This window comes from Rathayibacter sp. AY1E3 (assembly GCF_002932235.1).
GTDB lineage: Bacteria > Actinomycetota > Actinomycetes > Actinomycetales > Microbacteriaceae > Rathayibacter.
Genome location: NZ_PSVN01000002.1, coordinates 224565 through 279906, shown reverse-complemented (window position 1 = coordinate 279906; position 55342 = coordinate 224565). Strand labels below are relative to the sequence as shown.

Here is a 55342-nt window from a genome sequence, read left to right as displayed (position 1 = left end):
AGCGCGGCCGCCGCTCCGGAGCCGTGCCGGCCGGGCAGGAGGTAGAACTTGCTGAGCTCGACGGGCGGACGCAGCCGGATCGCCGCGACGACGTCGGCGTCGGCGGGCTCCCCGCGCACGAGCATCGCGTAGCCGGTCAGCGCGCCGGAGTCGTCGTCGACCAGGAGCGAGCGGAGCGGATCGGCGAGGTGGTCGCGGAAGCGCTCGACCGAGAGCACGGTGCGCACGAACTCGGCCTTCGCCTCCGCGGTGGTGTGCGGCGGGCAGGCCAGCGGGAAGGTCGCGGCGGCCAGCTCGGCCAGGGTCTCGGCATCGGCGGCCGACGCGCGGCGGACGGTCACGGGAGGCGCGGCGGAGTGGAGCGGCGGATCACCGGTCCAGTATGCCGGGACGACGAAGGAGGGGGCCCGCCGAAGCGGACCCCCTCCTCACGTCAGTGCGTGCTCGGCTCAGGCCAGGACGTTGACGTCCAGCGGGATGCCGGGGCCGAAGGTCGTCGAGACGGCGGCCTTCTGGATGTAGCGGCCCTTCGAGGAGGACGGCTTGAGGCGGAGGATCTCGTCGAGCGCGGTCTTGAAGTTCTCCTGGAGCTGCTCCTCGGTGAACGCGGCCTTGCCCACGACGAGGTGCACGTTGGCGTGCTTGTCGACGCGGAACTCGATCTTTCCGCCCTTGATCTCGGTCACGGCCTTCGCCACGTCCGGGGTCACGGTGCCGGTCTTCGGGTTGGGCATGAGGCCGCGGGGGCCGAGCACCTTTCCGAGACGGCCGACCTGGCCCATGAGCTCCGGGGTCGAGACGGCGGAGTCGAACGAGGTGTACCCGCCCGCGACCTTCTCGATGAGCTCGGCGCCGCCGACCTCGTCGGCACCGGCGGCCAGCGCGGCCTCGGCGGCCGGACCGGTCGCGAACACGATGACGCGGGCGGTCTTGCCCGTGCCGTGGGGCAGGATGACCGTGCCGCGGACCATCTGGTCGGCCTTGCGGGGGTCGACACCGAGCTTGAGGGCGACCTCGACGGTGCTGTTGAACTTGGCGGAACCGGTCTCGCGGGCGAGCGCGACGGCCTCGTCGGCCGTGTAGAACTTGCCCTCTTCGAGCTTGGCCGCGGCGGCCCGGTAGGCCTTCGACTTCTGTGCCATGTTGTTTCTCCTTGAAACGAGAATGTGGTTCTAGAGCCTGGCGGGCTCTCCCACGGGGGTGATGGAGTTCTGGTGGTGCCGCGATCGCGGCCCTGACTGCTGCTCGCGGGAGGCGGAGAGGTCCTGCGGAGGCGCTTCCGGCCCGGGCGTGCGGCCCGCTGAGGGGCCGCCGTCGGGTTCTCGAGGCTTCCGCGGTGGGTCCGCGCCGGTGGGCGCGACGCTCCCGCCGTCGAGCAGCGCGTCGCGCTACTCGACCGTGATGCCCATCGAGCGGGCGGTGCCGGCGATGATCTTCGCGGCGGCGTCGATGTCGTTGGCGTTCAGGTCGACCTGCTTCGCCTCGGCGATCTCGCGGACCTGCGCCTGGGTGAGCTTCGCGACCTTCACGGTGTGCGGGGTCGAAGAGCCCTTGGCGACGCCGGCGGCCTTCTTGATGAGCTCCGCCGCGGGCGGGGTCTTCAGCACGAAGGTGAACGAGCGGTCCTCGTAGACGGTGATCTCGACGGGGATGACGTTGCCGCGCTGCGACTCGGTCTGCGCGTTGTACGCCTTGCAGAACTCCATGATGTTGACGCCGTGCTGACCGAGCGCCGGACCGATCGGGGGCGCGGGGTTGGCCGCGCCGGCCTTGATCTGGAGCTTGATCAGGCCGGTGACCTTCTTCTTGGGGGCCATTCTGATTCCTTTTCTCAGGGTTCGAGCGGTCGGGGGCTCCCGGCCGCTCTCCCGCGCATCCGACGGTGCCGGATCGCGGTGGAGGAGGGTCGTCCGACGCGCACAGAGGCGGGCGCCGACACGAAAACCCGTACGAGCTTACACGAGCGGGGCCACCCCCGATAGGGCGGAGGAGGGGCCGACGCCCGGGTGCGCGTGGGGCGGCGTTGGAGGGGGCGCCGCCCGGAACGGCGAACGCCCCCTCCGACCTGCGGAGGAGGCGTTCATGCGGCGCGGAGGCGACGCGTCAGAGCTTGGTGACCTGGTCGAACGACAGCTCGACCGGGGTCTCGCGCTCGAAGAGCGAGACGAGCACGGTGAGCTTGCCGCTCTCGGGCTTGATCTCGCTGATCGAGCCGGGAAGACCCGCGAACGAGCCCTCCTTGATGGTGATGGTCTCGCCGATCTCGAAGTCGACCTCGGCGGGCAGCACGCGCTGGGCCTGCTTCTGGCCCTTGGCACCGGAGGTCTTCGAGGGGGCGACGTCCTTGATCTCGACGAGGCTCTTCAGCATTGTGAAGGCCTCCTCGAAGCGCAGCGGGGTCGGGTTGTGGGCGTTGCCCACGAAGCCGGTGACGCCCGGCGTGTGGCGGACGACCGACCACGAGTCCTCGTTGAGGTCCATGCGCACCAGCACGTAGCCGGGGATGCGCACGCGGGTGACCATCTTGCGCTGGCCGTTCTTGATCTCGACCACGTCCTCCATCGGGACCTGGACCTCGAAGATGTAGTCCTCGGCCTCGAGCGAGACCTTGCGGTTCTCGATGTTCGACTTCACGCGCTTCTCGAAGCCGGCGTAGGAGTGGATGACGTACCACTTGCCCGGCTTGCCGCGCAGCTCGGTGCGGAAGGCCTCGTACGGGTCGATGTCGGCGAGGTCCTCACCGGCGGACTCGGCGTCCTCGGCGGCGACCTCGGCCTCGTCCTCGACGGCCTCGAGAGCCGCTTCGGCCTCCTCGACGGTGTCGATGTGGGCGGCCTCGTCGACGGCGGAGTCGGCCTCGGGGTCGTCGACGGAGCCGATGGCGTCCAGCGCTGCCTCGAGGTCGGAGGCGAGGTCATCCTCGGACTCGTTCTCGTCGATGATGCTCAGCGCACCCTGCTCGGCGGGCTCGACGGCGTCCTCAGCCTGCGACTGGACGTCGCCCTCCTGCTCCTCCTCGACCTCCGACGACTGCTCGGCAGCCGTCGCCCAGTCGACGTCGTCGCGGTTTCTGTCAGACACTCGTCACAACTCTCTCTCGATCGATCGGTCGCGCCCCTCGGGGCGCGTCCCGCTGTCGCCGGCACCCTCCGCTCGCGCGGCCCGGATGCTCTCGGGTCAGGCGGCGGGTGTGCCGAACACGTACGTCACGGCCAGGGCGAACACCCAGTCGAGGAAGGACACCAGCGCCATCATGATGACGACGAAGATCAGCACGACCACGACGTAGTTGCCCAGCTCCTTGCGGGTGGGCGTCACGACCTTCTTCAGCTCGGCGATGACCTGCCGGATGAAGAGGGCGATGCGCGCGAACGGGTTTCGCCGCGCGGCTCGCTGCTGATTGGCGATCGCGACGACGTCCTCGCTCGGCTCGTCGACTGCTTTCCCGGCCACCTGCACGCACCTTTCCCGCACCGGAACCTCCGGTGTGGCCGACCGCCCGTCATGGGCGGCCCTGGACCGATGACCGCAGCGTCGCGGGGACCGCGTGCGACGGGCATCGATGTGCAGGGCGGACAGGGCTCGAACCTGCAACCTGCGGTTTTGGAGACCGCTGCTCTACCAATTGAGCCACCGCCCTATGGATGCCGTTGCGAGCATCCGAGGAGGAGACCGACCCGCCGCCCCACCGCCGCGACCCTCGCGGGCGCTGTGGATGAGGGCAGAGATCGACTACCTCGGACGAGTGTACGTGGACCCGCAGGGCGTGTCCAGCCGAGCGGCGGGGGGCCTCGGAGCCCCGTGCGCGCGCAGGATACGCTGGCCGTCGTGTCCTCCACCACGCGCATCTCCGCCCGCATCGCCGCCATCGCCGAGTCCGCCACTCTGAAGGTCGACGCCAAGGCGAAGGCCCTCCAGGCTCAGGGCCGCCCGGTCGTGTCCTACGCCGCCGGCGAGCCCGACTTCCTCACTCCCGAGCACATCGTCGAGGCCGCCTCGGCCGCCGTGCTCGACCCGGGGAACTACCGCTACACCCCCGCGGCGGGCCTCCCCGACCTCCGCGCTGCCATAGCTGAGAAGACGGCGCGCGACTCCGGATGGGCCGTCGACCCCTCGCAGGTCGTGGTCACCAACGGCGGCAAGCAGGCCGTCTACCAGGCCTTCCAGACCCTCCTCGACGACGGCGACGAGGTGCTGGTGCCGACCCCGTACTGGACCACCTACCCCGAGGCGATCAAGCTCGCCGGCGGCGTTCAGGTGGACGTGTTCGCGGGCGCCGACCAGGGCTACCTGGTCACCGTCGAGCAGCTGGAGGCCGCGCGCACCGAGCGCACCAAGGTGCTCCTGTTCGTCTCCCCCTCCAACCCCACCGGCGCCGTCTACTCGGCCGAGCAGACCCGCGAGATCGGCGAGTGGGCCGAGGAGCACGGCCTCTGGATCATCGCCGACGAGATCTACCAGAACCTCGTCTACTCCACCGGCGACCAGGACGACGCGAGCCCGCTCGAGCACGCGACCTCGATCGTCGAGGCGGTGCCGGCCCTGCGCGACCGGACGATCCTCGTCAACGGCGTCGCGAAGACCTACGCGATGACCGGCTGGCGCGTCGGATGGATGGTCGGCCCGGCCGACGCGATCAAGGGCGCCTCGAACCTCCAGTCGCACCTCTCGAGCAACGTCTCGAACATCTCGCAGCGCGCCGCGATCGCCGCCCTCACCGGCCCGCAGGAGCCGGCCGAGGAGATGCGCCTGGCCTTCGACCGCCGCCGCCGCACCATCGTCGCCGAGCTGAACGCGATCGACGGGATCGAGTGCCCCACCCCCGGCGGCGCGTTCTACGTCTACCCCGACGTGAACGGGCTGCTGAACCGCGAGTGGAACGGCACCACCCCGACGACCTCCCTCGAGCTCGCCGACCTCATCCTCGAGCAGGCCGAGGTCGCCACCGTCCCCGGCGAGGCCTTCGGACCGAGCGGCTACCTCCGCCTGTCCTACGCCCTCGGCGACGACGCGCTCCTCGAGGGCGTGCGCCGCTTGCAGCGGCTCTTCGGCACCGTTTAGCCCTCCTCCGCCTGCGCCGTCGATCGGCAGCGGCGGCTCGACGACGGGGGTGCGTCGCAGAGAGCGGGGTGCGCAGCGCGGACGACGATCCGTGACACGCGGACCGCCGATCGCCGCTCGACCGTGCCGCACTGTGACGGCGGGTACTGCGACGGGCCTGTCCGACAGGTGAGGGGTGCGTGGCATCTCGGGGCGGGGAGGGCAAGAGGGAGGCGGAAATCGGGGATCACTGTCGCCGGAGGGGTAGGACAGGGCACGCTGTGACGATGAGCGAAGACCACGCCGTCCGAGTCCGCGACCTGCGGAAGGACTACGGGGGCGCTCCGGCGGTCGCGGGAGTCTCCTTCGACATCCACCGGGGCGAGACCTTCGCGCTCCTCGGCCCGAACGGCGCCGGGAAGTCGACGACCATCGAGATCCTCGAGGGCTACCGCGACCGCTCCGGCGGCGAGGTGTCGGTGCTCGGGGTCGACCCGCGCCACGGCGACCTGGCGTGGAAGGCGCGTCTGGGGATCGTCCTGCAGTCCAGCGGCGAGTCCGGCAACGCGACGGTGCGCGAGCAGATCGCGCACTTCGCCAGCCTCTATCCGCGACCGCGCGACGTCGACGAGACCATCGAGGCCGTCGGGCTGACGTCCAAGGCCCGCTCGCGCATCGGACGCCTCTCGGGCGGCCAGCGCCGCCGCGTCGACGTCGCCCTCGGCATCATCGGCCGTCCCGAGCTGGTGTTCCTCGACGAGCCCACCACGGGATTCGACCCCGAGGCCCGCCACTCCTTCTGGGACCTGATCGCTCTGCTCAAGAGCGAGGGCACGACCATCCTGCTCACCACCCACTACCTCGACGAGGCCGCCCGCCTCGGCGACCGCGCCGCCGTGATCTCCGGCGGGCGGCTCCTGGCCATCGGCCCGATGAGCGCGATCGGAGGGGACGAGGCGCGCGTCCCGATCGTGCAGTGGCGCGAGGACGGCGTGCTGCACCGGCTGCGCACCACCGAGCCCGCCCGGACCGTCGCCGAGCTGCACGCCCGGATCGGGGAGCCGACGGCGCTCGAGGTCGTCCGCCCCAGCCTCGAGGACATCTACCTCGACCTCATCCGCGAGGACCGCGACGCGGTCGACCTGATCGGAGAGCCCGCGTGACCGCCGTCGCCACCCGCCCCCGCACCCTCTCCACCGGCCCGGGACGCACCGTCCGCCTCGGACTCGCCCGCGCCCGCTACGAGATCCGCTCGTACTTCCGCGCTCCGGACCAGGTGTTCTTCACCTTCCTCTTCCCGGTGCTGCTCCTGACGATCTTCTCGGTCGCGTTCGGCGACACCGCGGTGATGCAGGCGAACCCGCAGGACCCGGGCATCCCGATGGCCGAGTACTACGTGCCGGGCCTCGCCGCGGCCGGGATCCTGCTCTCGGGCGTCCAGAACCTGGGCGTCGACATCGCGGTCGAGCGCGGCGACGGCACGCTCAAGCGCCTCGCGGGGGCACCGCTGCCGGTCTTCAGCTACTTCATCGGCAAGTTCGGCCAGGTGCTCGTGACGAGCCTCGCGCAGACGGCCCTGCTGCTCCTCGTCGCGGCGACGGTGTTCTCGGTCGAGCTGCCCACCGACAGCGGGCGCTGGGCGACCTTCGCCTGGGTCTACCTGGCAGGAGTCGCGACGTCGGCCATCCTCGGCATCGCCGTCTCCGCGCTGCCCCGCTCGGGCAAGAGCGCGACCGCCGTGATCGTGCCGCCGCTGCTCGTGCTGCAGTTCATCTCGGGGTCGTACCTGTCGTTCACGACGCTGCCGGACTGGCTGCAGAACACGGCTAGCGTCTTCCCGCTCAAGTGGATCGCGCAGGGCATGCGCGCCGTGTTCCTGCCGAGCGGGTTCGAGGAGGCGGAGGTGAACGGGTCGTGGGACCTCGGCGGCGTCGCGCTGGTGCTCGGTATCTGGCTCGTCGTGGGGCTCGTCGCCTGCCGCTTCGGCTTCCGCTGGATCCGCCGCGACAGCTGAGCCGGAGGAGGCCGCGGCCGGAGGGCGCGCGTCCCCGCGAGCGCGGGGCCTGCGCGCGCAGACCGCGCGGACTCAGACCGCGGTGCCGACCACGACGGGCTCGGGGTGCAGCAGTACGCCGAACTCCGCCAGGACGCGGCCCTGGACGTACCGGGCGAGCTCGGCGACCTGTTCGGCCGTCGCTCCTCCGCGGTTGGTCAGGGCGAGGGTGTGCTTGCTCGACACGGCGGCCCGCGAGCCGGGCAGGGCGAAACCGCGCGAGACGCCGGCGTGCTCGATCAGCCACGCGGCGCTGAGCTTCACCAGGCCGTCGGCGCGGGGAGGCACGGGCAGCCCGACGGGCGCTCCTGCCTCGACCGCGGCGAGCGGGGTGATGACGGGCGCCTCCGCCGTCGGCTCGACCGGCCAGCGCGGCGCCTCGGGCGGCAGGGAGTCGGCGAACGCGCTCGTGACGAGGGGGTTGGTGAAGAAGGAGCCGGCGCTCGCGGTGTCCGGGTCCTCCGGATCGAGGACCATGCCCTTGCCCGCACGCAGCGCCAGCACGGTCTCGCGCACCCGCGCGAGCGGCACGCGGTCGCCGAGCGCGACTCCGAGCGCCGACGCCAGCTGACCGTAGGCGACGGGAGTGCCGTCGCCCTCGGCGCCGACCTCCTCGAGCGCGAACTCGACGGCCAGCACCGCGCCCCGGCGGCCCTGCTTGATCACGGAGGTGCGGTAGGCGAACTGCAGCTCCTCCGCCGTCAGCCGGACGGGCTCGCGGGCGCCCTCGTCGAGGAAGTCGACCGCGACCAGCGTGTCCGAGAGCTCCTGGCCGTAGGCGCCGATGTTCTGCACCGGCGACGCACCGACCGTGCCGGGGATGCCGCTGAGAGCCTCGAGACCCGCCCAGCCGCGCTCCACGGTCGTCGCGACGAGGCCGTCCCACGACTCGCCCGCCTGGACCCGCAGGAGCACGCGCCCCGGCTCGTCGGAGGGGAGCCGCTCGACGCCGGTGGTGCGCACGCGCACGACCGTGCCCTCGACCCCGTCGTCGCCCACGAGGAGGTTGGAGCCGCCGCCGAGCAGCAGCCACGGCTCGTCGTCCGACCACAGGCCGACGAGCGTCTCGACCAGCTCCGCCTCGGTGGCGGGCTCGACGAGGCGCTCGGCGGGTCCGCCGACGCGGAGGGTGGTCAGGGCGGAGAGCAGCGGCGCGGAGGTCACGCGAGTCGGACCCGTGCCTGGGCCTTGCCGAGGACGGACTGGCCCTCGACCGAGACGGCGAGGTCGACGCGGACCCAGCCCTCCTCGGCGTTCACAGCACCGATCCTGGCGACCACGTCGATGGCGGCGCCGTCGCGCGGGTCCACCACGACGGGGCGGGTGAAGCGCACCTGGTAGTCGACCACGCGTCCGGGGTCGCCGACCCAGTCGACGACGACCTGCACCGCGGTGCCCATCGTGAGCATGCCGTGCGCGAGCACGCCGGGCAGGCCGACCTCGGCGGCGACGTCGTCGCGGTAGTGGATGGGGTTGAAGTCGCCCGAGGCGCCCGCGTAGCGCACCAGGGTGCCGCGGTCGATCGGGAAGCGGCTCTCGGCGACGACCTGGCCGACGCTCAGCTCGGCGAGAGCGGGCAGTGCGGTGCTCATTCGTCTCCCCTGACCACGAGGGTCGAGATCGCGGTGACGACGTGCTCGCCGCTCGCGTCGACCATGCGGGACTCGGTGGTGACCATCGAGTGGGCGCCGAGCTTCTTGATGGCGGCGACCGAGAGGGTCGCGGTCAGCTCGTCGCCGGCCACGACCGGACGGGACAGCACGAAGCGCTGGTCTCCGTGCACGACGCGGCTGAAGTCGATCCCGCCGTCGGGCTCGGCGAGCAGCTGCTGGAGCGTGAACTCCTGCACGACGACGGCGAAGGTGGGCGGAGCGACGAGGTCGGGGTGCCCGGCGGCGCGGGCGGCTTCGACGTCGTGGTGCAGGGGGGAGGTCGCGGAGACGGCGCGGGCGAACTCGCGCACCTTCTCGCGCCCCACCTGATAGGGCTCCGTGGGCGCGAAGACGCGCCCGACGAGTTCGGGGTTCACTGGCACCCGGCCATACTAGGCGCTGCCGTCGCGGGGCCCTCGGGGCTCCGGAGGCGCCGCCTGTGGTCACCCGGGTATGACCACCGAGAATTTCCCATCCGTGTATGGCTGACCCGCGGCCGAACTTCTCCGAAGCTGGCGGGCATGTCGACACCCACTCCCGAGCGCGACTGGGCGACCTACGCCCGCGAGCTCGGCACCAACATGCACCGGGCCCGCATCGCCAAGGGCGCCAGCCAGGAGCGGATCGCCCACGCGGCCGGGCTCGCGGGCTACACCTACCAGAAGTTCGAGAAGGGCGAGTCGAAGCCCGGCTCGCCCGCGAACCCCACGCTGCACACCCTCCTCGCGCTCTGCGAGGCGCTCGAGATCGAGCTGACGGACCTCCTGCCGCCCGACCCGCCGCGCACCTCACGCGGCGCCGAGTAGCCGGAGCACCGCGCCGGCCAGCCGCGACCCCGAGCTGAGATCGAGGTCGACCTCGCCGAGCCCGTCGGCCTCCAGGCGGAGCCTGTCCTCCCCCGACTCCCCCGGGCGGCACAGGGAGACGTGCACCGTCGCGCCCGCGGCCCCGTCTCGGCCCGCCCAGAGCACCACCGGGAGCGAGCTCGCCGCGGAGCGGTGCAGCCGCTCCCCCGCCGCGACCAGCTCGTCGTGCTCGCCCGCGCACCAGCGCGGGCACCCCTCGTCGTTCCTGCCGTCCATCCGCTCCTCCACGTTCCGCACCCCTCGGTCGAGGAGACCAGCCCACCAGGCGGTACCGACACCGAGGGCCCGCCGCGCCCCGATCCCGACCGGGGTGTGGACAGGAGACGGTCGTCCGCCCGTTGTGGAGGAGCGAGGACCAGGGTCCCATACGCAGATGGTGCCGCCAGGGGTCCGGCGCGAAGCGCCGGCGCGGTGTCAGCGGTGGACGATCAGCCAGGTCGCGATCGCGGTGGTCGAGCCCGTGTTGACCATGCGGTGCGGCCGCTCGCACGGGAACGTGATGGCGTCGCCCGGCCCGAGGACGACCGACTCGTCCTCGAACTCGACCGTCAGCTCTCCGAGCGTCACCGTCCCCATCTCGAACCCGTCGTGGCGGAGCAGCTGCCGGTGCGCCGTCGAGGTCGAGCCCGGCGGGTAGGTCGACTCGAAGAAGTCGACGGCGTCCAGCGGACGCGGCGCCAGACGGCGGAACAGCACTCCGCCCTCGAGCGCCACGGGCGCCGACTCGCGCGCCCGGACGACCGCGGTCTCGACCGGCGCCGACGCGCCCTGGTCGAACACGGCGGACAGCGGGACCCCCAGCGCGTCCACGAGGGCGATCAGTCGGCCGACCGAGGGCTGCATCGCTCCGCGCTCGATCTGCGAGACGGCGCTCACGGAGATGCCGAGTCGCCCGGCGAGTGCCTTCAGCGACAGGCCCGCCGAGAGCCGCAGCTCCCGCAGTCTCGCGCCGAGTCCGGCCCCGTCCGCGATCGCCCGGGCGGCCGCCTCGTCGGGCGCGGTGTCGTCGGAGGGCATGGCCCGTCCCCTCTCGCGGATCGTCACACAGCCGTAACGGAGCCGAAACGAGCGGCGGCCTCCCGACTCGTAGCGTGGCCCGCGTGAAGTGATCACTTCACTCGGAACGCTCTCCGCGACGCCCCGCCTCCTCGGCCGGACGTCCCGACCACCCTGACACATCCGCTCCGTGCCGCTCTGCGCACGACCGCCCGAGAGGTGGATCCACCCATGTCCGACCGCGTCACCGCACCCCGAGTCACCGCACCCCCCGTCGATCCGGATCCCGCCGCGGCGGCGAGCGCCGCCTACGACGACCGCCTCTCCAACGAGGACCTCGCCCCGCTCCGGAAGCAGCGCTGGTCGAGCTACAACATCTTCGCGTTCTGGATGTCGGACGTGCACAGCGTCGGCGGGTACGTGACCGCGGGCTCGCTCTTCGCGCTGGGCCTGGCCGGCTGGCAGGTGCTCGTCGCCCTGGTGGTGGGCATCGTGATCGTGCAGGTCTTCTGCAACCTCGTCGCCAAGCCCAGCCAGGTCACCGGCGTGCCCTACCCCGTCATCAACCGCGCGATCTTCGGCATCCGCGGCGCGAACATCCCGGCGATCATCCGCGGACTGATCGCGATCGCCTGGTACGGCGTGCAGACCTACCTGGCGGCGCAGTCGCTGAACATCGTCTTCCTCAAGTTCTTCCCGGGCATGGCCGCCCTGAACACGCCCGAGGCGTCGTTCCTCGGCCTCTCGGCCCTGGGCTACCTCTCCTACGCGATCCTCTGGGTCGCGCAGGCCGCGCTGTTCTGGCGGGGCATGGAGTCGATCCGCCGCTTCATCGACTGGGCGGGACCGGCGGTCTACGTGGTGATGCTCGTGCTGGCCGTCTACCTGGTGTCGCAGGCGGGCTGGGAGAACATCTCGCTCACCCTCGGCTCCGGCGAGCCGCTCGACCTCGCCGCCGCGGTGCCGGTGATGATCTCGGCCGTCGCCCTGGTCGTCTCCTACTTCTCGGGCCCGATGCTCAACTTCGGCGACTTCTCCCGGTACGCCCGCAGCTACGGCGCCGTGAAGCGCGGCAACCTGCTCGGCCTCCCGATCAACTTCCTCTTCTTCTCCCTCCTCACCGTGATCACCGCCTCGGCGACCGTGCCGGTCTTCGGCGAGCTGATCACCGACCCGATCGAGACCGTCGAGCGGATCGACACCTGGTTCGCCGTGCTCCTCGGCGGGCTCACCTTCGTCATCGCGACGATCGGCATCAACATCGTCGCCAACTTCATCTCCCCCGCGTTCGACTTCTCGAACGTCAACCCGAAGAAGATCAGCTGGCGGATGGGCGGCATGATCGCCGCCGTCGGCTCGGTGCTGCTCACCCCGTGGAACTGGTACTCGAACGACACCGCCATCCACTACACGCTCGGCATCCTCGGCGCGCTGATCGGACCGCTGTTCGGCGTCCTCATCGCGGGCTACTACCTGATCAGCCGCCAGCGCGTCTGGGTGGACGACCTCTACACGATGAGCGAGAAGGGCCGCTACTGGTTCTCGCGCGGCTTCAACCCCAACGCCGTCTGGGCGACCGTGATCGGCGGAGTCCCCTCCGTCGCCTCGGTGCTCGTGCCGCGCTGGATCGCGGAGGCGGGAGGCGCGGAGTTCACCTGGCTCGGCGACTACAGCTGGTTCCTCGGCTGCGGGCTCGGGTTCGTCGCGATGGCCGTGCTCGAGCGGCGCGCGCCGCGGATCGGGCGCCTCGACGAGGACCTCGAGCACGTCAGCGACGGCTCGACCGTCTGAACCGGCCGGCACGGAGGAGGGATCCGCTCCGGCCGCTCCGCATCCCGCGGACCGGCGGCCGGGCGGGTCCCTCCCCCTCCCGGCACCCGAACCGAGGAACCACCATGCGCATCACCGTCGTCAACCCGAACACCAGCACTGCGATGACCGCGGCGATCGGCCGGGCCGCCCGCTCCGTCGCCTCGCTCGGCACCGAGATCACGGCCGTCACCCCGCCGATGGGTCCGGCGTCGATCGAGAGCCACTACGACGAGGCGCTCGCCGTGCCCGGCGTCCTGCACGAGATCGCCCGGGCGGAGGCGGCCGGCTGCGACGGCGCGGTCATCGCGTGCTTCGGCGACCCGGGCGTCGACGCCGCGCGCGAGATCGCGAGCGGCCCGGTCGTGGGGATCGCCGAGGCCGCCATGCACATGGCCGCGCTCGTCGGCCGGGGCTTCAGCGTGGTCACCACGCTCTCGCGCACGAGCGGCCGCGCCTGGGACATCGCCCGCCGCGCCGGGTTCGGCGACGCCTGCCGCCAGGTGCGCGCCTGCGACATCCCGGTGCTCGAGCTCGACGACCCCCGCTCCGACGCCCGCCGCGCGATCCTGGCGGAGTGCGCCGAGGCGCTGACCGTGGACGGATCCGACTCGATCGTGCTGGGCTGCGCGGGCATGGCCGACCTGTGCCGCGACCTCTCACAGGAGCTGGGCGTGCCCGTGATCGACGGCGTCGCCTCGGCGGTGCGCCTCGTGGAGGGGCTCGTCGCGATGGGCGTCAGCACCTCGCGGCGCGACGAGTACGCCGCGCCGCGGACGAAGGCGATGGCGGGGCTGCTCGCTCCGTTCGAGCGGGTCTGAGGCTCCGCACCCCGCACGGTCGGGTGTTCTACCGGACCGCCGGGCCGGACCCACCTGCGAGGATCGGGGGATGAGCGTCCTCCGCGATCTCGGCCTCGGTGCCCGGCTCTTCCTCCGCGGCTTCCGCACCTGGGTCCGCTCGCCGCGGGCAATGCTCCTCGGCGCGATCCCGCCCCTGATCGTCGGCCTGGTCTTCGTCGGCGTGCTGGTCCTGGTGCTCACGCGGGTGCAGGACGCGGTGACCGCGCTCACCCCGTTCGCCGGCGGCTGGGACGAGGGCACGGCCGCCACCGTCCGCCTGGTGCTCTCGATCGCGGTGGTCGGCGCCGTGCTCGCCCTCGGCGTGGTCCTCTTCGCCGCGGTGACCCTGCTGGTCGGCGACCCCTTCTACGAGCGGATCTGGCGGCGGGTCGAGGACGACCTCGGCGGCGTGCCCGACGAGCGCGAGAGCACCTTCTGGCAGGGGGTCGGCCGCGGCCTCCGCGACTCCGCCGTGCTGGTCGCCACCTCCCTCGGGATCGGCGTGGTCCTGGTGCTGCTGGGCCTGGTGCCGCTGGTCGGCTCGATCGTCGGCCTCGTCGCCGGCGCCCTGGTCGGCGGGAGGGCCCTCGCGCTCGAGCTGACCGGGTTCGCGGGCGACGCCCGGGGGCTCTCCCTCCGCGACCGCCGCCGCCTCCTCGGCGAGCACCGCGCGGTCTCGCTCGGCTTCGGCATCGCCGTCTACCTGGCGTTCCTCGTCCCCGGGGGCGCGGTCGTCGCCACCCCCGCCGCGACGGCCGGCGCGACCCTCCTGCTCCGGACCCTGCGGGGCGAGCCGACCGAGCGGCCGGCCGCCTGACACCGCTTGGCCGCCGCCCGGCTCTCCCCTAGACTCGCCGCGTGCGCACGTCGATCCGAAGCCCCTGGTGGCCCGCCTCCTAGGCGGACCGACGCGCAGACCCCTCGCACGCGACCGCCTCCTCCGGGCGGTCGTTCTGCATGTCAGGGCCCGGGTGGGGCACGACCCGATTCAAGGACCACGATGACCTCGCTCCTCTCCCGCATCCTCGCCTCCGACGGGACGCTGCCGTTCGCGGTGGTCCTCCGCCAGGGCCGCGACGCCGTCGACGTGTTCACGGGCGACGTGCTCGACGTCGAGGGCCTGGCCGACATCCCGCTCGACGGCGACGACGTGCTGACCCTCGTGCCCTACCGGCAGGTGCGCGAGCGCGGCTTCGCGGCGAAGGACGACGGAGCCCCGCTGCGCAACCTCGTGGTGCGCGAGCGCGAGAGCGTCCCCCTGGCGGAGGTGCTGCGGCTCCTGCCCGAGCGGGAGATCCCGGTCGAGGAGCGCGGCTTCGACGTGCCGGACGACGAGTACGCCGACATCGTCCGCCGGGTGATCGAGGACGAGATCGGCCGCGGCGAGGGCGCCAACTTCGTCATCAACCGCGCCTTCGTCGCGCAGACCGACGCGCCGCCCGTCGAGGCGGTCCTGGCCTGGTTCCGCCGCCTGCTCACCGACGAGTCCGGCGCGTACTGGACCTTCGCGATCCACACCCCCGGTGTCGACGGCGCGCAGACGGTCACCGCCGTCGGCGCGACCCCCGAGCGCCACGTCTCGGTGCGCGACGGCGTCGCGATGATGAACCCGATCAGCGGCACCTTCCGCCACCCCGCGGCCGGACCCACCGGGGAGGAGGTGCTCGCGTTCCTCGCCGACGTCAAGGAGAGCGAGGAGCTCTTCATGGTCGTGGACGAGGAGATGAAGATGATGAGCGCGGTCTGCCCGGACGGCGGCCGCATCCTCGGGCCGTTCCTCAAGCAGATGTCGCGGCTCAGCCACACCGAGTACCTGCTCGAGGGCCGCACCGGACTCGACGTGCGCGAGGTCCTGCGGCTGACGATGTTCGCGCCCACGGTCACCGGCTCGCCGATGGAGAACGCGTGCGCCGTGATCGCCGAGTACGAGAAGGAGCCGCGCGGCTACTACTCCGGCGTGCTCGCCCTCTTCGAGCCGGAGGAGCACGGCTACACGGTCGACGCCCCCATCCTCATCCGCACCGCCTACCTCCGCGCGGACGGCCGCCTCACCGTGCCGGCCGGCGCGACGCTCGTGCGCCACTCCACCCCCGAGGGCGAGGTCGCCGAGACGCGGGCGAAGGCGTCGGGCGTCCTCTCCGCCCTCGGCCTGCTGCCGCACCGCGAGGTGCCGCCGGCCCTCGACCTGAACGCGCAGCCGGGCGTGCAGGAGGCGCTCGAGGCGCGCAACGAGCGGCTCGCCTCGTTCTGGCTCCGGCCCCAGGCGCCCGAGCACATCGCCGGCCTCGCCGGGCACACCGCGCTGATCGTCGACAACGAGGACCAGTTCACGACGATGCTCGCCCACCAGCTGCGCCACCTCGGGATGGACGCCCGGGTCGAGCGCTGGTCGGAGGTCGCCGACGTGCTGAGCGACGACCTCGTCGTCTTCGGCCCCGGCCCGGGCGACCCCCGCGACGACTCCGACCCGCGGATCGCGCACCTGCGCTCGCTGATGACCACCCGCCTCGAGGCGGAGCGGCCGATGCTCGCCGTCTGCCTCAGCCACCAGATGCTCTCACTGCTGGCGGGCCTCCCGGTCGAGCCGCTGCCCGCGCCCCGCCAGGGCGTGCGCCTGGCGGTGGACGTGTTCGGCGAGGACGCCGCGATCGGCTTCTACAACACCTTCTCCTCCGTCGCCCCCGGCGTCGCGCGCACGCCCCGGCTGGGGCTCGAGGTGTCGGTCGATCCGGAGACGGGAGTGGTCAACGCCCTGCGCGGCGAGCACGTCGCGTCGGTGCAGGGGCACCTGGAGTCGGTGCTCTCCTCCGACGGCCTGCGCACCCTGGAGCGGCTGGTCCGCACCGCGACCGCTCAGCCCGCGCGCGCATGAGCGACCTGCGGCTGATCGCGTCGCCCGCCTTCCCGGCCGAGCTGCAGGAGGCGGTGGCCGCAGCCGTGCGCGCGGCGGCCGAGGCGGCGCGCGGCTGGTACGGGCGCGGCGACAAGGTCGCGGCGGACGAGGCGTCGGTCGCGGCGATGCGCGCCGTGCTGGCCGACGCTCCGTTCGACGGCGTCGTCGTGATAGGCGAGGGCGAGAAGGACGAGGCCCCGATGCTCGCGAACGGCGAGCGCCTCGGCCGCGCCTCCGCTCCCTCCTGCGACGTGGCGGTCGATCCGCTCGACGGGACCCGGCTCACGGCGGAGGGGCTCCCCGGCTCGGTGAGCGTGATCGCGCTGGCCCCGCGAGGCACGCTGTTCGACCCGCGTGACGTCTTCTACATGGACAAGCTGGTCTGCTCCGGAGCGGGCCGGGGCGCCGTCTCGCTCGACCTCCCTCCCGCCGAGAACGCCGCACGGCTGGCGGCGGCGCTCGGGAAGCCCGTCGCGGAGCTGGTCGTCGTCGTGCTCGACAAGCCGCGTCACTCCGGGCTCATCGCGGCTCTGCGCGCGGCCGGGGTCGCGCTCGAGCTGCGCGGCGAGGGCGACGTGTCGGTCGCGATCGAGGCGGCCGATCCCGCGGGCCGCGTCGACCTCGTCCTCGGCATCGGCGGCACCCCGGAGGGAGTGGTCGCCGCCTGCGCCGTCCGCGCCCTCGGCGGGGTCATGGAGGGGCGCCTCGCCCCCCAGACCGCACCGGAGCGCGCCAACGCCCTGGCCGCCGGCCACGACCTCGACCGCCTGCTGACCCTGGAGGACCTGGTCTCCTCGGACGACGTGCTCTTCGCGGGCTGCGCGGTCTGAGACCTCTCCCGGCAGAGGGCGCGGCCCGCCCCGCTCCGGAGCCGGGGCGGGGGTGACGGATGTCACGGCACCTCGGTGACAGAGGAGCGAGGCACTGCGGCGACCCCCTCGACAGGCTGAGGGCATGACCTCGACCGACCTCGCCGTGCAGGCGACCGCCCTCACCAAGAGCTTCGGCTCCGTCGCCGCCGTCGCCGGAGTGGACCTCACCGTCCGGCCCGGCGAGATCGTCGCCTTCCTCGGTCCCAACGGCGCGGGCAAGACCACGACCCTCGACATGCTCCTGGGCCTCTCGGCCCCTGACACCGGCGAGGTCACGGTGTTCGGACGCTCGCCGCGCACGGCGATCGCGCACGGGCTCGTCTCGGCCGTCCTGCAGACCGGCGGCCTGCTGAAGGACCTCAGCGTCCACGAGACACTGGAGCTGACCGCGAGCCTCTTCGCGGACACCCGGCCGATCGACGAGGTGCTGGAGCGCGCGGGGATCGCCGACCTCGCCTCCCGCCGCGTGGGACTGTGCTCCGGCGGTCAGCAGCAGCGGCTCCGGTTCGCGATGGCGCTGCTGTCGGACCCCGGCCTGCTCCTGCTCGACGAGCCGACCACCGGCATGGACGTCGAGGGGCGCCGCGCGTTCTGGCAGGCCATCCGCACCGACGCGGCGCGCGGGCGCACCGTCCTCTTCGCGACGCACTACCTCGAGGAGGCGGACGAGTACGCCGACCGCATCGTCCTGATGAGCCGAGGCCGGATCGTCGCCGACGGGACCACGAGCAGCATCAAGAACCTCGTCTCCGGCCGGATCGTCCACGCGACCCTGCCCGGCGCCGACCTCGCCGCCCTCGCCGCGCTCCCCCGGGTCTCCAGCGTCGAGGCCCAGGGCGACCGGATCACGGTGCACACCGACGACTCCGACGCCCTCGCCCGCCACCTGCTCACCCGCACCGGTGCCCGCGACGTCGAGATCACCGCCCAGAACCTCGAGAGCGTCTTCCTCGCCCTCACCTCCGAAGGAGCCTCCGCATGACCGCCACGACCCCCGCCGCCGACCGCGTCCGCCTCGACCGCCGCTCGCCGGCGCTCGGCGGCTTCACCACGACCTACCTGCGCATCGAGATCCTGCGGCGGCTGCGGAACCGGCGGACCCTCTTCTTCACCCTCCTCTTCCCGGTCCTGATGTTCTTCATCGTCGGGTACCCGCTCCGCGACGAGCCGCTGACCGCGACTCCGATCGCGGCGGGCGGCGTCTCGATCGCGGCCTTCGTCATGGTGTCGATGGCGATGTACGGAGCGATGATGTCGGCCACGCAGACCGGGGCGGCCGTCGCCGTGGAGCGCGCGCAGGGCTGGAGCCGGCAGCTGCGGCTCACCCCGCTGAACCCCGTGGTCAACGTTCTGATCAAGATGATCGCCGGGATGGCGCTGGGCCTGCTCGCCGTCGTCGCCACCTATGCGGTCGGCGCCGCCAGCGGCATCGAGCTCTCGGCGGTGCAGTGGGTCGCGACCGGACTGACGGGCTGGCTGCTCGCGAGCGCCGTCTTCACGACGCTCGGCCTCATGGTGGGCTACATGGTGCCGGGCGAGAACGCGGCACAGATCACGAGCCTGGTCATCGTGGTCCTCGCGTTCCTGGGCGGCCTCTTCTACCCGGTGAGCAGCATGCCCGGATTCCTGCAGAGCATCGCCGCCCTGACGCCGGTCTACGGGATCAGCGAGCTCGCGCGAGCGCCGCTGACCGGCGAGGGGTTCGACCTCGGCGCTCTGGTCGACGCACTCGTGTGGCTCGGTCTGCTCCTCGGCGGGACGGTGTTCTTCTTCCGCCGCGACACGAAGCGGGTGTGACGGATGCGCCACCGCGGTCGGCTCCGTCCTAGGGTGAGCGCGTGAGCAGCACCACCGCCTCCGGGCACGGCGAGACAGGGTGGCCGATCCGCCCGGCCGCGGCGGGCGCCGACCCGGGAGCGACCCTGCGCACGGCTCTCTGGACCCCGCGTGCGCTGCGCTGGTACGCGGGAGCGGTCTTCTCGCTCTTCTGGGTGTACTCGACCGTGCCGTCGGTCCTCGACGATCCGGAGTGGCCCCGCCGCGTCGTCGGCGTCGCCCTCATCGCCGCTTTCAGCGCCGGATTCCTCGTCGCACCGCCGCTCGCCTGGACCCTCGCGACGCGGGGCCGGCTGCTGATCTGCCTCGGACTGCTCGCCTTCTCCTTCACCCTCCTCCCCTGGCTCGGGCGGGACGTGACGGGGCTCTGGACCTACGTCGGAGTCCTGGTCGGCATGTGCGTGTTCACCTGGCGCCTCACGGCCACCCTGATCGGAGCCCTCGCCTCCGTGACGCTCGCCGTTCGCCTCGAGAGCGACGGCGTCACCGAGACCGCCTTCGTGGTGCCGGTGATCATCCTCTCCATCTCCCTGATGATGGCCACCTTCGCGCGCACGATCGCCACCGTCAACCAGCTCCGCGACACCCGCGCCGAGCTGGAGGTCCTGACGGCCGAGCGCGAGCGGAGCCGGGTCGCCCGCGACATCCACGACATCCTGGGCCATTCGCTGACGGTGATCACCGTGAAGTCGGAGCTGGCCGGGCGCCTCCTCGACGCCGACCCGGAGCGGGCGCGGGCCGAGATCGCGGACGTGGAGTCGCTCGCGCGGGGCGCTCTCGCCGACGTCCGCGCGACCGTGTCCGGCTTCCGGGCCACGACCGCGAGCGGAGCGCTGGCCGCCGCGCGCGGCGCTCTCGCCGCGGCGGGGATCTCCGCCGACCTGCCCTCCTCCACCGACACCGTGCTCCCGCAGCATCGCGAGCTGGTGGGGTGGGTGATCCGCGAGGGAGCGACGAACGTCGTCCGCCATTCGAGCGCCTCGCGCTGCCGGATCCGCCTCACCGCCTGCGAGGTCGAGATCGCGGACGACGGAGTGGGTCCGCAGCCGGGAGCAGCGGGCTCGACCGGACTGGCCGGGCTCCGCGAGCGGGTCGAGGCGGCGGGCGGCCGGCTCTCCGTCGGGACGAGCGAGCTCGGGGGCTTCCGCCTGGCGGCTACCCTCCCCGGAGGCGGACGGTGAGCGCTCTGCGCCTCCTGATCGCCGACGACCAGGCGCTGGTGCGGGGCGCACTCGCCGCCCTGCTCTCGCTGGAGTCCGACATCGACGTGGTGGCGGAGGTCGGCCGCGGGGACGAGGTGGTCGCCGCGGCGCTCGCCTCGACGCCGGACGTCGCGCTGCTGGACATCGAGATGCCGGGGCTGGACGGGATCGCCGCCGCCGCGCTCCTCCGCGAGGCGCTGCCGGCCTGCCGCGTGCTGATCGTGACGACCTTCGGCCGTCCCGGCTACCTCAGCCGCGCGATGCAGGCGGGGGCATCGGGCTTCGTGGTCAAGGACACGCCCTCGGCTCAGCTGGCGGACGCCGTGCGGAGGGTCGGGCAGGGGCTGCGCGTGGTCGATCCCGCGCTCGCTGCGGAGTCGCTGGCGCAGGGAGGCACGCCCCTGACCGAGCGGGAGGCCGACGTGCTCGCCGCCGCGCGCACCGGAGGCTCGATCGCCGATCTCGCCCGGATGCTGCACCTCTCGCCGGGGACCGTGCGGAACCACCTCTCGGCGGTGATCGGCAAGACGGGCGCCCGCAACCGGGCCGACGCCCTCCGGATCGCGGAGCGCAACGGCTGGCTCTGAGAGTCCGGCCCGGCGGCACGATCACGGCGCTCCGCTCCGGAGCCGACCGCAGCGGAGCGCGACAGGAACGCCGAAGGCCCCGGCTCGACGCGCGAACCGGGGCCTTCTCGCTGTAGCGGGAGCGGGACTTGAACCCGCGACACCACGATTATGAGCCGTGTGCTCTAACCACCTGAGCTACCCCGCCGCGCGTTCTTCGCAGGTCTGGCCTGCGGGGAACGGAGCCCCCTGTGGGAATCGGACCCACTACCTCTTCCTTACCAAGGAAGTGCTCTACCAATGAGCTAAGGGGGCGCACCTGCGGGTCTGACAGCCCCTCTCGGGGCGTGCCCGCGATTTGGCACCGTTAGACGATAGCACCTCCGCGGAGCGTCGATGACCGCGGGGGACGCGCCCCCGCGGCCGCCCGTCTGCGGCTACGCCCGGCTCGCCTCGTCGAGCGCGGCGAGCTCCTCGGCGCTCAGCTCGAGGGAGGCCGAGGCGATCAGCGCCGGCAGCTGCTCCATCACGCGGGCGCTGGCGATCGGCGCGACCACTCCGGGCTGCGAGCGGAGCCAGGCGAGCGCCACCGTCGCCACCTCGGCGCCGTGCGCCTCCGCCGCCGCATCGAGCGCCGCCAGCACCCGGCGGCCGCGACCGTCGAGGTAGCGGGAGGCACCGTCGGCGCGCGGGCCCTCGGGCGTCGATCCGTCGCGGTACTTGCCGGTCAGGAAGCCCGACGCCAGGGCGGAGTAGGGGACGACGGCCAGCCCCGCCTCGCGGGCGAGGGGCAGCAGGTCGGCCTCGATCCCGCGCTCCACGAGGTTGTAGTGCGGCTGCAGCGCGACGGGCGCGTGCAGGCCCTCCTCGCCCGCGATGCGCAGCCACTCCGCGACGCGCTCGGCGCTGAAGTTCGACACTCCGATCGCGCGGACCAGGCCCTGGTCCACGAGCTCCGCGAACACGGCGGCGATGTCGGCCATCGGCACGGCCTCGTCGTCGAAGTGGGCGTAGTAGAGGTCGATCCGGTCGGTCGCGAGGCGCTCGAGGGAGGCGCGGGCGGCCGCACGCACGGTGTCGGGCGCGAGGCCGGTGAACTGCGGGTGGCGGCCCGCCTTCGTCGCGATCACCACGTCGTCCCGGTCCCCCGAGCGCTGCGCGAGCCACTCGCCGATGATCGTCTCGGACTCGCCGCCCGTGTTGCCCGGGACCCAGGCGGAGTAGGCGTCGGCGGTGTCGATGAAGTCGCCGCCCGCAGCCGTGTAGCCGTCGAGGACGTCGAAGGAGGTCTGCCGCCCCGCGGTCCAGCCGAAGACGTTGCCGCCGAGCGAGAGCGGGAAGACGTCGATGCCGGAGTCGCCGAGCGGCGAGCGGGTGACGGAGGAGGATGCTGCGCTGTCGATGCTCATCCCCCGATTCAAGACCCGCTCCCCGCCGTGATCGATCCCCCTCCCGCGCATGCGCGGCAAGGACTCAGGCTCTCAGCGCCGCGGGTAGTCGGCGTAGGCGAAGCGCGTCGAGTCCGGCGCCCAGCCGGAGACGTTGATCGTCCCCTGCCCGCCGTGGAGGCGCTCCAGCACGCGGCCGGGCTCGAGCGTCGCGCGCCCGGGGAGGTCGAGCAGCCGCAGCTCGACGTCGACGTTCTCGGGGTGCCCGGCCGTCCCCTCCGGATAGGCGAGGTAGAGCAGGTGCGCGCCGTCGGGCGACTCGTGCGGGAACCAGTCGACCGTGTCCGACTCGACCAGGCGGGAGAGCGCGGAGCCGTCGAGACCGATGCGGAACAGCTGCGCCCCGCCTCCGGCCCGCTCGGAGTTGAAGACGAGGGTGCGGCCGTCGGCCGAGACGTCGACGCCGTCGTCCGCCGGCTCGTCGTCGGTCAGGGCGGTGAGCGCGCCTCCTGCGGCCGGCATCGTGTAGACGTCGGTCCGCCACCGCCCGGAGGCGTCGCCGCCGCCGATCAGCGCGAGGGTCGCGCCGTCGGGCGAGACGCCGTGCAGGTAGTGCTTGAAGCGCGCGCCCTCGCGCTCGGCGGTCAGACGGCGGGCGGGGGCGGAGCCGTCGAGCTCGACGGCGTAGAGGTGCCCGTCGCGCGCCGAGACGTAGGCGAGCCCGCCGGACGGGGCGAGCACGTGGTCGTTGTTGAGCTCGGCCGGCACCCCGTCGAGCGGGATCGGCTCGAGCACGGCCGCCCCCTCGAGCGGCAGCCGGAAGAGGCCGCCGTCGCCGTTCACGATCAGGGCGGAGCCGTCCGGAGTCCAGTTCGGCGCCTCCACGAGGACGGAGTCGGACTCGAAGACGGTCGTCGACTCCCCCGTCGCGAGGTCGTGGACGCGGAGTCGGCAGAGCTGGTCGGGGAGGAGCGAGCGGGCCATGCTCCCCACGGTAGGGCCCTGGCGGATCACGACGGGGCCGTCAAGCCTCTCCGCACTCAGGTTCCGCGGGAGGGCGCTCCGATATTCTTGACCGACTTATGCGCTGGGTACACCTTGGGAGGAACATGTGATGCTCCTCATCCTCGTGATCTCGTTCGCGATCGCCGTGGTGACCCCCTGGCTGGTGGACCGGTTCGGGCCGAAGACGTTCTACGCGCTGGCGCTGATCCCGGCCGCGAGCTTCGTCGCCACCGCGACCGCCCTGCCGACGATCCTCGACGGCGGCGAGATCCGCGAGTCCGTGCCGTGGATCCCCGCGCTCGACATCGCCCTCTCCTTCCGCCTGGACGCGCTCTCGATCGTCCTCGCCCTCGTGGTCAGCGGAGTCGGCGCCCTGGTCCTCGCCTACTGCGCGACGTACTTCAGCCGCGACGAGCCCTCGCTGGGCCGGTTCGCAGCGCTCCTGTCCGCGTTCGCCGGAGTGATGTACGGGCTGGTCACGGCCGACGACGTGATCATCCTCTTCGTCTTCTGGGAGGCGACGAGCGTCCTCTCCTACCTCCTCATCGGCCACTACAGCGGGCGCAAGGAGAGCCGGGGTGCCGGGCTCCAGGCGCTCCTGGTCACGACTCTCGGCGGGCTGGCGATGCTGGTCGGGATCATCGTCCTGATCGTGCAGGCCGGTACCACCAGCCTCTCCGGGATCGTCGCCGCCGCCCCCTCCGGCCCGATCGTGTCGACGGCCCTGGTGCTGGTGCTGCTCGGCGCGTTCTCGAAGTCGGCCCTGGTGCCGTTCCACTTCTGGCTGCCGGCCGCGATGGCCGCTCCCACGCCGGTCAGCGCCTACCTGCACGCCGCCGCGATGGTGAAGGCGGGCATCTACCTCGTCGCGCGCCTCGCGCCGGGTTTCGCCGACGACTCCGTCTGGCTGCCCGTGGTGGTGAGCGTCGGAGTCTGGACCATGCTCGTCGGCGGCTGGCGCTCGCTCCGGCAGTACGACCTCAAGCTCGTGCTGGCCTACGGCACCGTCAGCCAGCTCGGCTTCCTGACCGTCGCCGTCGGCTTCGGCTCGCGCGACGCCGCGCTGGCCGGACTGACCCTGCTCGTCGCCCACGCTCTCTTCAAGGCGCTGCTCTTCCTCACCGTCGGCATCGTCGACCACCGCGCCGGCACGCGCGACCTCCGCAAGCTCAGCGGCCTGGGACGGCAGGCGCCGGTGCTCGCGAGCGCCGCCCTCGTCGGCGTGCTGTCGATGGCGGGCATCCCGCCGCTGCTGGGCTTCGTCGCCAAGGAGGCCGTGTTCACGAGCCTGATCTCGGCGATCGAGCAGGGCTCGTTCTGGGCCTGGGTCGCGCTGGTCGGCCTCGTCCTCGGCTCGATCCTCACCGTGGCCTACTCCGCGCGCTTCTTCTGGGGCGCCTTCGCCCGGAAGAAGGGGCTCGAGGACACGCACCTGCACGCCGAGCCGTGGACCTTCACCGCCGCCCCGGTGCTGCTGGCCGCCGCCAGCGTGATCGGCGGGATCGCCGCCTCCGTGCTCGACCCGCTCGTCGCCGTCTACGCGGACACCCTCCCCTACGCCGCCCCGGACGCCGACCCGGAGCTCGCCGCCGCCGCGGAGGCCTCCGACCACGGCGGCTACCACCTCGCGCTCTGGCACGGCTTCGAGCCCGCGCTGGCACTCAGCGCCCTCGTGATCGCCGTCGGACTCCTGCTCTTCGCCAAGCGCGTCGCCGTCGCGCGCGCCCAGTCGATGCTGCCCAACCGGATCGACTCGGCCGAGGGCTACTGGGCCACCGTCCGCTGGCTCGACCGAGTCGCCAGCACGGTCACCGAGTCCGTCCAGCGCGGCTCGCTCCCCCGCTACCTGACGGTGATCTTCGCGGTCTTCGTCCTCGGCGTCGGCGGTGCGGCCGCCCTCAACCGCACCTGGCCGGGCGATCTCGTCTTCTGGGACAGCCCGGGCCAGCTCGCGGTCGCGGCCGTGATGATCCTCGCGGCGGTGCTGTGCGCGATCGCCCGCAACCGCGTCGCCGCCGTGCTGCTGGCCGGCGCCACCGGCTACGGGATGGTGGCCCTCTTCGCCCTGCAGGGCGCACCGGACCTCGCCCTCACCCAGGCGCTGATCGAGACGGTGACCCTCGTGGTCTTCGTCCTGGTGCTGCGCCGCCTCCCGACCCGCATCGCCGCGAAGCACCAGCCGATGCGCAAGCGCCTGCGCGCCGTCATCGGCATCGCGGTCGGAGCGGTCATGGCCCTCGCCGCCACCATCGCCCTCGGCGCCCGGACCGCGACGCCGATCTCGGCCGAGCTGCCCCGCCTCGCCTACGAGGAGGGCAAGGGCCGCAACATCGTCAACGTCCTGCTCGTCGACATCCGCGCCTGGGACACGATGGGCGAGATCTCGGTCCTCGTCGTGGTCGCCACCGGCGTCGCGAGCCTGATCTTCCTCTCCAGCCGGGCCGGAGGCGCGCCCCGCCTGGAGTCGCAGAGCGCCGACGACCGCCGCGAGCGCGCGATGGACCTGACCGCCTCCTCCGACGACGCCGAGCGCGACGGCGACCGCGGCTCCTGGCTCGTCGCCGGGCGCACGCTCCGGCCGGAGAACCGCTCGATCGTGCTCGAGGTGCTGGTGCGCCTGCTCTTCCACCCCGCGATGATCGTGTCGGTCTACCTGCTCTTCACCGGACACAACACCCCGGGCGGAGGCTTCGCGGGCGGCCTGCTCGCCGGTCTCGCCCTCGTCGCGCGCTACCTCGCCGGCGGCCGCTTCGAGCTCGGCGAGGCCGCGCCGATCGACGCGGGCAAGGTCCTCGGACTCGGCCTCTTCTTCGCCGTCGGCACCGCCGTCTCCTCCCTCGCCTTCGGCCTCGAGGTCCTCGAGTCGAGCTGGCTCGACCTCGAGGTGCCGGTGCTGGGCGAGCTCCACCTGGGCACGTCCACCCTCTTCGACATCGGGGTTTACCTGATCGTGATCGGCCTCGCCCTCGACATCCTCCGCAGCCTCGGCGGCGAGGTCGACCGCCACGGCGAGGAGGCCGAGCAGGGCTCCCCCTCGGGCGACGGCGTCACGCACTCGACGGACAGCACCCCCGGCCCCGGCCAGGGCACGGTCGACGGGCTCGAGACCTCGCTCCCCACCGGCTCCACGGTCGTCGGCGGACCGGGCAGGGGGGACGGCGCATGAGCATCACCCTCGTCCTCGTCGTCGTGATGGCGGTGATGTACGCGGCGGGCGTCTATCAGATGCTCGAGCGCAGCCTCACCCGCATCCTGATCGGGTTCCTGCTCGTCGGGAACGCGACCAACATCCTCATCCTGCTGATGGCCGGCCGCTCGGGCATCGCGCCGTTCGTCACCGATGACGGGCGCTCCTACGAGCAGATCGCCGCCGAGATGGCCGACCCGCTGCCGCAGGCGCTGATCCTCACCGCGATCGTGATCACCTTCGGGGTGTCCGCCTTCCTCCTCGCGATGATCTACCGGCGCTGGCGCCTCGCCAACGCCGACCAGGTGGAGGACGACGAGACCGACGCCTCCGTCCGCGAGGACGCGGCGGGCATCTCGGCCCAGACCACCGCCGACGACCGGGCGCTCGACGTCCTGCTCGAGTCCAGCGACGAGGGCACCGCCGCCAAGCACGGGGAGAGCGCCATGACCGACGACAGGAAGGAGGACCGATGAACGCCCTGATCCCGCTCGTCGTCACCCTCCCCCTCCTGGGAGCGGCCGTCGCGCTGATCCTCGGACGCCACCGGCGCGCGCAGATCACCGTGAACATCGTGACGCTCTCGAGCGTTCTGGTGATCTCCTCGGTGATGCTCGTGCTGGTCCTCACCGGCGACGGAGGCGGCAGCGCCGTCTACGTGGGCGGCTGGGAGCCGCCGTGGGGCATCGTGCTGGTCGTCGATCCGCTCGCCGCGCTGATGCTCGTGATCACCTCGATCACCCTCCTGGGCGTCCTGCTGTTCTCGGTCGGCCAGGGCCTCGTCGACGGCAACCGCGAGACGCCGGTCACGATCTTCCACCCGACCTACCTGATCCTCTCGGCGGGCATCCTCAACGCCTTCGTCGCGGGCGACCTCTTCAACCTCTACGTCGGCTTCGAGATCCTGCTGGCCGCGAGCTACGTGCTGATCACCCTGGGCGGCACCGCGCCGCGGATCCGCGCCGGCACGACCTACGTGGTCGTCAGCCTGGTCTCGAGCGTGTTCTTCCTCTCGGCCATCGGCCTGCTCTACGGCGCCACCGGCACGGTCAACATGGCGCAGCTCTCGATCCGCATCGCCGAGCTCCCCGCCGACGTGCAGCTGGTGCTCCACGTGGTGCTGCTGCTCGGTTTCGGCATCAAGGCGGCCGTCTTCCCCCTGTCGTTCTGGCTCCCGGACTCGTACCCCACGGCTCCGGCGCCGGTCACCGCCGTCTTCGCCGGACTCCTCACCAAGGTCGGCGTGTACGCGCTGATCCGCACCGAGACCCTGCTCTTCCCCGGCGGGAGGCTGAGCGAGGTGCTGCTGGTGGTGGCGCTGCTGACGCTGATCGTCGGCATCCTCGGTGCGGTCGCGCAGGCCGACATCAAGCGGATGCTGTCCTTCACGCTGGTCTCGCACATCGGCTACATGGTCTTCGGGATCGCCGTGGGCACCCCGGCCGGCTACGCGGCCACGATCTTCTACGTCATCCACCACATCACGGTGCAGACGACGCTCTTCCTCGCGACCGGCCTGATCGAGCGCGTCGGCGGCACCACCTCGATCCTGCGCCTCGGCGGGCTGCTCAAGGCCTCGCCGCTGCTGGCGCTGCTCTACTTCATCCCCGCGATGAACCTCGGCGGGATCCCGCCGTTCACCGGCTTCCTCGGCAAGGTGGGGCTCTTCGTCGCCGGCACGGAGTCGGCCGTCGACCAGCCGTCGTGGCTGATCTGGGCCGTCATCGCCGCCGGGGCCGTGACCTCGCTCCTGACCCTCTACGCCGTCGCGCGCGTCTGGAACATGGTCTTCTGGCGCCGCCAGGAGGAGGTGCCCGGCTACGAGTCGCCCCTGATCGACCAGCTGCAGGAGGACCCCCACGACACGGGCAGCATCCGCACCCGCCACTCGCCGCCGATGATGGTGCTCGCCACCGCGGGGATGGTCGTCGTCGGCGTCGTGCTGACCGTCGGCGCCGGTCCCCTCTACGACGCGAGCGAGCGAGCGGCCAGCGCGGTCGCCGACCCCACGACGTACATCGCGACCGTCTACCGCGACTCGACCTTCGGAGAGGAGGGGCCGCGATGAGCCCCCGCCGCCGCGTCGACATCTGGAACCGCGTCGCGATGTTCGTGACCCTCGTCGGGATCTGGGTGCTGCTCTGGGACGACGTCTCGGTGCTGTCGATCGTCACCGGCTTCCTGGTCGCCCTGCTGATCACCCGGGTGTTCTACCTGCCGCCGGTCGAGTTCTCGAACCGCATCAACCCGTGGTTCGTGCTCCTCTTCCTCCTGCGCCTGCTGGCCGACATCGCGGTGGCCTCGGTGCGGGTGTCCTGGCAGATCCTGACCCTGCCCGTCCCGGTCCACAACGCCATCGTCGCCGTGCACCTGCGCAGCCGCTCCGAGGGGATGCTCGTCTGGACGACGGAGGCCGTCTCGCTCGTCCCCGGCTCCCTGGTGATCGACGTGGACCCGCAGCTGAACGTCCTCTACCTGCACGTGCTCGGCGTGACCCACGACGAGGGCGAGCGGATCGACGAGGTGCGCCGGACGGTCCTCCGGACGGAAGCGCGCATCGTCCGGGCCATCGGCTCCCGCGAGGACGTGCAGCGCGTGAATCGGCCGATCGAGGCCGGATCGGGGGTGGTCCGGTGATCGACTGGCTGATCTGGATCCTGGTGCCGGTCTTCGGCGCCGCCTGCCTGCTCGCGCTCGTGCGGATCCTCCGCGGTCCGTCCGTGCTCGACCGGGTCGTCGCGGCCGACGTGCTCGTCGCGACGATCATCTGCGGGATCGGCGCCGAGATGGCGGTCAACCACCACGCGCGGACCCTGCCCGTCGCGCTCGGGCTCGCGCTGTTCGCCGTCTTCGGATCGATCAGCGTCGCCAAGTTCATGGCCAACCGCGAGGAGGACTGACATGGACCTGTTCTTCGACGTGCTCACCGCTGTGCTGCTGCTGGTCGGCGCCCTGCTCTCGCTGCTGGCCGCAATCGGCTTGATGCGGTTCGACGACCTGCTCTCCCGGATGCACGCGGGCACGAAGCCGCAGGTGCTCGGACTGATCTGCGTGATGCTCGCGGTGGCCATCCGGAACCCCGGCTTCGCCGCCGCGGGGACCATCGTGCTGGTGATCGGCTTCCAGCTGCTGACCGTGCCCGTCTCGGCGCACATGGTCGGCCGGGCGGCCTACCGGGCCGAGGCCGTCTCTCCCGGGTACCTCGTCGCCGACGAGCTCGCGGAGGCGGTCACCCGCGCCGACGAGCAGGCCCGCGCGACCGGGCCCGAGACCGCGCACGCGTCCGAGGAGCGGGCGCGCACCTCCTCCGCGCCCCCGCCCGAGGACGAGGACGGCCCGGCCGCGACCGCCTAGGCGACCAGGACGAGCTGCACGGCGGAGGCGCCGGTCATGCTGCGCAGCGCGAATCCGCCGATCGCGAGGGTGACGGCGACCAGGCCGCCGACCAGCAGCACCAGCAGCGGCACCACCCACAGCAGCGCCCGTCGGCGTCGGGCTCGGGCCTCGTCCGGCGTCTCTTCGATCACCCGTCGACTGTACGGGACGGCGGGGGGCGTGCCCCCGGCGCCCACGAGCCGCCCGATAAACTGGACCTCATGACCCTGGACTCCGCTACCTCCGGCGCGCCCGAGAACTCCCCCGGCCCCGACTCCGAGGCCGAGCACCGCCGGGGAGCCGAGTGGTGGCGCACCGCCGTCATCTACCAGATCTACCCGCGCTCCTTCGCGGACGCGGACGGCGACGGCATCGGCGACCTGCCCGGCATCGCCTCGCGCCTCGAGAGCCTCGCCGAGCTCGGCGTCGACGCGATCTGGCTCTCGCCCTTCATGACCTCGCCGCAGAAGGACGCGGGCTACGACGTCGCCGACTACTGCGACGTCGATCCGCTCTTCGGCACCCTCGCCGACTTCGACGCGATGCTCGCCCGCGCTCACGCCCTGGGCATCCGCATCATCGTCGACCTCGTCCCCAACCACTCCTCCAGCGCCCACCGCTGGTTCCAGGAGGCGCTCGCCGCTCCCGCGGGCAGCGCCGAGCGGGCGCGCTACCTGTTCCGCGACGGCCGGGGCGAGTCGGGCGAGCTGCCCCCGAACAACTGGGAGTCGGTCTTCGGCGGCCCCGCGTGGACCCGCGTCATGGAGCCCGACGGCTCGGCCGGCCAGTGGTACCTGCACCTCTTCGACACCTCGCAGCCCGACTTCGACTGGACGAACGAGTGGGTGCGCGAGCGCTTCCGGGAGGTCCTCCGCTTCTGGCTCGACCGCGGCGTCGACGGCTTCCGCGTCGACGTCGCGCACGGGATGATCAAGGCCGAGGGGCTGCCCGACTACACTCCGCCCGCCGACAGCGGGTCGATGGGCGGAGTCGCTCCCGCCGACGGCGAGGAGCCCGCCACCGCCCCCTACTGGGCGCAGGACGGCGTCCACGAGATCTACCGCGACTGGCACTCCCTGCTCGCCGAGTACCCGGACGACCGCGTGCTCTGCGCCGAGGCGTGGGTGCAGCCGCTCTCCAAGCTCGCCCGCTGGGTCCGCCCCGACGAGATGCACCAGGCCTTCAACTTCGCCTACCTCGAGACCCCGTGGAGCGCACCCGCCCTCCGCGACATCATCGACTCCTCCGTCGAGGCCTTCGCCGCCGTCGGCGCCCCGTCGACGTGGGTGCTGTCGAACCACGACGTCGTGCGCCACGCGAGCCGCCTGGCCCTGACGTCCGACAACCCGCAGGGCTACGGCATCGGCCCGCGCACGCCCGGACTCCCCGACCCCGTCCTGGGGCTGCGCCGCGCTCGTGCCGCGACCGCGCTCATGCTCGCGCTCCCCGGCTCCGCCTACGTCTACCAGGGCGAGGAGCTCGGGCTCCCCGAGGCGATCGACCTGCCGGACTCGGCGCGTCAGGACCCGACCTGGTTCCGCACGGGCGGCGAGCGCTACGGCCGTGACGGTTGCCGGGTGCCGATCCCGTGGGAGGCGGACGCACCCGCGTACGGCTTCAGCGGCACCGGCGACTCCTGGCTGCCGCAGCCCGGCGACTGGGCGCCGCTCGCGCGCGACCGCCAGCGCGGTGTCGCGGGCTCGACGCTCGAGCTGTACCGGTCCCTGCTCGCGGTGCGCCGCGCCGAGGACCTGGGCTCCGGCGCCGTCGAATGGCTCGAGGGCTACCCGGAGGACGTCGTGGCGTTCCGCAACGGAGCCGTCACGGTGATCGCGAACCTCGGCGAGGCTCCGGTCGAGCTGCCCGTCGGCTCCGTGGTGCTGTCCTCGGAGGAGCTGCACGAGCCGGCGCTGCCCGCCGACACCACGGTCTGGCTGCACGCGGAGTAGCGGGCCGCGGGGTCCGCCCGGCGGATCCCGCGTCCCGCCGCCGGGTCAGCGCCCGGCGTTGGCCTTGAGCCAGAGGTAGGAGTCGACCTTCGTCACGCCGTCGAGGCGGATCTCGAAGTGCAGGTGCGGGCCGGTCGACATGCCGGTCGTGCCCACCAGGCCGAGGAGCTGACCGACCTTCACCGGGTCGCCCTCGGAGACGGCCGCCGAGCCGTGCTGCATGTGCGCGTACACGCTCGAGACGAGCTGCCCGTCGATCTCGTGGTCGACGATCACGTGCACGCCGAGCGAGCCCTCGCCGTCGATGACCGTGCGCACGACGCCGTCGGCGATCGCCTGGATGGGCGAGCCGTCGCCCGGGTTGAAGTCGGTGCCGCCGTGGTTCACCGAGCAGCCCGCGCAGTTGCGGTAGCCGAAGCGGTCGCCCACCGGCACGCCGACGGCGAAGGGCCACTGGATGGACGCGTTCGGGTCGTTCGTGAAGCCGGTGTCGGAGGTGCGGACGATGTCGGCGACGTTGGTCTGCGTCTTGCGCTCCTGCACGCCGAACCCGTCGCGGGCGACCGTCTCGGCGCTGACCTCGCCGGCGACGAACGACTGCGCGCCGCGGCGGGCGTCGGCGCCGAAGGGGGTCGAGAGGCTCTGCGCCTGCACGTCCTCCGCGGTCAGGAGAGATGTGGCCGGCAGAGAGGTCGCCGCCACGATGGCCGCGACGAAGGAGAGGGCGACGAGTCCGCCGACCCGGGCCCGGCGCACGGGCCGGAGCGGCGTCGCGCGCGGAGCGGGGACGGGCGCCGGGGCGCTGCGGACCGAGGCGACGCGGCGCTCCGCCTCGCGCAGCTGCTCCGCCGTGGGAGCCGCGAGGAGGTCGTCGGAGCCGCTCGCCAGCGAGACGTCGGAGGCGAGGGCCAGAGCGCGCTCGCGCTCGCGGAGCTCGCGACGGGAGAGGGGTGGAGTCGATTCGCCGGGGGTCGATGCAGGGGCAGCGGGGGCGGGCGAATCGGGGCTCACGAAATCGATGTCTTCCGTCGGGGGCAGGGGACGAGCGGGCCTCCAGGGAGAGGCACCGCTCGGCTCCGTGAGCGCAGCCTGTGCGAACATCACGAATTCATAAAGGATAACCACGGCCGGCGGGATCCGGCCAGAGGCCGCCGCGCACAGGCGCGATCGGGGCACGACGCGCGGCGAGCCCCGGCGGGATCCTGCGCCGATCCGCCTCTCGGCGCACGGAATCCGTGTCGGCTCGGCCTGGGAGAGCGGTTACACCTCGTCCGCGCGCAGGCGGCGCAGCAGATCCTCCAGCTCGGCGAAGAGAGGATCCGGTGCCGCGATGAGCAGCCCGGAGCCGAAGGGTGCGCCGTCGAGTCCCGCGACCCGCGCACCCGCCTCCTCGGCGATGAGGGCGCCCGCAGCGAGGTCCCACGGGTTCAGGCCCCGCTCGTAGTACGCGTTCAGCTGCCCGGTGGCCACCGAGCACAGGTCGAGCGCCGCCGAGCCGATGCGGCGGATGTCGCGGACCGAGCCCAGGAGCTCCTGCACCACGGCGCCCTGACGCATCCGGCGGCCCGCGTCGTAGCCGAAGCCGGTGCCGACCAGCGCGAGCGAGAGGGAGGAGGGAGCCGAGACCTGCAGCGCGACTCCGTCCCGCTCGGCTCCCCCGCCTCGGCTTGCCGTGGTCACCTCGCCCGTCGCTCCGTTCACGACCGCGCCGGCGAGCGCGGTCCAGGTCGCGGGATCCGGCTCCCCCTCCACCACAGCGATGCTGACCGCGTAGGAGGGGATGCCGTAGAGGTAGTTGACGGTCCCGTCGATCGGATCGACGACCCAGGTCAGCCCGCTCGTGCCGCCCCCCGACCCCGACTCCTCGCCGAGGAAGCCGTCGTCCGGACGCGCCTCGGCCAGGCGCCTGCGGATCAGCTCCTCGACCTCCCGGTCCGCGGCCGTCACCACGTCCTCCGGGGACGACTTCGACGCGGCGATCTCGACACCGTCCTGCCGCCGCTGGCGGGCGAGGTGCGCCGCCTCGACGGCGATCGAGCGGGCGATGGCGAGGAGGGGGGCGTTGTCGCTCATGGCCCCAGCCTAGGGATCGGGCCCATCATGGGGGGATGAGCACCCCTATCGCCCTCACGGGAGCCACCGGAGCCTTGGGCGGTCGCGTCGCGCGCGAGCTCGCCGACGCCGGTCACGCCCTCCGCCTGCGGGTCCGCGACCCGTCCCGCGCGCCCGAGCTCCCCGGGGCCGAGGTGGTGCGCTCCTCCTTCGCCGACGCGGGCGACTCGCTCGAGGGCGTGCGCCTCCTCCTGATGGTCTCCGCCTCCGAGAACGAGGAGCGCCGCGCCGAGCACCTCGCGTTCGTCGACGCAGCCGCCGCCGCGGGTGTCGAGCACGTCGTCTACACCTCCTTCGCCGGAGCCGCACCCGACGCGGTCTTCACCCTCGCCCGAGACCACGCGGCCACCGAGGACGCGATCCGCCGCTCCGGCATGGGCTGGACGTTCCTCCGCGACAACCTCTACCTCGACTTCCTGCCCGCGATGCTCGGCGACGACGGCGCGATCCGCGGACCCGCGGGATCGGGCCGTGCCGCCGTCGTCGCGCGCGAGGACGTGGCCCGCGCCGCCGCCGCGGTCCTCCGCTCCCCCTCCGAGCACCGCGGAGCCGCCTACGAGCTGACCGGGCCCGAGGCCCTCACCCTCGACGAGGTCGCCGCGACACTGACGGCGGCGGGCCGCACCGCCGTGTACGTCGACGAGACCCTCGAGGAGGCGTACGCGTCACGCCGCCGCTGGAACGCACCGGACTGGCAGCTGGACGCCTGGGTCAGCACCTACTCCGCGATCGCCGCCGGACAGCTGGAGCACGTCTCGGGCGACGTCGAGCGGCTGACCGGACGGCCGCCGCTCTCTCTCGCAGCGTTCCTGGAGCAGGAGGCGCGGGGCTGAGGCGACGGCGCGGGCCGGGCCGACGGCGCGCCAGGTGCGACGGGACGAAGACGCCGGGCCCGGCGATCCGCCGGACCGGTGCTCCCCCGGAAAGGCACTCCTCCGGAACGGCGATCCCCCGACATGCGGAACGCCCCGCGCATCTCGTGATGCCGGGGCGTCTGCTGGGTGTTCCTGCTCGGTGGCGAGTGAGGGATTCGAACCCCCGAAGGCTACGCCGTCTGATTTACAGTCAGATCCCTTTGGCCGCTAGGGTAACTCGCCGTGGCGCACCCGACCGCGTGTTCACAACCGGAGGCACTCAGCAAGGATACCCACGCGACCGGCGGATCGGAAATCGGTGCCGCGAGGCCTCAGTCCGCCTCCGCCGCGTAGCGGGACGCCGCCTCCGCGACCTTCCCCGCGTAGCTCCCGGCCGGGTTGTAGGCCGCGATCGCCGCCCGCCATCCCGACTCCGTCGAGAGGTCGCCGCCGGCGTCGCAGAGGTACCGGGCGGCGGTCACCGCCTGCTGGTCCACGTTCTGCGGATCCCATCCGCTCGACGCCCACGCCATCCACGTCGCCGGGATGATCTGCAGCGGACCCATCGCCCGATCGACCTCGGCGTCGCCGTCCAGAGCCCCGCCGTCGTTGTCGGGGACCCGGTCGAAGCGCGTTCCGTCCAGGCGCGGACCGTAGATCGGCTCCGTCGGCCGCCCGTCCTCGCCCAGCTCGCCGCCGTCGATCGTGCCGTGCCTGCTCTCGACATAGCCGATGCCGGCCAGGGTCGCCCAGTCCAACCGGCAGTCGGGGTCGACCGACGCCGTGAGGAGGGCCGTGCCCGCGTAGGCGGTGAGCGCACGCAGCGGGATGCCGCTCCCCTCGGACGCCGTGCCCAGCCACGCCTCGTCGGCGAGCAGTCGCACCGGCGTCGCCGCGGCCTGCTCGGGATCCGCCAATACGACGGGGTCCGCCGCGACGGGAGCGGTCGCCGCGGGAGGGACGGTGGACAGGCCCTCCTCGACCGTCAGCGCGGGCGGCCGCTGGCCGCAGCCGGCCAGGAGGAGGCCGGCGAGCGGGACGAGGACGAGAACGGGGAGGCGGCGCACCCCTCAGAGGTACCAGCCGCGCCTGGGGCCGGGCTCCGCCACGCCTGAAAGCTAAACTCGGAGCCATGGCAGATTCAACGTTCGACGTCGTCAGCAAGATCGACAAGATGGAGGCGGACAACGCCCTGAACCAGGCCCACAAGGAGGTCGAGCAGCGCTACGACTTCAAGAACGTCGGCGCCTCGATCGCCTGGAGCGGCGAGAAGATCCTGATCAAGGCCAACACCGAGGAGCGGGCGAACGCCATCCTCGACGTCTTCCAGTCGAAGCTGATCAAGCGCGGCATCAGCCTCAAGAGCCTCGATGCGGGCGAGCCCTTCGCGTCCGGCAAGGAGTACCGGATCGAGGCCACCCTCAAGGAGGGCATCGACCAGGAGCACGCGAAGAAGATCAACAAGATCATCCGCGACGAGGCGCCGAAGTCGGTCAAGTCGCAGATCCAGGGCGACGAGCTCCGCGTCTCCTCGAAGAGCCGCGACGACCTCCAGGCGACCATGGCGCTCCTGCGCGGGGCCGACCTCGAGCTCGACCTCCAGTTCGTCAACTTCCGCTGAGGAATGACGCACACGGGAGCACGCGCGTGACCGCCGGCATCGACGAGCCCGACCGGCGGGGCCGCACCGGACTCGACCGGGAGGGCCTCGACCTCGTCGGGAACCCCGACGTGGTCGTGAAGGAGGTCACCCTCCTCTCGAGCGACGGGTACGTCCTCCGCACCACCCGCTTCGACTACCTGCACCGCGACGGCAGCTGGACGAGCGAGCAGCGCGAGACGTACGACCGGGGGAACGGCGCGGCGGTCCTGCTCTACGACGCCGACGCGCGCACCGTCGTCCTGATCCGGCAGTTCCGCTACCCCGCGTACGTGAACGGCGACCTCGACGGGATGCTCCTCGAAGTGCCCGCCGGTCTCCTGGACGAGGACGGGCCCGAGGAGGGCGCCCGCCGCGAGGCGTCCGAGGAGACCGGACTCGAGGTCGGCCGGCTCGAGCACGTCTTCGACGCGTTCATGAGCCCCGGCTCGGTCACCGAGAAGCTGCACTTCTACGCCGGGCGCTACCGTGCGGGCACCCGCAGCGGAGCATTCGCGGGACTCGCCGACGAGGGCGAGGACATCGAGGTCCTCGAGCTCTCGTTCGACGAGGCGCTGACCCAGATCGGCGTGCAGATCGTCGACGCGAAGACGATCATGCTCCTGCAGTGGGCGGCCCTGTCCGGCCCGTTCTCGCGCTGACCCGCGGACGTCGCGGCTCCGTGCGCCTCAGCGCGCGTACTCGGCGAGGGCGCGTCCGGTCAGCGTGTCCGCCGCCGCGAGCCCGACCGGAGTCCCCTCGAAGACGATCGTCCCTCCGTCGTGCCCGGCTCCGGGCCCCACGTCGATGATCCAGTCCGCGTGCGCCATCAGGGCGCGGTGGTGCTCGATCACCACGACCGAGTTCCCGGAGTCGACCAGCCGGTCGAGCAGTCCGAGCAGTGTGTCGACGTCCGCGAGGTGCAGGCCCGTGGTCGGCTCGTCGAGCAGGTAGACGGATCCGGACGAGGCCATGTTGATCGCGAGCTTGAGGCGCTGGCGCTCGCCCCCGGACAGCGTGTTCAACGGCTGTCCGAGCGTGAGGTAGCCGAGAGCGACGTCGACGAGACGGGCGAGCACCGTGTGCGCCGGTCCGCTCGCGAAGAACTCCGCGGCGTCGACGATCGGCATCGAGAGCACCTCGTGGATGTTCCTCCCGCGCAGGCGGTACTCGAGCACCTCAGCGGTGAACCGCTTGCCGTCGCACTCCTCGCAGACCGACGAGACCGTCGCGGCGGGGCCCAGCTCGGTGAAGATCATCCCGGCCCCCTTGCAGACGGGGCAGGCGCCTGCCGAGTTCGCGCTGAAGAGCGCCGGTCTCACACCGTTCGCCTTCGCGAAGGCCGCCCGGATCGCGTCGAGGACCCCGGTGTAGGTCGCCGGATTGCTGCGCCGCGAGCCGCGGATCGGCGACTGGTCGGCCACCACCACGCCCGGCCGACCCGCGAGCGAGCCGTGCAGAAGCGACGACTTGCCCGAGCCGGCGACTCCGGTGACGACGGTCAGCACGCCCAGCGGGACGTCCACGTCGACGCCGTGGAGGTTGTGCGTGGAGGCCCCGCGGATCTCCACCGCCCCGGTCGGACGGCGCACGGCCTCCTTCAGCGGGACGCGGTGACCGAGATGACGGCCCGTCAGGGTGTCCGACGTGCGCAGCTGCGCCACCGTCCCCTCGAACCGCAGCTCGCCGCCGTGCGCGCCGGCCCTCGGACCGAGGTCGACCACGTGATCGGCGATCTCGATGATCTCCGGCTTGTGCTCGACCACCAGGACGGTGTTGCCCTTGCCCCGCAGGCGGCGCAGCAGCTCGATCATCCGCGAGACGTCGTGCGGATGCAGACCCGCCGTCGGCTCGTCGAAGACGTAGGTGACGTCCGTGAGGCTCGACCCCAGATGCCGCACCATCTTGACCCGCTGCGCCTCACCGCCCGAGAGGGTGCCCGACTCCCGATCGAGCGACAGGTAGCCGAGGCCGACCTGGACGAGGGCGTCGAGCGTCCCGAGGAGGGTCTCGACGATCGGAGCGACGGACGGCGCCTGCAGTCCGCGGAGCCACGCGGCGAGGTCGGTCGCCTGCAGCGCGGCGCACTCGGCGATGTTCCGGCCCCCGATGCGCGACTCCAGCGCCGCCCGGGTGAGCCGGCCGCCTCCGCACTCGGGACAGGCGGCGAAGGTGGCCACCCGCTCGGCGAAGGCGCGGATGTGCGGCTGCGCCGCCTCCTTGGCCAGGTAGAGGCGGGTGACCTTCACCAGGAGGCCCTCGTAGGTCATCGTCATCCCGGCGATGGCCATCTTCGTGGCCGGACGGTGGAGGAACGCGTCCATCTGCTCGGGCGTGAAATCGGCGATCGGCACATCGGCCGGATAGAGGCCCGACTCAGCGAGGCCCTTCCAGTACCAGCCGCCGACGACGAAGTTGGGGATCGCGTCGAGAGCGCCGCCCTCGAGCGACTTCGAGCGGTCGATCAGCGCGTCGAGGTCGATGCTCGACACCCGGCCCGTCCCCTCGCACCGCGGGCACATCCCCTCCGGCAGGTTGAAGGAGAACGCACCGCTCGTGCCCGCGTGCGGGTCGCCGATCCGGCTGAAGAGGATCCGCAGCATCGTGTACGCGTCGGTCGCCGTGCCGACCGTGGACCGGCCGTTCGACCCCATCCGCTCCTGATCGACGACGATCGTGGCCGACAGTCCGTCGAGCGACTCCACGTCCGGGCGAGCCGGCGACCCCATGAACTGCTGCACGAAGGCGGAGTAGGTCTCGTTGATGAGGCGCTGGGACTCGGCCGCGATGGTGCCGAAGACGAGCGACGACTTGCCGGAGCCCGAGACCCCGGTGAACACGGTGATCCTCCGCTTCGGGATGTCGACGTCGATCCCCCGGAGGTTGTTCTGGCGCGCACCGCGCACCCGGATGACGTCGTGGGGCGCGGCCGTGGTCATGCTGTCTCCGTCCAGAGCGGTGCCCGAATCCTAGAGGAGGTGCGCGGCGTCCGCGCCGGAACGACGAACGGCCTCCCGGAGTGCACCGGAGGGCCGTTCGGAGAGCACGCGTCAGAGCGCGACCGGCTCCGCCCGCGAGATCGCGATCATGTCCTCGCGGGGAACGACCTTCACGCGCGCACGGCCCTCGGGCTCGCCGAGCGCCATCTCGTGCTCGTCCAGCCGGTGCCAGCCGTCGAGATCCGTGTAGGCGATGTCCCGCTCCTCGAGCAGGGCGACCACGGCCGCCTCCTCGGGGTGCTCGGGCGTCCACCAGGACGCCTGGTCGTTGAGCACGTGCGCGACGGTCTCCATGGCGTCGGACTTGGTGTGCCCGATGAGGCCCACCGGTCCGCGCTTGATCCAGCCGGTCGCGTAGACGCCGTGGACCTGCTGGTCCTCGTCGTCCAGGACCTGGCCCTCGCGGTTCGGGATCACGCCGCGCATCTCGTCGAACGGGAGGCCGTCGAGCGGCGAGCCGAAGTAGCCGACCGCGCGGTACACGGCCTGCACGGGGACCTCGCGGATCTCACCCGTGCCGCGCACTCCGCCCTCGCCGTCCGGCTCGGTGCGCTCGTACCGGATCGCGCCGACCCGACCCGATCCGTCGTCCACGAACTCGAGCGGCTTCGCCCAGAAGTGCAGGTGGAGACGACGCGAGGCGCTCCCGACCTCGCGGGTGCGCCACTGGTTGAGCACCCGGTTGATGACCATGACCTGCTTGTTGGTCGCGATGGCGGCCTCCGAAGCGGGATCGAGGTCGAAGTCCTCGTCGGCGACGATCATGTCGACGTCGCGCAGCTCGCCCAGCTCGCGCAGCTCCAGCGGCGTGAACTTCACCTGAGCGGGACCGCGCCGCCCGAAGACGTGGACGTCGGTGACAGGAGACGCCTTCAGCCCCTCGTAGACGTTCGGCGGGACCTCGGTGGGCAGGAGGTCCTCGGCGTGCTTCGCCAGCATCCGCGAGACGTCGAGCGCGACGTTGCCGTTGCCGATGACAGCGACGGAGGACGCCTCCAGCGGCCAGGTGCGCGACACATCGGGGTGGCCGTCGAACCAGCTGACGAAGTCGGCCGCACCGTAGGAGCCCTCGAGCTCGACACCCGGGACGTCGAGCGGAGCGTCCCGAACGGCGCCGGTCGCGAAGATCACGGCGTGGTAGTGCCGCTTGAGATCCTCGAGCGTGATGTCGGTCCCGAAGTGCACGTTGCCGAAGATGCGGATGTCGCCCCGGTCGAGCACCTCCCGCAGCGCGGTGATGATCCCCTTGATGCGCGGGTGATCGGGCGCGACGCCGTAGCGGACCAGGCCGTAGGGCGCGGGCAGGTGCTCGAACAGATCGATCGAGACGTCGTACTTCTTCTCGGCCTTGATCATGAGGTCGGCGGCGTAGATGCCCGCGGGACCCGCGCCGACGATGGCCAGCCTGAGCTTGGTCATTGCGTTCCTCCTGCCGGGGCGCCGCAGCGCACAACCGGTCTCATTCCTGCGGCGCAGGGCGCGCCGCGACGATCGGGGTCAGCCGTTGCGCTCGACGACGGTGTCGGCGAAGCGCGTCAGCGCCTTGCGGACGGAGCCGTCGGGCAGCGGAGCGAGGGCGGCGACGGCCTCGTCGGCCCACCGGTGGGCCTCGGCGAGGGTCTGCGCGGTGACGTCGTGATCGCGCAGCTGAGCGATGGCGTCCGAGATGTCGGCGCTCTGCTCCTCCGTGTGCGCGATGGCGTCGTTCGAGCGGCTCACATAGCTCTCGATGCGGGCGAGGAGAGCCGCGGCCTCCCTATCGGAGGAGGCGCGCTCGCGCAGGCGCAGGATCGGCAGCGTCGACACGCCGGCGCGGATGTCCGTGCCGGGGTTCTTGCCGGTCTCCTCCGGCTGGGGAGAGAGGTCGATGACGTCGTCGACGATCTGGAAGGCGACGCCGATCTTCTCGCCGAAGACGCGCATGGCCTCCTCGTACTCCTCCGGAGCCTCCGAGAACGCGACTCCCGTGCGGCCCGCCGCGGCGATCAGGGACCCGGTCTTGTCGGCCAGGACGGACAGGTAGTGCTCGACCGGGTCCTCGCCGTCGGTCGGGCCGACCGTCTCGTGCAGCTGCCCGAGGACGAGCCGCTCGAACGTGTCGGCCTGGAGCCGGATCGCCTTGTCGCCGAGCTCGACCATCAGCTGGTTCGCGCGGGCGAAGAGCAGATCGCCCGTCAGGATGGCCACGTTGTTGCCCCACACGGTCTGCGCCGACGGGACGCCGCGGCGCTTCTCCGCCTCGTCCATGACGTCGTCGTGGTAGAGCGATGCGAGATGCGTGATCTCGATCGCCTGCGCACCGAGCAGGACCTGCGGCGTGTTGCCGCGGCCCAGCGACGCGGCCAGGAGGGTGAGCATCGGGCGCACGCGCTTGCCGCCCGCCTCGAGGAGGTACCGGGTGGAGACGTCGGCCACGGCGTCCGCGAAGGACAGCTGCCGGACGAGACCCTCCTCGACCTGCTCCAGACCCGCGTCGATCGTGCGGGCGAGAGCGCGGTCCGACGAGGAGGAGAAGATGCGCTCGGAGAGGCCGAGCTGCGCCGTCAGAGACGGGCTGCGACGGGCGACGGGCGCAGTGGCGTTCACAGGGAAACCCTAACGTCTCGGCCTGTGCGGACCCCGGTCGTCATCGGGTCGCCGCGATCGGCTTGACGCCGCGGTGCAGCGCCACGATGCCAGCGGTCAGATCGCGGTAGGCCACGCGCTCGAAGCCCGCCGCGCGGAGCCAGGCGGCGACGACGCTCTGCTCCGGCCAGGCCCGGATGGAATCGCCGAGATAGTCGTACGCAGGATTGTTCGACGACGCGAGGCGCACGACGGCGGGCATGACCGTCGACAGGTAGAAGTCGTACGCGGCGGCCAGCGGAGCGATCGGCGGAGTCGAGAACTCGCAGATCACGACCCGGCCGCCGGGCTTCAGCACACGCAGGAACTCGGCGAGCGCCGTCCTCGGCTCGGCCACGTTGCGCAGACCGAAGGAGATGGTCACGGCGTCGAACGACTCGTCCTCGAACGGGAGGTCCATCGCGTCGGCCTGGACGAACTCGATCCGGTCGTTGCCCGCCTGACGGCGACGGCCGACGGCGATCATCCCCGGGGAGAAGTCGGCTGCGACGACCTGGGCGCCCGACCGCGCCAGCGACGCGCTCGACGTTCCGGTGCCGGCCGCGATGTCGAGGATGCGCTCACCGGGAGCAGGGTTGACGGCGCGAGTCGTCGCGATCCGCCAGAGCCGGTCGTTCCCCACCGAGAGGAGTCCGTTCACCAGGTCGTAGGCGGGAGCCACGGTGTCGAACATCGAGGCGACCTCGTCGGGCCGTTTGGTGAGGTCTGCCTTCGTCACGATCCGCAAGTCTACGGCGAGACGCGGGACGGCGGCTGTGCATCCGCCGTCCCGCGCCCGGTCGGCGCGCTCCCCCCTGGGGAAGCGCCGGGACCGCCCCGCTCCGCCTCGCGCGGCGGCCCCGGACCGGATCACGGTAGCAACGGAGCCCTGCGCCCCGAGCCCCGCGGCATGGGACGTCCCACCTTCTGGCGCGGGCGTACCCTGCTGAGGTGACGCTCATCGGCGCTGGAACCCCCCTGCTGCGTGCGGAGACGACTCCACTGGACTCTCCGCCGTCGCTCCTCTCCCACTCCGACCCGAGGCGGCCCCTCCTCTGGCAGCGCGACGGCGCCGGCCTCAGCGGACGCGGCGAGGCCCTGCGCCTCGAGTTCTCGGGCCCGGAACGGCTGCGGGATGCCGCGGCGGCCTGGCGTCGGCTCTGCGACGCGGCGACGGTGGAGGACCGGGTCGGACTGCCCGGGACGGGGCTGGTCGCGTTCGGGACCTTCGCTTTCTCGAGCCGATCCGAGGCGGCGAGTGTGCTGATCGTGCCGCGCACCGTGATCGGGACGCGCGACGGCCGGTCATGGCTGACGCGGATCACGATCGGCGAGGCGGAGAGACCGTATACGCCGAGCGAGGAGCCGCTGGGGGCGGAGTACCACGTGCCGCTCTCGCCCGGTGCGCTGCCGCCGGACGGGTACCGCGCGGCGGTCGCTGCCGCGGTGGAGACGATCCGGGCGGGTGAGCTGTCCAAGGTCGTGATCGCGCGCGATCTGCAGGGGCGGCTCCCGCCGGGGGCGGACCTGCGTCGGATGCTGGGTGCGCTCACCGAGCGGTACCCGGACTGCTGGGGCTTCGCCGTGGACGGATTCCTCGGCGCCAGTCCGGAGACGCTGGTCGCGGTCGATCGGGGCGAGATCTCGGCGAGGGTGTTGGCCGGCACGGCCGCACGAGGCGAGGATCCCCTCGCCGACGCGGACGTGGAGGCCGCTCTGCTCGAGAGTCCGAAGGACCGCTCGGAGCACGCTTTCGCTCTCGCCAGTCTGGTCCGGGAACTCGAGCCCCACACACGGGAGCTGACGGCGGGCGCCGCCCCGTTCACGCTCCGCCTGCCGAATCTCTGGCACCTCGCGACGGACGTGCGAGGAATTCTGGGCGACTCCTCCAGCGCGCTCGATCTCGTCGATGCTCTTCACCCGACCGCGGCAGTGGCCGGCACTCCGACCGCCGACGCCCTTGCGCTCATCGAGCACCTGGAGCCCTTCGACCGCGGTCGGTACGCAGGACCCGTCGGCTGGATCGACGGCAACGGCGACGGCGAGTGGGCCGTCGGACTCCGCAGCGCCGAGGTCACGGCCGAGGGCGCGGTCACGGCCTGGGCGGGCGCCGGCATCGTGGCCGACAGCGTTCCCGAGTCCGAGCTCGCCGAGACCCGCATGAAGTTCCGCCCGATCACCGACGCGCTGGCATGACGCACGTCGGGAGTCGCTGAAGCCGTCGGCTACCCCGCCGGGTCGCTCTCGAGCCGGGGAGCACCCGGCCGTCGTCCTGCGCCCACCGGCGGACGCCCGGGCAGCGCCGGCGGCCGGGTCGTCACGCGACGGCCGGTCGGTGTGGTCCAGTCCGCTGTGCCGTCCGGATGGAGCAGATACGTCCAGCGGTCGCCGTGGCGCACGTGGTGGTGGGCGACGCATAGGGAGGCGAGGTTGTCGGGAGTCGTCTCTCCCCCGTTCCGCCATTCGACGCTGTGGTCGGTCTCCGTCGAGGACGCCGGCCGGGTGCAGCCCGGGAAGCGGCACGTCTGGTCGCGGAGGCGGACCAGCAGCCTCATCCTCGGCGGCGGGAGGCGGTGGCGGCGCCCGACGGAGACGACCGCGCCGGTCTCCTCGTCGGTCAGCACGGGAGTGAAGGCGGCGGCGTCGTCGATGAGCGCTCGCACCGCCTCGGCGGGGATCGGCCCGTAGCCGTCGAGCTCGGCGGCCGCCTCGTCGTCACCCGCGGCGGTGCTCGCCGCCACGGTGACTCTCACCTCGGCCCGCAGCCCGATCGAGGGCGCCGCGGCTCCCTCCGGAGTGGTCCCCGCCACGTCCCCGTGGCAGAGCAGGTCGGCCCACGCGTCGGCGCGGAGCTGCGCCAGCGTCCGCAGATCGCGGTCCCCTTCGGCGCCGTCCCGCAGATCCCTCGCGATGCGGTCGAGCCGGGCGAGCGCTCCGACGGCCTCGGGCGCGGGGACGTGCGCGCAGACCGTCGCCATGCCGTCGATCCCGGCTGTCATCCACACCCGGCGGTCCTCGCGGGCGCGAGCGTGCCGCTCGGCGAGGGGCTCGTCGTGCAGCTCCTCCCGCACCCGCGCGAGGGCGTGGCGCAGCTGCCCCGGGGTCAGCGTCTCCGCGAGGTCGACGGCCCGGTCGTCGTAGGCCGCGCGCGCCGCTGCCGGGAGGGTCGCCGCGACGGAGCAGATGAGCTGGCCGGCCTCCCAGCGCATTCTGGCGTCGGCGAGCGCGGAGCGGGTCCGCGGCAGCTCCTCCATCAGGAGCGAGGCGTGCAGCAGCTCCCTGGCGGCGGTGCGCTCGGAGACCCCGAGGGCGACGGCGAACTCCGCTCGGATCGACCGTTCGACGAGGTCCGTCGCATCCTCGCTGTCCGCCGAGGAGCCTCGGGCGAACGCGTCGGGACAGGTCAGCGCCGCGCAGTGTCCCGCGTGCAGCGCCTCCGCCGCGGACAGGAGCACCGGGGAGGCGCTCCTCGCGAGCGCCGCCGCCCGGTCGCCGAGGGCGAGGACCTCTCCTCGCACGGTCTCCGCATCAGCCATGCCTCCAGCGAAGCAGCAGCAGACGAGCTGCGGAGCTCGAACGAGGCGTCCCCGGGAGAACAGCGTCCGACGACGACCTGTGGAGGACCGACCGACCGGACCCGTGCGGACTCAGCGCTCGAGCCGGATCTCCACGATGCCCGGCCCGTCGCCCGGCGAGGTCAGCGCCTGCTCCAGCTCGCCGCGCGTCGCCGCACGACGGTGGCCCCACCCGTAGGCGTGCGCGAGAGCCTCCAGATCGGCGTTCTGCGGGGTGAACTGCACGCGGTCGAACGCATCGGGATGCGAGCTCGACGCGACCTCGAGTCCGTCGAAGATCGTGCCGCCCCCGTCGTTCACGACGACGAGCTGCACGCGCGGGCGTCGCTCTCCGGGCGGGAGGAGGAGGCCGCCGGCCTCGTGGAGCAGAGTGAGATCGCCGAGGACCGCCCGGGTGACTCCGCCGGCTCCCTGCTCGGTCGCCTGCGAAGCCACCGCGATCCCGAGAGCCGTCGAGATCGTGCCGTCGATGCCGGCGAGGCCGCGGTTCGCCAGGACGGATATCCGCTTGCCCGGCAGGGTCCCGTCGGCGACGCGGATCAGCCGCGACGCTCCGAACAGCAGCCGGTCGTGCGGCCAGGTGACCTTCCAGACCGCGGCGACGACGAAGTCGCGGGTGAGCGGTGCCCTGATCGCGGCGAGGGCGTTGCGCGCGTAGCCGCGGCGGTCCTCGACCGACATCGACCCGGCGTCGGGGACCTCGTCCAGCTCGTCGGGGTCGACCGTCAGGGCGCGGCTCGCGGACACCCAGGATCCGGCCCAGGCGCGCTCGCCGCGCTCAGGACGCGGCGACCCCACGGGCCGGACCACGTCGACGCCTCCGACGCGGCGGGCACGCTGGCCGGGGTTGTAGAACTGCTCGCGCACGGCGTCCACGACGATCACCTCGACGTCCTCGCGCCGCAGCAGCTCGGGGACCTCGCGGGAGAGCGTCGGGTGTCCGAGCACGATCGCCCGGCGGATGCGTCCGCCGAAGTCGGGCTCGCCGAGCAGGCGACGCCAGGCGACGACGAGCTGCGGTCCGAAGCGGGCGCCGGAGGAGACCTCGGCCAGCAGCGGCCAGTCGCCGGCGCGAGCGATCTCCTCGGCCGCGGCGCCCGCCTTGTCCCCGGCGATGACGACCGTGAGCGGCTCACCGGGACCGGCGGTCAGGACGGCACGCGGGATCCCGGATCCGACGGCGGGCGACGAGACCGGTTCGATCCCCTCCATGTCGGGGAGAGCGGAGGAGAGCGGGTCGCGGAAGGAGAGGTTCAGGTGGACCGGCCCGCGGCGCGCCGCGGTGACGGCACGATCGGCGAGCGCACGCGCGTCCTCGGGCCGGGAGGCGTCGTCCGGAGCAGCGACGTCCTCGAACAGCCGCACGGCACGCCCGTACAGCTCGCGCTGCTCGGCCGTCTGGTTCGATCGGATGCCGCGCAGCTCGTCGGGCCGGTCGGCGGTCAGGACGATCATCGGCACGTCCGAGGCGTCCGCCTCGAGCACGGCCGGGTGCAGGTTCGCGGTCGCCGTGCCGGAGGTCGTGATGACGAGCGCCGGCATCCCGGATTCGAGGGCGAGGCCCAGCGCCAGGAACCCAGCGGAGCGCTCATCGATCCGCACGTGCAGCCGGACGTCGCCGCGGGTCTCGAGCTCGGCCGCCACCAGGGCGAGCGCCTGCGAGCGGGAGCCCGGAGCGACGACGACGTCGCGGACGCCGAGCGCGACGAAGCGGGTGAGGAGGTCGACCGCGAATCGGGTGGAGGGGGCGACCGGCCGGTGCTCAGGCATCCCGGCGGCCGGGGCCGTCGGCCTCGCCCTGCTCGTCCATGTCGGCGAGGTCGCGCTCGAGCTGGGCGATGCGCTCGGCCTGCAGGCGTTCCTCCTCGGGGTCGCGCTCGATGCGGAGGGTGCCGAGGAAGTCGGGGTCGTCGTCCGGAGCGGTGTAGCGGCGGCCGGCGGCGCGCTGCTTTCGGGGGCGGCCGATCCAGAACCACAGTCCCGCACCGATGACCGGGAGGATCACCACCACCAGGAGCCAGGACCACTTCGGGATCGCGCGCACGGCGTGACGGTTGCTCATCGCGACGTCGATCACGGTGTAGACCGTGAAGACGGCGAGGGCCACGAGCAGGCCGATGACGAGGCGGATCATGGACACGAGTCTACGTCCGGCACCCCCGTCGGGGAGGGTCCGCACGGACGCTGGACAGGAGGCTCCCACGGTGCTCACGGAAGCGCGTGCAGGGGCCGACGTACACTGTCCCGGTGAAACTGAGCCGCGCGGTCGTCGTCTACTCGCTCCTGCGCCTGGCGATGTTCGCCGGCGTCTTCGTGCTGGTGTACCTGCCGGCGCGCACCTTCGTCGACTCGGAGCTGACGGCCGCGGTCACCGCGGGCTTCGTCGCCGCGATCGCGAGCCTGTCCCTCTCCTACATCCTGCTGAGGAAGCCCCGCGAGCGCATCGCGGAGGCGATCTACGAGCGCCGCAAGGACGTCCCGCGCGCCCCGACCGACGACGACGTCGAGGACGCCGCGGTCGACGCGACCCGCGACGACCGCTGAGCCGGGCGCTCCCGCCGGGGAGGGCTCCCCTCGGACGCGCTGACCCCGCTCGCACCAGGCCCGGCACGCAACAGCCATTCTCACCCGAATCCGGCCCACCCGAGCCCGCCTCGTGCGAGCCGCCGCTCTAGAACGCCAGCGCCGCCCCGAGGATGACCGCGTAGGCGAGCCCGCCCAGGCTGGTCAGCTGCAGCGCCAGGATGAGCTCCTTCGCCGTCTTCGCCGTCAGGGTGATCAGGATGGCCGGCAGGATCATCAGAAGCACGAAGAGCGTCAGCCATGCCAGCGGGTAGAACAGCGCGAGGATCACCGCGATGCCGAACGGGATCAGCACGAAGCCCGTGTAGATCGCCCGGGACACGGCCGGTCCCGCGAGGACCGCGAGGGTCCGCTTGCCCGAGAGGCGGTCGGTCGGGATGTCGCGGATGTTGTTGACCATGAGCACGGCGCAGGCGAACAGGCCCGCCGCCACGGCGCCGAGCCACGACTCCTGGTTGGTGCGGCCGATCTGCACGAACGTGGTGCCGACGGTGGCGACCAGGCCGAAGAACACGAAGACGAAGAGCTCGCCGAGCCCGAGGTAGCCGTAGGGGCGGCGTCCGCCGGTGTAGAACCAGCCGGCCGCGATCGCCGCCGCGCCGACGATCAGGAACCACCACTGCCCCGAGAGGGCGGTGAGCACGAGGCCGGCGACGGCCGCGATCCCGAAGAAGACCAGGGCGACGGTGAGCACCTGGCGGGGCTTCGCCGCTCCGGAGCCGGTCAGCCGCGAGGGTCCGACGCGGTTGGCGTCGGTGCCGCGCACGCCGTCGGAGTAGTCGTTGGCGTAGTTGACGGCGATCTGCAGGGCGAGCGAGACGGCCAGGCAGAGCAGGGCGCGCACCCAGTGCCAGCCCTCGTCGACGACCTGGGTCGCTCCGGTGCCGATGAGCACGGGGGCGACGGCCAGCGGGAGGGTGCGGAGGCGGGCGCCGGCGATCCACTCGCGGGGACCGGCGGGCTTCACGACGACCGCTCGCGGGCTGCCCCCGGGGCGGCCGCTGGAGGACTTCTTCTTGCGACTCGTACTCGACACGGAGGGAATCCTACCCACCGGCCCGTCGACGCTCGGAGCCGGTCAGGCCTGCTCGGCGAGCACCTCGAGGGCGCGGCGGTCGGGCTTCCCGGAGGCGAGGAGGGGGATGCGGCCGACCGGCAGCACGGCCGCGGGAGCGGCGGCGCGCCCGAGGCGGTCGGCGATCAGGGCGCGCAGGTCGGTGAGCGCGGGAGCCTCCTCCGCCGTGACGACGACCGGGACCTCGCCCCACTGCTCGTCCGCCCGCCGCACCACGACCGCGTCGGGGACGGGCCCCTCGCGGAGCACGGCCTCGACGGAGTCGAGCGAGACCTTCTCCCCGCCCGACACGATCACGCGGTCGAGCCGACCGGTCACCCGGAGGCGCCCGTCGACGATCGACCCCGCGTCGCCCGTGCGGTACCAGCGCTCCCCGTCGAGCTCGAGGAAGGTGGAGGCGCTGCGCTCGTGGTCGATCGCGCCGTCGGCGTCGAGGTAGCCCTCCGCGAGGGTCGGGCCGCCGAGCAGCACCTGCCCGTTCTCGACGCGCATCCGCACGTCGTGGAGCGGGACGCCGTCGTAGACGCAGCCGCCGGACGTCTCGCTCGATCCGTAGGTCAGGCGGATGCGCGCACCGAGGGCGGCGGCGCGGTCCCGCAGCGGCTGCGGCGTCGACTGGCCGCCGATCAGGAGCGCGTCGAACGAGCGGAGCGCCTCGGCCGCGGCCGGATCGCGCTCGGCGAGGTCCAGCAGCCGCGCGAGCTGCACGGGGACCAGCGAGGAGTACCGCCGCTCCCCCGCCGGCATCGTCCGAGCGAGAGCGAGGAAGGCCGCCGCGTCGAAGCCGCCGGCCGGGAGGACGACCGGGTCGGCCTCCGCGGTCAGCGAGCGGACGAGCACCTGCAGTCCCGCGACGTAGTGCGTCGGCAGGCAGAGCAGCCAGCGTCCCGGCCCGCCCAGCTCGGCGAGGGTCGCGGAGGCGCTGGTGAGCAGGGCCGCTGTCGAGAGCGCGACCCGCTTGGGCGGCCCCGACGAGCCCGAGGTCTCGACGACGGCGGCGACGCGCTGCGGCACGACGGCATCCTCGGAGGCGGTCGCAGCGCCGGGGGCGGAGACGCGGATCGCCGGGCCGCTGCCGTCCAGGGCCGCGCGCAGAGCGAGGAGGACGGCCTCGACCGTCGCGTCGACACCGGCGAGCGGGCGGGTCACCTGCGTGCCCTCCGGCTCAGAACTGCCACGGGAACGGCGACCAGTCGGGCTCGCGCTTCTCGAGGAAGGAGTCGCGTCCCTCGACGGCCTCATCGGTGCCGTAGGCGAGGCGCGTGGTCTCGCCCGCGAAGAGCTGCTGGCCCACGAGGCCGTCGTCCACGGCGTTGAACGCGTACTTCAGCATCCGGATGGCCGTGGGCGACTTGGTGAGGATCGTCTCGGCCCACTCCACCGCGGTCGTCTCGAGCTCGGCGTGCGGGACGACCGTGTTCACGGCGCCCATCTCGTAGGCGCGCTGCGCGGAGTACTCCCGCGCGAGGAAGAACACCTCGCGCGCGGCCTTCTGCCCGATCTGGCGGGCGAAGTACGCCGAGCCGTAGCCCGCGTCGAAGGAGCCGACGTCGGCGTCCGTCTGCTTGAAGCGCCCGTGCTCGGCGGAGGCGAGGGTGAGGTCGCAGACCACGTGCAGCGAGTGCCCGCCTCCCGCGGCCCAGCCGGGGACGGCCGCGATGACGACCTTCGGCATGAAGCGGATGAGGCGCTGCACCTCGAGGATGTGCAGGCGGCCGTTCCGCGCGGAGTCGATGCCCTCGGCGGTCTCGCCGTCGGAGTACCGGTAGCCGTCGCGGCCGCGGATCCGCTGGTCTCCCCCGGAGCAGAACGCCCAGCCTCCGTCGCGCGGGCTCGGGCCGTTGCCGGTGAGGATGACGACGCCGACGCGCGGGTTCGTCCGGGCGTCCTCGAGGGCGCGGAACAGCTCGTCGACCGTGCGCGGCCGGAACGCGTTGCGGACCTCGGGCCGGTCGAACGCGACCCGCGCGATGCGGCCGGAGCGGTCGTGGTGGTAGGTGATGTCCTCGAGTGCGTCGAAGCCGTCGACGGCCGCCCAGCGGTGCGCGTCGAACAGTTCGGAGACCTGCGTGCTCATGCCACGACCCTACTGATCCGGACTGCACGGCGACTCGACACCGCTCGGGCAGACGGAAGGGGACCCCGCTGACGCGGAGTCCCCCTGCCGGTGCTCGCCCCTACTTGGCGGCGGAGGTGGTGCGGTTCTCGGCCGACACCATCCAGGCGTACTGCTCGAGGCTCTGGATGATCGCGTGGAGGAGATCCGCGCTGGTCGGGTCCTCCTCGTCCACCTGGTCGTGGACCTCGCGCATGGTGGCGGCGGTGTTCTCGAGGCGGATCGTGACCAGGTCGACGGTCTCGGCCGTGTCGATCTCGCCGTGCGGGTACTCGGGGAGGGTGGTGGTCGCGGCGACGGTGTCGCTGCGGCCGTCCGGGATCCCGTGGAGGGCGCGCATGCGCTCGGCGATGTCGTCGCTGAACTCGCGCGCGGCCTCGATGATCTCGTCGAGCTGCAGGTGGAGGTCGCGGAAGTTCTTGCCGACGACGTTCCAGTGGGCCTGCTTGCCCTGGACGTGGAGCTCGATCAGGTCGACGAGGACGATCTGGAGGCTGTCGAGCAGCTCCTTGGAGGCCTTGAAGCCCTTCTCGGCGTTCTGACGGCGGCTGGTCTTGGCACCGGAGCCCGCGGGGGCTTCGACGTGGCGTTCGAGGGTGGTGGTCATGGACCGTTCCTTTCTCTTGCAGTGCCGGGTGCGGTGTCCCGCCCCGAGTCTGGCTTCTTCGGCTGGACGGCGCCCGCACGCGCGGGGTGCGCGCGCTGGACGGGGCCCGTGGTTGCGGGGATCAGATCGTGGCGACGGATCCGGAGTCGACGCGGTAGTTCGAGCCGTTCACGAACGAGGCGCGGTCGGAGCAGAGGAAGGCGATCACGGCTGCGACCTCCTCGGCCTCGCCCCGGCGCTTCAGCTCCATGTACGGGCGCTCCTCGTCGAGGAAGGACGAGATCGCCTCGTCGACCGAGGTGCCCCTCTGCTCGGCGCGCTTGGACATCATCGCGTCGGTCATCGGAGTGCGGATGAACGCGGGCGAGACCGTGTTCACGAGCAGGCCCTCCTGCGCGTAGGAGCGCGAGAGGCCCTTGGCGAAGGCGAGGACGCCCGCCTTCGCGGCGCAGTAGGGCAGTTCGTCGTCGTAGGGCTGCACGGCGTCCTCGGAGGCGGTGAGCACGAGCCGGCCCCAGCCTCCGGTGCGGAGGTCGGGGAGGAACTCGCGCACGAGCCGCACAGGCCCGAGCAGGTCGACCTCGAGCGTGCTGGTCCAGCCCTCGTCGTCGATCTCGTGGAACAGGCCCTGCGCCCCCGTGACTCCGGCGCACTGCACGAGGATGTCGATCGCGCCGACCGCTCCGGCCACGCGGCGGTGCAGCTCGGCGAGCTGCTCCGTGCTGGTGACGTCGGCGGCGAAGGCGTGCAGGCGGCCCTCCGGAGCGTCGAGCCCGGCCGCGGCCCGGTCCAGCTCCGCCTGGTCCTTGTCGGTGATCACGACGGTCGCGCCCTCGGCGAGGAGGAGCTGCGCCGTGGCCAGGCCGATGCCGGAGTCGCCTCCGGTGACGAGGGCGGTGCGGCCGGTGATCCCGAGATCCATGCTGAGGTGCTCCTTGTGGGTGCGGTGCGAGGGGGTGGTACCGGTCTACGCCCCTCGGAGCCGGCCCTCAACGGGTTGCGCGGACGCCGTCGGCGGGGTTACGCGCGGCCGACCTTCTTCGGCGCCAGCTCCTCGATGGTGATGGCCGCGTTGATCAACGCGAGGTGGCTGAGCCCCTGCGGCAGGTTGCCCCAGAAGGCCAGGTCGTCGACCGCGATCATCTCGGACATGATCCCGACGTCGTTCGGGACCGTGGCGACGAGCTCGTCCATCAGGGCGACCGACTCGTCGTGCCGACCGACGCAGGCCAGGGCGGAGGCGAGCCAGAACGAGCAGGCCACGAACGGGTGCTCCTCGCCCTCCATGCCGGAGTAGCGGAACAGCAGCGCGCCGCGGCCCAGCTCCTTCACCAGGGCGTCGATGGTCGAGATCATCCGCTCGCCGCGCTCGTAGCCGCTGGGCGCGTGCAGGAGCACCGAGGCGTCCAGCTCCTCGCTGCCCGGGTACATCACGTAGGAGCCGAGCTCCTCGGACCAGCAGTGCTCCTCGATCCACTCCCGGATGCGGTCGCGCTCGAAGCGCCAGCGGTCGGGGCTGCCCGCGACCTGGCCGAGCTCCGCCAGGTGCACGGCCGCGTCGAGCGCCTGCCAGCAGCCCATCTTCGAGGAGGTGTAGTGCTGCTCCTCCTCCAGCTCCCACATGCCCGCATCGCGGTTCCGCCACAGGTCGCAGGTGGTGTCGGCGACGCGGGCGAGGAGCCGACCGGTCTGGATGTCGAGGACGTTGCCCTCGTCGACGTAGATGCGGCAGATGTCGAAGAGGTCGCCGAAGACGCCCAGCTGCAGCTGGCTCTGCGCTGCGTTGCCGGCGACGACCGGGCCGATGCCGGCGTAGCCCGGGACGTCGAACTCCTCGAGGACGGTCGGCATGGAGCCGTCGAGTCCGTAGAAGATGTGCAGGTCCGGCCCGTGCTCCTTGATCGTGCGGAGGAGCCAGGACAGCGCGGCGTGCGTCTCCTCGCGCAGGCCGAAGCGCACCAGCGCGTGCATCGTGTACGCGGCGTCGCGCACCCAGGCGAAGCGGTAGTCCCAGTTCTTGCCGCCGTTGGGCGACTCCGGGAGCGACGTGGTCGCGGCCGCGGCGATGGCTCCTGTGGGCGAGTAGATCAGCAGCTTGAGCGCGAGGGCGCTGCGCTGGACGGCCTCGGACCACGGGCCGTCGTAGGAGAACTCCTCCGACCAGTTCTGCCAGCTGCGGATGGTGCGGTCGATGCCGCGGTCGACGTTCTTCGCGACCGGGAAGTGCAGCGGCTCGTCATGCGTGGCCGACACGACCAGGACGTGCCGCACGGCGTCCTTCCCCGCGGTCACGACGAAGGAGCCCGTCAGCTCGTCGCCGGCGCCGGAGGGTGCGTCTTCGCCGTCGGGCCCGTGCTCCTGCCCGGTGACGCCGATGGTGATGTCTCCGGCGCGGATGAGCGAGCGGCCGTCGGCGTTCTGGATCCACGGGGAGAACCGGCCGAGTCCCGTTCCGGGACGCACGGCCCACCGCATCCGCACCTCGCCGTCGACACCGTCCACGCGGCGCGCGAGCTCGGCCCACGGGAGGCGGCCCGCGATCCCGGTGACGAGCGCGTCCGTCACGCGGACGGTGCCCGACTCGGTGGTGAAGGTGGTCTCGAGGACGTTCGTGTCGCGGATGTAGGCGCGCGAGACCTCGGCGGGCTCCTCGGGGGCGAGCTCGACGCAGCCGCCGGACTCGGCGTCGATCAGGGCGGCGAAGGCGGGGGTGGAGCCGAGGTCCGGGACGGGCATCCAGTCGACGCTGCCGTCCTTCGCGATCAGGGCGACCGTGCGACCGTCTCCGATCGCGGCGTAGTCGCGCAGGGGCCTGGTCGAGCGGGGTGCAGCCATCCCCTCACCGTAGGGCGCGGGCGGTGCGCCGATTCGGGCTTGCGGGCGGACGGGCTTGCTTGTAGCGCCCGGTCAGGTCGTGGCGACTCCGCCGTACTCCTCGAGGCGGTCGGTGAACTCGCCGCGGTCCTCGTCCTGGAGGACCCCGTTCGCGTACCCCGCCAGGAACGCGCCCTGCGGGTCCGGCGAGAGGCCGACTCCGTCGAGCATGTCGGCGACCAGGCCGGTCGGATCGGCGTCGAGGTCGACGAGGCCCAGCTCGATCGCGGGCACGAGGTCGGCGGATGAGCGGGCGGTGACGATCCAGAGCGCGGCCGAGGCCTCCTCGTCCGAGAGGTCGCCGTCGAGCTCGTAGCCCGCCTCCGACCACTCCTCGGGGGTGTCGGCCACCTCGACGTCGTCGAAGCCGAGAGGCGAGAGCGCTGCGGTGAAACGGTCGACCGCCGCCTGCCTGTCGGCGTCGGTCGAGACGTCGGCGGCGGCGTACTCGGTCGCCGAGATGTAGTCGTAGAGGAGGGAGGGCCCGCCGTAGGCGTTCTGCGACTGCTCGTAGTACTCGTCGTCGGCCGAGGTCCACTCCTCGGGGACGGCGCCCTCGACGGCCGCGACGGCCTTCTCGGCACTCGCGCGCACGTCCTCCGCGGACGGCTGGCCGAGGATCGTCGCGGCGTCGCCGTCCTGGTAGCCGGGGTAGTCGTAGAGCGGATCGGACGGGTCCCCGCTGCCGAACGGGTCGTCCGTCGGGTCGCCGAACGGCTCGGACGGAGCGCTCGTCGACGCGCTGCCGGCGGCGGAGTCGAGCGCGCCGCCCA

The 55342-nt window shown here is 72.5% G+C and carries 55 protein-coding genes and 4 tRNA genes (2 of these 59 only partly in view); 25 read left to right on the top strand and 34 right to left on the bottom strand.

The window, feature by feature from the left end; translation table 11 throughout:
• The 6 genes from C5C53_RS02815 to C5C53_RS02790 all read right to left on the bottom strand — a co-directional run.
• On the bottom strand, positions 1–341 hold the 5' portion of the coding sequence (locus tag C5C53_RS02815) for a GNAT family N-acetyltransferase (protein WP_104266755.1). The gene continues 187 nt to the left of window position 1, outside the view; the window shows 341 of its 528 coding nt (coding positions 1–341); it begins with the start codon at positions 339–341; its stop codon lies beyond the left edge, outside the window.
• A 108-nt stretch (positions 342–449) separates the two neighbouring features.
• Positions 450–1142: a 50S ribosomal protein L1 gene (gene rplA, locus C5C53_RS02810; protein ID WP_104223633.1), complete on the bottom strand. Its 693-nt coding sequence runs from the start codon at positions 1140–1142 to the stop codon at positions 450–452.
• Positions 1143–1388: 246 nt separating this feature from the next.
• Complete coding sequence (gene rplK / locus C5C53_RS02805; protein WP_104223632.1) at positions 1389–1817, bottom strand: 50S ribosomal protein L11; 429 nt, start codon at positions 1815–1817, stop codon at positions 1389–1391.
• 286 nt (positions 1818–2103) lie between these two features.
• Positions 2104–3081: a transcription termination/antitermination protein NusG gene (nusG, locus tag C5C53_RS02800; RefSeq protein WP_104223631.1), complete on the bottom strand. Its 978-nt coding sequence runs from the start codon at positions 3079–3081 to the stop codon at positions 2104–2106.
• A 96-nt stretch (positions 3082–3177) separates the two neighbouring features.
• Complete coding sequence (secE, locus tag C5C53_RS02795) at positions 3178–3453, bottom strand: preprotein translocase subunit SecE (protein ID WP_068208793.1); 276 nt, start codon at positions 3451–3453, stop codon at positions 3178–3180.
• A 114-nt stretch (positions 3454–3567) separates the two neighbouring features.
• Positions 3568–3640, bottom strand: a tRNA-Trp gene (locus tag C5C53_RS02790).
• 179 nt (positions 3641–3819) lie between these two features.
• On the opposite strand from C5C53_RS02790, the gene C5C53_RS02785 reads away from it, so the two are divergent.
• The 3 genes from C5C53_RS02785 to C5C53_RS02775 all read left to right on the top strand — a co-directional run bounded on the left by C5C53_RS02785 (position 3820) and on the right by C5C53_RS02775 (position 7054).
• Positions 3820–5061: a pyridoxal phosphate-dependent aminotransferase gene (locus C5C53_RS02785; RefSeq protein WP_374953262.1), complete on the top strand. Its 1242-nt coding sequence runs from the start codon at positions 3820–3822 to the stop codon at positions 5059–5061.
• A gap of 266 nt (positions 5062–5327) precedes the next feature.
• The gene (locus tag C5C53_RS02780; RefSeq protein WP_104223630.1) at positions 5328–6203 is read left to right on the top strand and encodes an ABC transporter ATP-binding protein; all 876 of its coding nucleotides are present in this window, start codon (positions 5328–5330) and stop codon (positions 6201–6203) included.
• Positions 6200–7054: an ABC transporter permease gene (locus tag C5C53_RS02775; RefSeq protein ID WP_104223629.1), complete on the top strand. Its 855-nt coding sequence runs from the start codon at positions 6200–6202 to the stop codon at positions 7052–7054. Before C5C53_RS02780 ends, C5C53_RS02775 begins: the two co-directional genes overlap by 4 nt.
• A gap of 72 nt (positions 7055–7126) precedes the next feature.
• Here the strand turns inward: C5C53_RS02775 and C5C53_RS02770 are convergent, their stop codons facing one another.
• Genes C5C53_RS02770 through C5C53_RS02760 form a run of 3 tightly spaced genes read right to left on the bottom strand, consistent with a single transcriptional unit; the run spans position 7127 to position 9128 of the window.
• Positions 7127–8257, bottom strand: coding sequence for a UDP-N-acetylmuramate dehydrogenase (locus C5C53_RS02770; protein WP_104223628.1), 1131 nt, complete (start codon positions 8255–8257; stop codon positions 7127–7129).
• Positions 8254–8685: a MaoC/PaaZ C-terminal domain-containing protein gene (locus C5C53_RS02765; RefSeq protein ID WP_104238284.1), complete on the bottom strand. Its 432-nt coding sequence runs from the start codon at positions 8683–8685 to the stop codon at positions 8254–8256. The genes C5C53_RS02770 and C5C53_RS02765 overlap by 4 nt, the downstream gene beginning before the upstream one ends.
• Positions 8682–9128 (bottom strand): MaoC family dehydratase N-terminal domain-containing protein, encoded by a 447-nt coding sequence (locus tag C5C53_RS02760; protein ID WP_104227045.1) that lies wholly within the window; start codon positions 9126–9128, stop codon positions 8682–8684. Before C5C53_RS02760 ends, C5C53_RS02765 begins: the two co-directional genes overlap by 4 nt.
• 138 nt (positions 9129–9266) lie before the next feature.
• Here C5C53_RS02760 and C5C53_RS02755 point away from each other — a divergent pair, with 138 nt between their 5' ends.
• Entirely contained in the window at positions 9267–9551 is a 285-nt protein-coding gene (locus C5C53_RS02755; RefSeq protein WP_104223625.1) for a helix-turn-helix domain-containing protein, read from the top strand.
• Here the strand turns inward: C5C53_RS02755 and C5C53_RS02750 are convergent.
• Both C5C53_RS02750 and C5C53_RS02745 read right to left on the bottom strand, forming a co-directional pair.
• Positions 9534–9827, bottom strand: a complete 294-nt coding sequence (locus C5C53_RS02750; protein WP_104254833.1) for a DUF6907 domain-containing protein — start codon at positions 9825–9827, stop codon at positions 9534–9536. The genes C5C53_RS02755 and C5C53_RS02750 overlap by 18 nt on opposite strands.
• Positions 9828–10025: 198 nt before the next feature.
• Complete coding sequence (locus C5C53_RS02745; RefSeq protein ID WP_104227043.1) at positions 10026–10628, bottom strand: helix-turn-helix domain-containing protein; 603 nt, start codon at positions 10626–10628, stop codon at positions 10026–10028.
• Positions 10629–10838: 210 nt separating this feature from the next.
• On the opposite strand from C5C53_RS02745, the gene C5C53_RS02740 reads away from it, so the two are divergent.
• From C5C53_RS02740 to C5C53_RS02700, 9 genes are all read left to right on the top strand, one after another.
• Positions 10839–12398, top strand: a complete 1560-nt coding sequence (locus C5C53_RS02740) for an NCS1 family nucleobase:cation symporter-1 (RefSeq protein WP_104266754.1) — start codon at positions 10839–10841, stop codon at positions 12396–12398.
• A gap of 104 nt (positions 12399–12502) precedes the next feature.
• Complete coding sequence (locus C5C53_RS02735) at positions 12503–13237, top strand: aspartate/glutamate racemase family protein (RefSeq protein WP_104266753.1); 735 nt, start codon at positions 12503–12505, stop codon at positions 13235–13237.
• 70 nt (positions 13238–13307) lie between these two features.
• On the top strand, positions 13308–14075 hold the full coding sequence (locus C5C53_RS02730; protein ID WP_104223620.1) for an EI24 domain-containing protein: 768 nt from the start codon (positions 13308–13310) through the stop codon (positions 14073–14075).
• A 183-nt stretch (positions 14076–14258) separates the two neighbouring features.
• Positions 14259–16130, top strand: coding sequence for an anthranilate synthase family protein (locus C5C53_RS02725; protein ID WP_104227039.1), 1872 nt, complete (start codon positions 14259–14261; stop codon positions 16128–16130).
• A complete protein-coding gene (locus tag C5C53_RS02720; RefSeq protein ID WP_104266752.1) occupies positions 16127–16981 on the top strand; it encodes a fructose-bisphosphatase class II family protein in 855 nt (284 codons plus the stop codon). The genes C5C53_RS02725 and C5C53_RS02720 overlap by 4 nt, the downstream gene beginning before the upstream one ends.
• A gap of 124 nt (positions 16982–17105) precedes the next feature.
• Positions 17106–18005, top strand: coding sequence for an ABC transporter ATP-binding protein (locus C5C53_RS02715; protein WP_104249794.1), 900 nt, complete (start codon positions 17106–17108; stop codon positions 18003–18005).
• Entirely contained in the window at positions 18002–18820 is an 819-nt protein-coding gene (locus C5C53_RS02710; protein WP_104266751.1) for an ABC transporter permease, read from the top strand. Before C5C53_RS02715 ends, C5C53_RS02710 begins: the two co-directional genes overlap by 4 nt.
• Positions 18821–18861: 41 nt before the next feature.
• Entirely contained in the window at positions 18862–20040 is a 1179-nt protein-coding gene (locus C5C53_RS02705; RefSeq protein ID WP_258059741.1) for a sensor histidine kinase, read from the top strand.
• Positions 20037–20648 (top strand): response regulator, encoded by a 612-nt coding sequence (locus C5C53_RS02700; RefSeq protein WP_181074522.1) that lies wholly within the window; start codon positions 20037–20039, stop codon positions 20646–20648. The genes C5C53_RS02705 and C5C53_RS02700 overlap by 4 nt, the downstream gene beginning before the upstream one ends.
• Positions 20649–20761: 113 nt before the next feature.
• Here the strand turns inward: C5C53_RS02700 and C5C53_RS02695 are convergent.
• The 4 genes from C5C53_RS02695 to C5C53_RS02680 all read right to left on the bottom strand — a co-directional run bounded on the left by C5C53_RS02695 (position 20762) and on the right by C5C53_RS02680 (position 22999).
• Positions 20762–20835: transfer RNA gene (locus C5C53_RS02695), tRNA-Met, on the bottom strand.
• Positions 20836–20870: 35 nt separating this feature from the next.
• Positions 20871–20942, bottom strand: a tRNA-Thr gene (locus C5C53_RS02690).
• 122 nt (positions 20943–21064) lie between these two features.
• Positions 21065–22036, bottom strand: coding sequence for an aldo/keto reductase (locus C5C53_RS02685; protein WP_104266750.1), 972 nt, complete (start codon positions 22034–22036; stop codon positions 21065–21067).
• Positions 22037–22108: 72 nt separating this feature from the next.
• Positions 22109–22999: a PD40 domain-containing protein gene (locus C5C53_RS02680; RefSeq protein ID WP_104266749.1), complete on the bottom strand. Its 891-nt coding sequence runs from the start codon at positions 22997–22999 to the stop codon at positions 22109–22111.
• A 130-nt stretch (positions 23000–23129) separates the two neighbouring features.
• Here C5C53_RS02680 and C5C53_RS02675 point away from each other — a divergent pair, with 130 nt between their 5' ends.
• The 6 genes from C5C53_RS02675 to mnhG are packed head-to-tail and all read left to right on the top strand — an operon-like array spanning position 23130 to position 29561.
• Entirely contained in the window at positions 23130–26186 is a 3057-nt protein-coding gene (locus C5C53_RS02675; protein ID WP_104266748.1) for a Na+/H+ antiporter subunit A, read from the top strand.
• Positions 26183–26683 carry a Na(+)/H(+) antiporter subunit C gene (locus C5C53_RS02670; RefSeq protein ID WP_104223614.1) on the top strand — a complete coding sequence of 167 codons (501 nt, stop codon included), beginning with the start codon at positions 26183–26185 and terminating at the stop codon, positions 26681–26683. Before C5C53_RS02675 ends, C5C53_RS02670 begins: the two co-directional genes overlap by 4 nt.
• A complete protein-coding gene (locus tag C5C53_RS02665) occupies positions 26680–28275 on the top strand; it encodes a Na+/H+ antiporter subunit D (protein ID WP_104266747.1) in 1596 nt (531 codons plus the stop codon). The genes C5C53_RS02670 and C5C53_RS02665 overlap by 4 nt, the downstream gene beginning before the upstream one ends.
• Positions 28272–28844, top strand: a complete 573-nt coding sequence (locus tag C5C53_RS02660) for a Na+/H+ antiporter subunit E (protein ID WP_104234245.1) — start codon at positions 28272–28274, stop codon at positions 28842–28844. The genes C5C53_RS02665 and C5C53_RS02660 overlap by 4 nt, the downstream gene beginning before the upstream one ends.
• Positions 28841–29107 (top strand): monovalent cation/H+ antiporter complex subunit F, encoded by a 267-nt coding sequence (locus C5C53_RS02655; RefSeq protein ID WP_308470711.1) that lies wholly within the window; start codon positions 28841–28843, stop codon positions 29105–29107. Before C5C53_RS02660 ends, C5C53_RS02655 begins: the two co-directional genes overlap by 4 nt.
• 1 nt (position 29108) lies before the next feature.
• On the top strand, positions 29109–29561 hold the full coding sequence (gene mnhG / locus C5C53_RS02650; protein WP_244229587.1) for a monovalent cation/H(+) antiporter subunit G: 453 nt from the start codon (positions 29109–29111) through the stop codon (positions 29559–29561).
• Here mnhG and C5C53_RS17015 read toward each other — a convergent pair.
• Entirely contained in the window at positions 29558–29734 is a 177-nt protein-coding gene (locus C5C53_RS17015) for a hypothetical protein (RefSeq protein ID WP_181067860.1), read from the bottom strand. The genes mnhG and C5C53_RS17015 overlap by 4 nt on opposite strands.
• A gap of 69 nt (positions 29735–29803) precedes the next feature.
• Between C5C53_RS17015 and C5C53_RS02645 the strand changes: the two genes are divergently transcribed.
• Positions 29804–31531 (top strand): glycoside hydrolase family 13 protein, encoded by a 1728-nt coding sequence (locus tag C5C53_RS02645; protein WP_104266746.1) that lies wholly within the window; start codon positions 29804–29806, stop codon positions 31529–31531.
• A gap of 45 nt (positions 31532–31576) precedes the next feature.
• On the opposite strand, the gene C5C53_RS02640 is transcribed toward C5C53_RS02645, so the two are convergent.
• Entirely contained in the window at positions 31577–32542 is a 966-nt protein-coding gene (locus C5C53_RS02640) for a M23 family metallopeptidase (protein WP_104266745.1), read from the bottom strand.
• A 249-nt stretch (positions 32543–32791) separates the two neighbouring features.
• Positions 32792–33604 (bottom strand): inositol monophosphatase family protein, encoded by an 813-nt coding sequence (locus C5C53_RS02635; protein WP_104223609.1) that lies wholly within the window; start codon positions 33602–33604, stop codon positions 32792–32794.
• Between the two features lie 35 nt (positions 33605–33639).
• Here C5C53_RS02635 and C5C53_RS02630 point away from each other — a divergent pair, with 35 nt between their 5' ends.
• Positions 33640–34476, top strand: a complete 837-nt coding sequence (locus C5C53_RS02630) for an SDR family oxidoreductase (protein WP_104266744.1) — start codon at positions 33640–33642, stop codon at positions 34474–34476.
• Positions 34477–34658: 182 nt separating this feature from the next.
• Here the strand turns inward: C5C53_RS02630 and C5C53_RS02625 are convergent.
• Both C5C53_RS02625 and C5C53_RS02620 read right to left on the bottom strand, forming a co-directional pair.
• A tRNA-Tyr gene (locus C5C53_RS02625) sits at positions 34659–34740 on the bottom strand.
• Positions 34741–34829: 89 nt separating this feature from the next.
• On the bottom strand, positions 34830–35564 hold the full coding sequence (locus tag C5C53_RS02620) for a hypothetical protein (protein WP_104266743.1): 735 nt from the start codon (positions 35562–35564) through the stop codon (positions 34830–34832).
• Positions 35565–35629: 65 nt separating this feature from the next.
• Here C5C53_RS02620 and C5C53_RS02615 point away from each other — a divergent pair, with 65 nt between their 5' ends.
• Complete coding sequence (locus tag C5C53_RS02615) at positions 35630–36118, top strand: YajQ family cyclic di-GMP-binding protein (protein WP_104266742.1); 489 nt, start codon at positions 35630–35632, stop codon at positions 36116–36118.
• Between the two features lie 26 nt (positions 36119–36144).
• On the top strand, positions 36145–36798 hold the full coding sequence (locus C5C53_RS02610) for an NUDIX domain-containing protein (RefSeq protein ID WP_104266741.1): 654 nt from the start codon (positions 36145–36147) through the stop codon (positions 36796–36798).
• 27 nt (positions 36799–36825) lie between these two features.
• Here C5C53_RS02610 and C5C53_RS02605 read toward each other — a convergent pair whose 3' ends face one another.
• From C5C53_RS02605 to ubiE, 4 genes are all read right to left on the bottom strand, one after another.
• Entirely contained in the window at positions 36826–39075 is a 2250-nt protein-coding gene (locus tag C5C53_RS02605) for an excinuclease ABC subunit UvrA (RefSeq protein ID WP_104266740.1), read from the bottom strand.
• A 111-nt stretch (positions 39076–39186) separates the two neighbouring features.
• Positions 39187–40554 carry an FAD-dependent oxidoreductase gene (locus C5C53_RS02600; protein WP_104266739.1) on the bottom strand — a complete coding sequence of 456 codons (1368 nt, stop codon included), beginning with the start codon at positions 40552–40554 and terminating at the stop codon, positions 39187–39189.
• A gap of 78 nt (positions 40555–40632) precedes the next feature.
• Positions 40633–41721, bottom strand: a complete 1089-nt coding sequence (locus C5C53_RS02595; RefSeq protein WP_104249782.1) for a polyprenyl synthetase family protein — start codon at positions 41719–41721, stop codon at positions 40633–40635.
• Between the two features lie 40 nt (positions 41722–41761).
• The gene (gene ubiE, locus C5C53_RS02590) at positions 41762–42478 is read right to left on the bottom strand and encodes a bifunctional demethylmenaquinone methyltransferase/2-methoxy-6-polyprenyl-1,4-benzoquinol methylase UbiE (RefSeq protein ID WP_104226060.1); all 717 of its coding nucleotides are present in this window, start codon (positions 42476–42478) and stop codon (positions 41762–41764) included.
• A gap of 212 nt (positions 42479–42690) precedes the next feature.
• On the opposite strand from ubiE, the gene C5C53_RS02585 reads away from it, so the two are divergent.
• The gene (locus tag C5C53_RS02585) at positions 42691–43935 is read left to right on the top strand and encodes an isochorismate synthase MenF (protein WP_374954330.1); all 1245 of its coding nucleotides are present in this window, start codon (positions 42691–42693) and stop codon (positions 43933–43935) included.
• A gap of 29 nt (positions 43936–43964) precedes the next feature.
• On the opposite strand, the gene C5C53_RS02580 is transcribed toward C5C53_RS02585, so the two are convergent.
• The 3 genes from C5C53_RS02580 to C5C53_RS02570 all read right to left on the bottom strand — a co-directional run bounded on the left by C5C53_RS02580 (position 43965) and on the right by C5C53_RS02570 (position 47448).
• Complete coding sequence (locus C5C53_RS02580; RefSeq protein WP_104266738.1) at positions 43965–45275, bottom strand: HNH endonuclease signature motif containing protein; 1311 nt, start codon at positions 45273–45275, stop codon at positions 43965–43967.
• 111 nt (positions 45276–45386) lie between these two features.
• Positions 45387–47084 carry a 2-succinyl-5-enolpyruvyl-6-hydroxy-3-cyclohexene-1-carboxylic-acid synthase gene (gene menD / locus C5C53_RS02575; protein ID WP_104266737.1) on the bottom strand — a complete coding sequence of 566 codons (1698 nt, stop codon included), beginning with the start codon at positions 47082–47084 and terminating at the stop codon, positions 45387–45389.
• On the bottom strand, positions 47077–47448 hold the full coding sequence (locus C5C53_RS02570) for a PLD nuclease N-terminal domain-containing protein (protein ID WP_104266783.1): 372 nt from the start codon (positions 47446–47448) through the stop codon (positions 47077–47079). The genes menD and C5C53_RS02570 overlap by 8 nt, the downstream gene beginning before the upstream one ends.
• Positions 47449–47561: 113 nt before the next feature.
• Here C5C53_RS02570 and C5C53_RS02565 point away from each other — a divergent pair, with 113 nt between their 5' ends.
• Entirely contained in the window at positions 47562–47858 is a 297-nt protein-coding gene (locus C5C53_RS02565; protein ID WP_104239140.1) for a DUF4229 domain-containing protein, read from the top strand.
• 127 nt (positions 47859–47985) lie between these two features.
• Here the strand turns inward: C5C53_RS02565 and C5C53_RS02560 are convergent, their stop codons facing one another.
• The 7 genes from C5C53_RS02560 to C5C53_RS02530 form a co-directional block, all read right to left on the bottom strand.
• Positions 47986–48933, bottom strand: coding sequence for a 1,4-dihydroxy-2-naphthoate polyprenyltransferase (locus C5C53_RS02560; RefSeq protein WP_374953116.1), 948 nt, complete (start codon positions 48931–48933; stop codon positions 47986–47988).
• A gap of 42 nt (positions 48934–48975) precedes the next feature.
• Positions 48976–50121, bottom strand: coding sequence for an AMP-binding protein (locus tag C5C53_RS02555; protein ID WP_104257162.1), 1146 nt, complete (start codon positions 50119–50121; stop codon positions 48976–48978).
• A 16-nt stretch (positions 50122–50137) separates the two neighbouring features.
• Positions 50138–51049, bottom strand: a complete 912-nt coding sequence (locus C5C53_RS02550; RefSeq protein ID WP_104266735.1) for a 1,4-dihydroxy-2-naphthoyl-CoA synthase — start codon at positions 51047–51049, stop codon at positions 50138–50140.
• A gap of 100 nt (positions 51050–51149) precedes the next feature.
• Positions 51150–51695, bottom strand: a complete 546-nt coding sequence (locus tag C5C53_RS02545) for a Dps family protein (protein ID WP_104223596.1) — start codon at positions 51693–51695, stop codon at positions 51150–51152.
• A 121-nt stretch (positions 51696–51816) separates the two neighbouring features.
• Positions 51817–52617, bottom strand: a complete 801-nt coding sequence (locus C5C53_RS02540) for an SDR family NAD(P)-dependent oxidoreductase (RefSeq protein ID WP_104266734.1) — start codon at positions 52615–52617, stop codon at positions 51817–51819.
• A 98-nt stretch (positions 52618–52715) separates the two neighbouring features.
• Entirely contained in the window at positions 52716–54530 is a 1815-nt protein-coding gene (locus C5C53_RS02535) for a glycoside hydrolase family 15 protein (RefSeq protein ID WP_104266733.1), read from the bottom strand.
• 72 nt (positions 54531–54602) lie between these two features.
• A protein-coding gene (locus tag C5C53_RS02530; protein ID WP_104233420.1) for a hypothetical protein crosses the window boundary here: on the bottom strand, positions 54603–55342 show its 3' portion. Its footprint extends 169 nt past the window's final position; only the last 740 of its 909 coding nucleotides appear in the window; its start codon lies off the right edge, out of view; its stop codon occupies positions 54603–54605.

Bases quoted from the DNA above. Each gene is read 5' to 3' on its own strand.
- rplA (WP_104223633.1), bottom strand. From the start codon at position 1,142: ATGGCACAGAAGTCGAAGGCCTACCGGGCCGCCGCGGCCAAGCTCGAA.
- rplK (WP_104223632.1), bottom strand. From the start codon at position 1,817: ATGGCCCCCAAGAAGAAGGTCACCGGCCTGATCAAGCTCCAGATCAAG.
- C5C53_RS02780 (WP_104223630.1), top strand. From the start codon at position 5,328: ATGAGCGAAGACCACGCCGTCCGAGTCCGCGACCTGCGGAAGGACTAC.
- C5C53_RS02765 (WP_104238284.1), bottom strand. From the start codon at position 8,685: ATGAGCACCGCACTGCCCGCTCTCGCCGAGCTGAGCGTCGGCCAGGTC.
- C5C53_RS02755 (WP_104223625.1), top strand. From the start codon at position 9,267: ATGTCGACACCCACTCCCGAGCGCGACTGGGCGACCTACGCCCGCGAG.
- C5C53_RS02750 (WP_104254833.1), bottom strand. From the start codon at position 9,827: ATGGACGGCAGGAACGACGAGGGGTGCCCGCGCTGGTGCGCGGGCGAG.
- C5C53_RS02745 (WP_104227043.1), bottom strand. From the start codon at position 10,628: ATGCCCTCCGACGACACCGCGCCCGACGAGGCGGCCGCCCGGGCGATC.
- C5C53_RS02740 (WP_104266754.1), top strand. From the start codon at position 10,839: ATGTCCGACCGCGTCACCGCACCCCGAGTCACCGCACCCCCCGTCGAT.
- C5C53_RS02735 (WP_104266753.1), top strand. From the start codon at position 12,503: ATGCGCATCACCGTCGTCAACCCGAACACCAGCACTGCGATGACCGCG.
- C5C53_RS02730 (WP_104223620.1), top strand. From the start codon at position 13,308: ATGAGCGTCCTCCGCGATCTCGGCCTCGGTGCCCGGCTCTTCCTCCGC.
- C5C53_RS02725 (WP_104227039.1), top strand. From the start codon at position 14,259: ATGACCTCGCTCCTCTCCCGCATCCTCGCCTCCGACGGGACGCTGCCG.
- C5C53_RS02720 (WP_104266752.1), top strand. From the start codon at position 16,127: ATGAGCGACCTGCGGCTGATCGCGTCGCCCGCCTTCCCGGCCGAGCTG.
- C5C53_RS02715 (WP_104249794.1), top strand. From the start codon at position 17,106: ATGACCTCGACCGACCTCGCCGTGCAGGCGACCGCCCTCACCAAGAGC.
- C5C53_RS02710 (WP_104266751.1), top strand. From the start codon at position 18,002: ATGACCGCCACGACCCCCGCCGCCGACCGCGTCCGCCTCGACCGCCGC.
- C5C53_RS02685 (WP_104266750.1), bottom strand. From the start codon at position 22,036: ATGAGCATCGACAGCGCAGCATCCTCCTCCGTCACCCGCTCGCCGCTC.
- C5C53_RS02680 (WP_104266749.1), bottom strand. From the start codon at position 22,999: ATGGCCCGCTCGCTCCTCCCCGACCAGCTCTGCCGACTCCGCGTCCAC.
- C5C53_RS02675 (WP_104266748.1), top strand. From the start codon at position 23,130: ATGCTCCTCATCCTCGTGATCTCGTTCGCGATCGCCGTGGTGACCCCC.
- C5C53_RS02670 (WP_104223614.1), top strand. From the start codon at position 26,183: ATGAGCATCACCCTCGTCCTCGTCGTCGTGATGGCGGTGATGTACGCG.
- C5C53_RS02665 (WP_104266747.1), top strand. From the start codon at position 26,680: ATGAACGCCCTGATCCCGCTCGTCGTCACCCTCCCCCTCCTGGGAGCG.
- C5C53_RS02660 (WP_104234245.1), top strand. From the start codon at position 28,272: ATGAGCCCCCGCCGCCGCGTCGACATCTGGAACCGCGTCGCGATGTTC.
- mnhG (WP_244229587.1), top strand. From the start codon at position 29,109: ATGGACCTGTTCTTCGACGTGCTCACCGCTGTGCTGCTGCTGGTCGGC.
- C5C53_RS02645 (WP_104266746.1), top strand. From the start codon at position 29,804: ATGACCCTGGACTCCGCTACCTCCGGCGCGCCCGAGAACTCCCCCGGC.
- C5C53_RS02635 (WP_104223609.1), bottom strand. From the start codon at position 33,604: ATGAGCGACAACGCCCCCCTCCTCGCCATCGCCCGCTCGATCGCCGTC.
- C5C53_RS02630 (WP_104266744.1), top strand. From the start codon at position 33,640: ATGAGCACCCCTATCGCCCTCACGGGAGCCACCGGAGCCTTGGGCGGT.
- C5C53_RS02615 (WP_104266742.1), top strand. From the start codon at position 35,630: ATGGCAGATTCAACGTTCGACGTCGTCAGCAAGATCGACAAGATGGAG.
- C5C53_RS02605 (WP_104266740.1), bottom strand. From the start codon at position 39,075: ATGACCACGGCCGCGCCCCACGACGTCATCCGGGTGCGCGGTGCGCGC.
- C5C53_RS02600 (WP_104266739.1), bottom strand. From the start codon at position 40,554: ATGACCAAGCTCAGGCTGGCCATCGTCGGCGCGGGTCCCGCGGGCATC.
- C5C53_RS02580 (WP_104266738.1), bottom strand. From the start codon at position 45,275: ATGGCTGATGCGGAGACCGTGCGAGGAGAGGTCCTCGCCCTCGGCGAC.
- menD (WP_104266737.1), bottom strand. From the start codon at position 47,084: ATGCCTGAGCACCGGCCGGTCGCCCCCTCCACCCGATTCGCGGTCGAC.
- C5C53_RS02570 (WP_104266783.1), bottom strand. From the start codon at position 47,448: ATGATCCGCCTCGTCATCGGCCTGCTCGTGGCCCTCGCCGTCTTCACG.
- C5C53_RS02550 (WP_104266735.1), bottom strand. From the start codon at position 51,049: ATGAGCACGCAGGTCTCCGAACTGTTCGACGCGCACCGCTGGGCGGCC.
- C5C53_RS02545 (WP_104223596.1), bottom strand. From the start codon at position 51,695: ATGACCACCACCCTCGAACGCCACGTCGAAGCCCCCGCGGGCTCCGGT.
- C5C53_RS02540 (WP_104266734.1), bottom strand. From the start codon at position 52,617: ATGGATCTCGGGATCACCGGCCGCACCGCCCTCGTCACCGGAGGCGAC.
- C5C53_RS02535 (WP_104266733.1), bottom strand. From the start codon at position 54,530: ATGGCTGCACCCCGCTCGACCAGGCCCCTGCGCGACTACGCCGCGATC.